Annotated in this window: 54 protein-coding genes and 1 pseudogene (1 of these 55 only partly in view); 16 read left to right on the top strand and 39 right to left on the bottom strand. The window is 70.8% G+C overall.

The features are described 5' to 3' along the window. Positions 1-740 carry the end of an HNH endonuclease signature motif containing protein gene (locus tag ACYVK3_RS11255; RefSeq protein WP_460497405.1) on the top strand. The gene continues 1,471 nt to the left of window position 1, outside the view, so only the last 740 of its 2,211 coding nucleotides appear in the window; its start codon lies beyond the left edge, outside the window; its stop codon occupies positions 738-740. Between the two features lie 19 nt (positions 741-759). Here ACYVK3_RS11255 and ACYVK3_RS11250 read toward each other — a convergent pair. From ACYVK3_RS11250 to ACYVK3_RS11230, 5 genes and pseudogenes are all read right to left on the bottom strand, one after another. Then, positions 760-1,062, bottom strand: a pseudogene (locus ACYVK3_RS11250) (CPBP family intramembrane glutamic endopeptidase); the annotation flags it as partial. Between the two features lie 406 nt (positions 1,063-1,468). Beyond that, positions 1,469-2,044: an SWIM zinc finger family protein gene (locus tag ACYVK3_RS11245; protein WP_460497404.1), complete on the bottom strand. Its 576-nt coding sequence runs from the start codon at positions 2,042-2,044 to the stop codon at positions 1,469-1,471. Then, complete coding sequence (locus ACYVK3_RS11240; protein WP_460497403.1) at positions 2,041-3,948, bottom strand: DEAD/DEAH box helicase; 1,908 nt, start codon at positions 3,946-3,948, stop codon at positions 2,041-2,043. Before ACYVK3_RS11240 ends, ACYVK3_RS11245 begins: the two co-directional genes overlap by 4 nt. 153 nt (positions 3,949-4,101) lie before the next feature. After that, positions 4,102-5,598 carry a family 43 glycosylhydrolase gene (locus tag ACYVK3_RS11235; protein ID WP_460497402.1) on the bottom strand — a complete coding sequence of 499 codons (1,497 nt, stop codon included), beginning with the start codon at positions 5,596-5,598 and terminating at the stop codon, positions 4,102-4,104. Between the two features lie 93 nt (positions 5,599-5,691). Continuing rightward, entirely contained in the window at positions 5,692-6,120 is a 429-nt protein-coding gene (locus tag ACYVK3_RS11230) for a hypothetical protein (RefSeq protein WP_460497401.1), read from the bottom strand. Positions 6,121-6,238: 118 nt separating this feature from the next. On the opposite strand from ACYVK3_RS11230, the gene ACYVK3_RS11225 reads away from it, so the two are divergent. Next, complete coding sequence (locus tag ACYVK3_RS11225; protein ID WP_460497400.1) at positions 6,239-7,156, top strand: sugar kinase; 918 nt, start codon at positions 6,239-6,241, stop codon at positions 7,154-7,156. Beyond that, a complete protein-coding gene (locus tag ACYVK3_RS11220) occupies positions 7,153-7,755 on the top strand; it encodes a bifunctional 4-hydroxy-2-oxoglutarate aldolase/2-dehydro-3-deoxy-phosphogluconate aldolase (protein ID WP_460497399.1) in 603 nt (200 codons plus the stop codon). The genes ACYVK3_RS11225 and ACYVK3_RS11220 overlap by 4 nt, the downstream gene beginning before the upstream one ends. On the opposite strand, the gene ACYVK3_RS11215 is transcribed toward ACYVK3_RS11220, so the two are convergent. From ACYVK3_RS11215 to ACYVK3_RS11190, 6 genes are all read right to left on the bottom strand, one after another. After that, the gene (locus tag ACYVK3_RS11215; RefSeq protein WP_460497398.1) at positions 7,752-8,267 is read right to left on the bottom strand and encodes a purine phosphoribosyltransferase family protein; all 516 of its coding nucleotides are present in this window, start codon (positions 8,265-8,267) and stop codon (positions 7,752-7,754) included. The genes ACYVK3_RS11220 and ACYVK3_RS11215 overlap by 4 nt on opposite strands. An 83-nt stretch (positions 8,268-8,350) precedes the next feature. Then, positions 8,351-8,743, bottom strand: a complete 393-nt coding sequence (locus ACYVK3_RS11210) for a DUF4234 domain-containing protein (RefSeq protein ID WP_460497397.1) — start codon at positions 8,741-8,743, stop codon at positions 8,351-8,353. A 152-nt stretch (positions 8,744-8,895) separates the two neighbouring features. Beyond that, on the bottom strand, positions 8,896-9,684 hold the full coding sequence (locus ACYVK3_RS11205; RefSeq protein ID WP_460497469.1) for a carbohydrate ABC transporter permease: 789 nt from the start codon (positions 9,682-9,684) through the stop codon (positions 8,896-8,898). A gap of 92 nt (positions 9,685-9,776) precedes the next feature. Further along, positions 9,777-10,754 (bottom strand): carbohydrate ABC transporter permease, encoded by a 978-nt coding sequence (locus tag ACYVK3_RS11200; protein ID WP_460497396.1) that lies wholly within the window; start codon positions 10,752-10,754, stop codon positions 9,777-9,779. Positions 10,755-10,762: 8 nt separating this feature from the next. Further along, positions 10,763-12,058, bottom strand: a complete 1,296-nt coding sequence (locus tag ACYVK3_RS11195; RefSeq protein ID WP_460497395.1) for an ABC transporter substrate-binding protein — start codon at positions 12,056-12,058, stop codon at positions 10,763-10,765. Positions 12,059-12,250: 192 nt separating this feature from the next. Further along, on the bottom strand, positions 12,251-13,456 hold the full coding sequence (locus tag ACYVK3_RS11190) for an ROK family transcriptional regulator (protein WP_460497394.1): 1,206 nt from the start codon (positions 13,454-13,456) through the stop codon (positions 12,251-12,253). 105 nt (positions 13,457-13,561) lie between these two features. Here ACYVK3_RS11190 and ACYVK3_RS11185 point away from each other — a divergent pair, with 105 nt between their 5' ends. Beyond that, the gene (locus ACYVK3_RS11185; RefSeq protein ID WP_460497393.1) at positions 13,562-14,539 is read left to right on the top strand and encodes an aldo/keto reductase; all 978 of its coding nucleotides are present in this window, start codon (positions 13,562-13,564) and stop codon (positions 14,537-14,539) included. 57 nt (positions 14,540-14,596) lie between these two features. Here ACYVK3_RS11185 and ACYVK3_RS11180 read toward each other — a convergent pair whose 3' ends face one another. Further along, positions 14,597-15,562, bottom strand: a complete 966-nt coding sequence (locus tag ACYVK3_RS11180; protein WP_460497392.1) for a 1-phosphofructokinase family hexose kinase — start codon at positions 15,560-15,562, stop codon at positions 14,597-14,599. A 110-nt stretch (positions 15,563-15,672) separates the two neighbouring features. Here ACYVK3_RS11180 and ACYVK3_RS11175 point away from each other — a divergent pair, with 110 nt between their 5' ends. Beyond that, entirely contained in the window at positions 15,673-16,185 is a 513-nt protein-coding gene (locus ACYVK3_RS11175) for a macro domain-containing protein (RefSeq protein WP_460497391.1), read from the top strand. Positions 16,186-16,217: 32 nt separating this feature from the next. Beyond that, positions 16,218-17,093, top strand: a complete 876-nt coding sequence (locus ACYVK3_RS11170; protein ID WP_460497390.1) for a hypothetical protein — start codon at positions 16,218-16,220, stop codon at positions 17,091-17,093. Between the two features lie 15 nt (positions 17,094-17,108). On the opposite strand, the gene ACYVK3_RS11165 is transcribed toward ACYVK3_RS11170, so the two are convergent. Beyond that, positions 17,109-17,303 (bottom strand): hypothetical protein, encoded by a 195-nt coding sequence (locus tag ACYVK3_RS11165; protein WP_460497389.1) that lies wholly within the window; start codon positions 17,301-17,303, stop codon positions 17,109-17,111. Positions 17,304-17,374: 71 nt separating this feature from the next. Continuing rightward, complete coding sequence (locus ACYVK3_RS11160; protein ID WP_460497388.1) at positions 17,375-19,237, bottom strand: hypothetical protein; 1,863 nt, start codon at positions 19,235-19,237, stop codon at positions 17,375-17,377. Positions 19,238-19,393: 156 nt separating this feature from the next. Between ACYVK3_RS11160 and ACYVK3_RS11155 the strand changes: the two genes are divergently transcribed. From ACYVK3_RS11155 to ppdK, 4 genes are all read left to right on the top strand, one after another. After that, complete coding sequence (locus ACYVK3_RS11155) at positions 19,394-20,488, top strand: winged helix DNA-binding domain-containing protein (protein WP_460497387.1); 1,095 nt, start codon at positions 19,394-19,396, stop codon at positions 20,486-20,488. Positions 20,489-20,605: 117 nt separating this feature from the next. Further along, positions 20,606-21,826, top strand: coding sequence for a glycoside hydrolase family 64 protein (locus ACYVK3_RS11150; protein ID WP_460497386.1), 1,221 nt, complete (start codon positions 20,606-20,608; stop codon positions 21,824-21,826). Positions 21,827-22,038: 212 nt separating this feature from the next. Beyond that, positions 22,039-22,680 carry a formylglycine-generating enzyme family protein gene (locus ACYVK3_RS11145; protein ID WP_460497468.1) on the top strand — a complete coding sequence of 214 codons (642 nt, stop codon included), beginning with the start codon at positions 22,039-22,041 and terminating at the stop codon, positions 22,678-22,680. Positions 22,681-22,743: 63 nt separating this feature from the next. Then, a complete protein-coding gene (gene ppdK, locus ACYVK3_RS11140; RefSeq protein WP_460497385.1) occupies positions 22,744-25,443 on the top strand; it encodes a pyruvate, phosphate dikinase in 2,700 nt (899 codons plus the stop codon). A 742-nt stretch (positions 25,444-26,185) separates the two neighbouring features. On the opposite strand, the gene ACYVK3_RS11135 is transcribed toward ppdK, so the two are convergent. Next, positions 26,186-26,854 (bottom strand): SDR family oxidoreductase, encoded by a 669-nt coding sequence (locus ACYVK3_RS11135; protein ID WP_460497384.1) that lies wholly within the window; start codon positions 26,852-26,854, stop codon positions 26,186-26,188. Positions 26,855-26,925: 71 nt separating this feature from the next. On the opposite strand from ACYVK3_RS11135, the gene ACYVK3_RS11130 reads away from it, so the two are divergent. Continuing rightward, positions 26,926-27,846: a hypothetical protein gene (locus ACYVK3_RS11130; RefSeq protein WP_460497383.1), complete on the top strand. Its 921-nt coding sequence runs from the start codon at positions 26,926-26,928 to the stop codon at positions 27,844-27,846. A gap of 34 nt (positions 27,847-27,880) precedes the next feature. Here ACYVK3_RS11130 and ACYVK3_RS11125 read toward each other — a convergent pair whose 3' ends face one another. The 4 genes from ACYVK3_RS11125 to ACYVK3_RS11110 form a co-directional block, all read right to left on the bottom strand. After that, complete coding sequence (locus tag ACYVK3_RS11125; protein ID WP_460497382.1) at positions 27,881-28,693, bottom strand: HAD family hydrolase; 813 nt, start codon at positions 28,691-28,693, stop codon at positions 27,881-27,883. 92 nt (positions 28,694-28,785) lie between these two features. Further along, positions 28,786-30,117 carry a M14 family metallopeptidase gene (locus tag ACYVK3_RS11120; RefSeq protein WP_460497381.1) on the bottom strand — a complete coding sequence of 444 codons (1,332 nt, stop codon included), beginning with the start codon at positions 30,115-30,117 and terminating at the stop codon, positions 28,786-28,788. A 118-nt stretch (positions 30,118-30,235) separates the two neighbouring features. Then, positions 30,236-32,221 (bottom strand): GTP-binding protein, encoded by a 1,986-nt coding sequence (locus ACYVK3_RS11115; protein WP_460497380.1) that lies wholly within the window; start codon positions 32,219-32,221, stop codon positions 30,236-30,238. A gap of 134 nt (positions 32,222-32,355) precedes the next feature. Further along, a complete protein-coding gene (locus tag ACYVK3_RS11110) occupies positions 32,356-33,177 on the bottom strand; it encodes an HAD family hydrolase (RefSeq protein WP_460497379.1) in 822 nt (273 codons plus the stop codon). Positions 33,178-33,334: 157 nt separating this feature from the next. Here ACYVK3_RS11110 and ACYVK3_RS11105 point away from each other — a divergent pair, with 157 nt between their 5' ends. Both ACYVK3_RS11105 and ACYVK3_RS11100 read left to right on the top strand, forming a co-directional pair. Beyond that, positions 33,335-33,952 carry a GyrI-like domain-containing protein gene (locus ACYVK3_RS11105; RefSeq protein ID WP_460497378.1) on the top strand — a complete coding sequence of 206 codons (618 nt, stop codon included), beginning with the start codon at positions 33,335-33,337 and terminating at the stop codon, positions 33,950-33,952. Positions 33,953-34,131: 179 nt separating this feature from the next. After that, positions 34,132-34,335 carry an SDR family oxidoreductase gene (locus ACYVK3_RS11100; protein WP_460497377.1) on the top strand — a complete coding sequence of 68 codons (204 nt, stop codon included), beginning with the start codon at positions 34,132-34,134 and terminating at the stop codon, positions 34,333-34,335. On the opposite strand, the gene ACYVK3_RS11095 is transcribed toward ACYVK3_RS11100, so the two are convergent. The 12 genes from ACYVK3_RS11095 to ACYVK3_RS11040 all read right to left on the bottom strand — a co-directional run bounded on the left by ACYVK3_RS11095 (position 34,332) and on the right by ACYVK3_RS11040 (position 45,694). Beyond that, positions 34,332-35,486, bottom strand: coding sequence for an NUDIX hydrolase (locus tag ACYVK3_RS11095; protein ID WP_460497376.1), 1,155 nt, complete (start codon positions 35,484-35,486; stop codon positions 34,332-34,334). The two genes, ACYVK3_RS11100 and ACYVK3_RS11095, sit on opposite strands and share 4 nt — an antisense overlap. 36 nt (positions 35,487-35,522) lie before the next feature. Continuing rightward, the gene (locus ACYVK3_RS11090) at positions 35,523-36,059 is read right to left on the bottom strand and encodes a tetratricopeptide repeat protein (RefSeq protein WP_460497375.1); all 537 of its coding nucleotides are present in this window, start codon (positions 36,057-36,059) and stop codon (positions 35,523-35,525) included. 98 nt (positions 36,060-36,157) lie between these two features. Then, a complete protein-coding gene (locus tag ACYVK3_RS11085; protein WP_460497374.1) occupies positions 36,158-36,790 on the bottom strand; it encodes a class I SAM-dependent methyltransferase in 633 nt (210 codons plus the stop codon). Between the two features lie 22 nt (positions 36,791-36,812). Further along, the gene (gene rhaS / locus ACYVK3_RS11080; RefSeq protein ID WP_460497373.1) at positions 36,813-37,883 is read right to left on the bottom strand and encodes a rhamnose ABC transporter substrate-binding protein; all 1,071 of its coding nucleotides are present in this window, start codon (positions 37,881-37,883) and stop codon (positions 36,813-36,815) included. Between the two features lie 13 nt (positions 37,884-37,896). Continuing rightward, positions 37,897-38,889 (bottom strand): ABC transporter permease, encoded by a 993-nt coding sequence (locus tag ACYVK3_RS11075; protein WP_460497372.1) that lies wholly within the window; start codon positions 38,887-38,889, stop codon positions 37,897-37,899. Further along, positions 38,879-39,916, bottom strand: coding sequence for an ABC transporter permease (locus ACYVK3_RS11070; protein WP_460497371.1), 1,038 nt, complete (start codon positions 39,914-39,916; stop codon positions 38,879-38,881). The genes ACYVK3_RS11075 and ACYVK3_RS11070 overlap by 11 nt, the downstream gene beginning before the upstream one ends. Further along, positions 39,913-41,451 carry a sugar ABC transporter ATP-binding protein gene (locus tag ACYVK3_RS11065; protein WP_460497370.1) on the bottom strand — a complete coding sequence of 513 codons (1,539 nt, stop codon included), beginning with the start codon at positions 41,449-41,451 and terminating at the stop codon, positions 39,913-39,915. The genes ACYVK3_RS11070 and ACYVK3_RS11065 overlap by 4 nt, the downstream gene beginning before the upstream one ends. 131 nt (positions 41,452-41,582) lie before the next feature. After that, complete coding sequence (locus ACYVK3_RS11060) at positions 41,583-42,098, bottom strand: GNAT family N-acetyltransferase (RefSeq protein ID WP_460497369.1); 516 nt, start codon at positions 42,096-42,098, stop codon at positions 41,583-41,585. A 47-nt stretch (positions 42,099-42,145) separates the two neighbouring features. Then, positions 42,146-43,099: an NAD(P)-dependent alcohol dehydrogenase gene (locus ACYVK3_RS11055; protein WP_460497368.1), complete on the bottom strand. Its 954-nt coding sequence runs from the start codon at positions 43,097-43,099 to the stop codon at positions 42,146-42,148. Between the two features lie 105 nt (positions 43,100-43,204). Then, on the bottom strand, positions 43,205-43,363 hold the full coding sequence (locus tag ACYVK3_RS11050) for a DUF4926 domain-containing protein (protein WP_460497367.1): 159 nt from the start codon (positions 43,361-43,363) through the stop codon (positions 43,205-43,207). A gap of 128 nt (positions 43,364-43,491) precedes the next feature. Continuing rightward, a complete protein-coding gene (locus tag ACYVK3_RS11045; protein WP_460497366.1) occupies positions 43,492-44,520 on the bottom strand; it encodes a LacI family DNA-binding transcriptional regulator in 1,029 nt (342 codons plus the stop codon). 67 nt (positions 44,521-44,587) lie between these two features. Continuing rightward, positions 44,588-45,694, bottom strand: a complete 1,107-nt coding sequence (locus ACYVK3_RS11040; protein ID WP_460497365.1) for a glycoside hydrolase family 53 protein — start codon at positions 45,692-45,694, stop codon at positions 44,588-44,590. A 329-nt stretch (positions 45,695-46,023) separates the two neighbouring features. Between ACYVK3_RS11040 and ACYVK3_RS11035 the strand changes: the two genes are divergently transcribed. Together ACYVK3_RS11035 and ACYVK3_RS11030 are read left to right on the top strand one after the other, a co-directional pair. Then, a complete protein-coding gene (locus ACYVK3_RS11035; RefSeq protein WP_460497364.1) occupies positions 46,024-47,988 on the top strand; it encodes a beta-galactosidase in 1,965 nt (654 codons plus the stop codon). A 7-nt stretch (positions 47,989-47,995) separates the two neighbouring features. After that, entirely contained in the window at positions 47,996-49,126 is a 1,131-nt protein-coding gene (locus ACYVK3_RS11030) for a glycoside hydrolase family 53 protein (protein WP_460497363.1), read from the top strand. A 52-nt stretch (positions 49,127-49,178) separates the two neighbouring features. Here ACYVK3_RS11030 and ACYVK3_RS11025 read toward each other — a convergent pair whose 3' ends face one another. The 5 genes from ACYVK3_RS11025 to ACYVK3_RS11005 all read right to left on the bottom strand — a co-directional run bounded on the left by ACYVK3_RS11025 (position 49,179) and on the right by ACYVK3_RS11005 (position 52,863). Further along, the gene (locus ACYVK3_RS11025) at positions 49,179-49,550 is read right to left on the bottom strand and encodes a DoxX family protein (protein WP_460497362.1); all 372 of its coding nucleotides are present in this window, start codon (positions 49,548-49,550) and stop codon (positions 49,179-49,181) included. Between the two features lie 116 nt (positions 49,551-49,666). Further along, complete coding sequence (gene leuE / locus ACYVK3_RS11020) at positions 49,667-50,329, bottom strand: LysE family translocator (protein WP_460497361.1); 663 nt, start codon at positions 50,327-50,329, stop codon at positions 49,667-49,669. Between the two features lie 116 nt (positions 50,330-50,445). Continuing rightward, entirely contained in the window at positions 50,446-50,904 is a 459-nt protein-coding gene (locus tag ACYVK3_RS11015) for a hypothetical protein (protein WP_460497360.1), read from the bottom strand. A 131-nt stretch (positions 50,905-51,035) separates the two neighbouring features. Continuing rightward, the gene (locus ACYVK3_RS11010; protein ID WP_460497359.1) at positions 51,036-52,097 is read right to left on the bottom strand and encodes an AI-2E family transporter; all 1,062 of its coding nucleotides are present in this window, start codon (positions 52,095-52,097) and stop codon (positions 51,036-51,038) included. 157 nt (positions 52,098-52,254) lie between these two features. Next, the gene (locus tag ACYVK3_RS11005) at positions 52,255-52,863 is read right to left on the bottom strand and encodes a TetR/AcrR family transcriptional regulator (RefSeq protein WP_460497358.1); all 609 of its coding nucleotides are present in this window, start codon (positions 52,861-52,863) and stop codon (positions 52,255-52,257) included. An 88-nt stretch (positions 52,864-52,951) separates the two neighbouring features. On the opposite strand from ACYVK3_RS11005, the gene ACYVK3_RS11000 reads away from it, so the two are divergent. Next, a complete protein-coding gene (locus tag ACYVK3_RS11000; protein ID WP_460497357.1) occupies positions 52,952-53,770 on the top strand; it encodes an SDR family NAD(P)-dependent oxidoreductase in 819 nt (272 codons plus the stop codon). Here ACYVK3_RS11000 and ACYVK3_RS10995 read toward each other — a convergent pair. The 3 genes from ACYVK3_RS10995 to ACYVK3_RS10985 form a co-directional block, all read right to left on the bottom strand. Continuing rightward, complete coding sequence (locus ACYVK3_RS10995; RefSeq protein WP_460497356.1) at positions 53,757-54,764, bottom strand: radical SAM protein; 1,008 nt, start codon at positions 54,762-54,764, stop codon at positions 53,757-53,759. The two genes, ACYVK3_RS11000 and ACYVK3_RS10995, sit on opposite strands and share 14 nt — an antisense overlap. Further along, entirely contained in the window at positions 54,758-55,573 is an 816-nt protein-coding gene (locus tag ACYVK3_RS10990) for a phosphate/phosphite/phosphonate ABC transporter substrate-binding protein (RefSeq protein WP_460497355.1), read from the bottom strand. The genes ACYVK3_RS10995 and ACYVK3_RS10990 overlap by 7 nt, the downstream gene beginning before the upstream one ends. Positions 55,574-55,581: 8 nt before the next feature. Continuing rightward, positions 55,582-55,940: acyl-CoA dehydrogenase family protein (locus ACYVK3_RS10985; RefSeq protein WP_460497354.1), on the bottom strand; the 359-nt coding region annotated here is incomplete at its 5' end.

Raw genomic sequence — 55,940 nt, 5'->3', positions numbered from 1 at the left:
CCCGACCCGAGACCGAACCCGAACCGGCTTCAGCACCGGCACACGAACCGGAACCGGGACAGGGATACGAGACTGCCACACCGTCTAATGAGGCGAAGCGATCTCGCGAACCGGTCGGGGCCGCACCGGCACCGGACTACGGACCGCCGCCCTTCTTAATATGCCCGCTGCGGGATGCCGTGGCGGGGAAGGCACCTCATAAACGGCCAGCTCGAAACCGGACACCCGGTTCGAGCACATCCCCATGCCCACACCCCGAACCGGACCACCAGCAACGCGAATACCCGCCGCGCAGCCAGCCCCCAACCCAACCCGGCACGGCCCCACCGACCGCCCCCGCGACGAACAACAGCCACACCCCACCCGCCACCGCTTTTGTCGCCGCCATAGCGCAGAACGACCATCACTCCCGCCCGTTCCCGCCAACGCATGAGCGGCCAATGCCGGTCTCCCCACACTCAGACCTGGGCACGCATCCTGCTCGGTGCCGCCAACCGGCACTCAGTCCCCCAACGCCAGGCGGTATGAAGACTGAGCGAGGACCACATGACCCCGACAGTCCTAGCCGATCGTTCCAGTCATCTCGTTGTCGCTGCCGGAACGAGATTTGCGTGGAAGCAGTGACTCCCCGGAGGGATCGGACAACGCCCGGGGGTGGCGCAGCAATGCGATGCCGTAGGCCAGCAAAACCACGTGTACGACGACGTACATCATCACCGGCGCGTCTCCCCCGGTGGTGATGGCGGTGAAGTCGGCCAGCGCGTGGATGAGCATCAGCGGCAGTACCCATGCGAAACGCAGCTGATACGCCGCCAGCGCGAAACCGTACACGGCCGACAGCAGCACATTCGCGGCCACATCATCGAAGGCGCGCGAGGTGATGACCAGTTGCGATAGGTGCTGTAGGCCGAACAGCGCCCCTGTCAGCACGACCGCCGGGACCGCGCGGTAGGCCTTGCGCAGAGTGCCCAGGATCGCCACGCGACTGACCAGTTCCTCATTGACGCCCACCATGAGGAGCGTCAAGGCCCACAGCCCGTACCCGGGTGCCAGTTCCTCCATGCCTCCCGGATAGACCGCCCACACCACCGCCTCCGCGAGGAACGGCAGCAGGAGCAGGGCGGCGCGCTTCGAGCGCCACAGCGTGGTCACGCCGCTTCCGCGCCACATGCGCAGCCATGTCACCACGGCCACGGCGAACGCGACGCACATCGCATTGGTGAAGAGCCCCGCGTACCAGCCGGGGATGCCGAGCAGCGCGGCCAGTTCGAGGGACAGGTAGATGACGGCGAAGCGGGCGAGCGTGAGGGCGCTTCCGAAGCCGAGCGCGGCGGCTCGCGAGGGCACGGGTCTGATGGCGGGCTTCCTCAATGGGCGGGGCGTCTGCCTCTTGAGGATATACGAGACGGTCGCGGCCGACGGTGCCTCTAGGGCGGTGCCTCTGGCGGTGACTCTAGGGCGGTGCCTCTCAGGCGACTGGCTGGGCGGCGTCCATGCTGGCGAGCCGCGCGGCGCGCAGGCGGCCGGCGAGGTCGCGGGTGGGGCCGCCGCGCAGCAGCAGGACCAGCCACGGGTCGTCGTCCATCCTGGCGGCGCTCACGAGAGCGACGGCCATGATGTGGCCGCAGACCTCACGCGTGTCGGCGCACTCGCACGAGGTCGTGATCCGGTTGTGGGGCTCGGCGACGTACTTCTTGGGCAGCAGGCGCATGCCGGCTCCGGCGAGGACATCGTCGATGCGCTTGGGCAGGCGCCCGGCCAGCAGCCCGGCGACGCACGAGGGCGAGAGCGACAGCGCCGTCATGCCCTCGGTCCACGTCGAGGTGTCATAGACGGGGATGTGGATCGAGGCGGCGAAGGTGCCGTTGGTGTCGGCGACGGTGCCGGAGACGACGCCCGGCTCGATCGACAGCCCCTGGACGGCCCCGTGCCCGGCGAGGGCGCGGCCCTTGACGATGCGCTGGTCGGGGTAGTTCAGGCCGATGGTCTCGAGGGCGCGCCACCATTTGCGTCCCCACCAGGTCTTGCCGTACGGGTCGCTCATGCGGGCACTCCGTCCTCGTCGAGTTCGATGAGTTTGCGCAGCTGGGAGTCGTCGAGTTCGCCGAGCCAGTCCTCGCCGTTGCCGACGACGGCGTCGGCGATGGCGCGCTTGCGGTTGAGCAGCTCGTCGACGCGTTCCTCGAGAGTGCCGGCGGTGACGAGCTTGTGGACGTGGACGGTCTGCGTCTGCCCGATGCGGTGGGCCCGGTCGGTGGCCTGGTCCTCGACGGCGGGGTTCCACCAGCGGTCGTAGTGGACGACGTGGGAGGCGCCGGTGAGGTTGAGGCCGGTGCCGCCGGCGCGCAGGGAGATGAGCAGGATGGCGGGGCCCTCGACGGTCTGGAACTGGTCGACGAGCTTGTCGCGGGCGATCTGGTCGAGGCCGCCGTGCAGGAACGGAGCGGCGACGCCGACCTCGGCCGCGAGGTGGCTGGAGAGCAGCTCGCCCATCTGCCGGTACTGGGTGAACACCAGCGCCTTGGCGCCCTCGTCGACGACCTCGGTGAGCATTTCGGTGACGCGGTCGAGTTTGCCGGAGCGTTCGGCGAGGCCGGTGCTGTCGCCGAGGCCGATGGCCTGCGCGGGGTGGTTGCACACCTGCTTGAGCTTGGTGAGGAGCTTGAGGACGCGGCCGCGGCGGGTGATGCCGTCGCCCAGGCCCTCGTCGAAGGCGTCCCTGATGGCCTCTTTGTAGAGTCCGGCCTGCTCGTCGGTCATGGTGCACGCGACGGTGGATTCGATCTTGGGCGGCAGGTCGGCGGCGACCTCTTCTTTGAGGCGGCGCAGGACGACCGGGTCGATGCGGGCGCGCAGGAGCGCGGCTGCGGCGGGGTCGCGGCCGATCTCGATGGGGTCGGCGAAGCGGCGCTTGAAGTCGGCCTGGCCGCCCAGGAGCCCGGGGTTGACGAACTCGGAGATGGACCACAGTTCGGCGAGGTGGTTCTCCACGGGCGTGCCGGTGAGGGCGACGCGGACGCGGCCGGTCAGGTCGCGGACGGCGCCGGCGGTGCGCGAGCGGTGGTTCTTGATGGCCTGGGCCTCGTCGATGACGATGGTGTCGAAGGCGATCGAGCGCAGGAGCTTGATGTCGCGCAGCGCGATCGAGTAGGAGGTGACGACGACGTCGGCGTCGAGGAAGGGGCCTGCGTGCTTGGCGCGCTGGGGACCGTGGTGGAGGTGCACGGTGAGCTGCGGGGCGAAGCGGGCGATCTCGCGCTGCCAGTTGCCGACCAGTGACGTCGGGCAGACCACGAGGTGGGGGGCGTAGCCGGCGCGGCGCACGAGCAGTCCGATGGACTGGAGGGTCTTGCCGAGGCCCATGTCGTCGGCGAGGATGACGCCCGCGCCGCCGTCGGCGGCGGCTTCGAGCCAGGCGATGCCGTGGGACTGGTAGCGGCGCAGGTCGGCGTTGACGCGGACGTCGCCGGGGTCGGAGTGCTGGGCGGTGATGAGGCGCAGGTTGAGCCCTGAGTCGGAGCGCAGCAGCTCGGTGTAGGACTCGACGAAGGCCCCGACGGCAGCCCGGGAGCTCCACACGTGGCCCTCGGAGTGGGGTGCGGCGTGGCCCTCGGCGGGCAGTTCGGCGGCGATGCGGTCCAGGTCGTCGAACTTGTCGTCGTCGACGGCGGCCGCGATGCGCGCCCAGACGGCGACGGATTCGGTGATGTCCGGGCGCGAGGCGACGCGTTTGAGCGCGGTCAGGACGGGCCGCACGGGGAGTACGAGGCCCCTGACCTCGCGCAGTCGCCCGTCGACGTAGAGCTCGGTGGAGACCGGGTCGCCAGGGGGCAGGCCGAGCTCGCTCGCGGCGGTCTCGGGGTGCTCGCCGCCATAGAACAGCAGCCGACCGTCCGCCGGTGAAGCGTGGTCGGGAAGAAAGGTGGCGTGCAGCTGGCTGGGTGGCAACGAGGCTCCTACGGGTTCGCGGCAGACGAGCCATTTTGCCACAGGTCGGGTCGCTATCCCAAACGCGCGAACAGCGTTTGCACGCCTTTGCGTGCTTCATCACGAAACGGGGGCGGGCCGCCCGGCCCGTCCCCGTCGAGTGGTGAGTGGGGTCTAGGAGCCGACCGCTGAGAGCACCCATTGCTGATCGGCGTCGCCGGAGGGGAAGTCCTGGCTGACGCGTCCGCCCGGCTCGGTCGAGCCCTCCCAGACGGTGAGGCTCAGCGCCGAGAACCGATTGAGGAGGGTGATCGCACCGCCGGACTCGGCGACCTGCCACTGCTGGTTGACGCCGTTGAGGTCGTCCCACTGGGCGATGGTCGCACCCGGCTGGGTGTTCCATTCCCAGATGTCGAGCGCCAGGCCCGAGTGGCGGTTCTGGAGTCGGTAGAAGCCGTTGTCGGAGTAGACGAACCGCCATTGCTGGTGGGCCTCGCCGGTGGGCTCCTGCTGGAGGAGCTGCGCGCCGCCTTCGGTGGAGGCGTCCTCGATGCCGAGGACGAGGCCGGAGTGGGCGCTGGTGATCTCGTACCAGGCGTCGGTGTCGATCGCGGGGCTCGGCTCGCCGCCGCCCGCGGGGCCGGACAGGACCGGCCAGCCGCGCTTCCACTCGACGCGTTCGATGCCGAAGGCGAAGCCGCCGGCCTGGTCGTAGGAGTGGTAGGCGATGAGGCCCTCGTCGAAGCTCTGACCGCCGGTGGCGACGTTGGTGCCGTGCGCCTGCAGGATCACGGTGCCGCCGCCCTCGCGCATGTCGACGCCGTCCTTGTCGAGGAACGGCCCGGTCGGCGAGGTGGAGCGGCCGACGGCGATCGAGTAGGTCGAGTCCGCGCCGGCGCAGCAGATGCCGAGGGAGACGAACAGGTAGTAGTACTTGCCGTGGCGGATCATGGCCGGGCCTTCGATGCCCTCGCCGCCCTGGCCGGCGAGGTGGACCGGTTCGGCGCCCGCGGCGGGCTTGCCCGAGGGCCAGTCGAGCTCGATCGTGTAGATCCCGGTCCACCAGGAGCCGAAGATCATGTGGTGGACGCCCTTGCGGTCGACGACGATCTCGGCGTCGATGGCGTTGTACGGGTCGCCTTCGAAGGATTCGAAGACCAGGCCTTGGTCGACCCATTCGTAGTCGGGGTCGGCCGGGTCGAGGGTGGTGTTGGTCGCCAGACCGATCAGCGAGCGCTGGGAGCCGAACGTCGAGGCCGAGTAGTAGACGTAGTAGGTCTTGGACTTCCGGTCGAAGTGGACGGCGGGCGCCCACAGGTTGTCGACGCCGGGGACGGCCTCCTCGACCCAGGCCGGTTTGGCGTCGAAGACGCTGCCGACCGTGCGCCAGGACTGCCCGTCGTCGAGCGACTGGCGGATTGGGACGGTGCCGTCGTTGTACGGACCCCAGCCGGTGGCGAGGACGTACCACGGTTCGCCGTCGCAGGCGGCCACGAGCGCGGGGTCGTGGGAGCCGAGTTCGCCGAGCATCGGGCCGGTGGGGGCCTCGGGTTCGCAGTCGCCGCCACGGCCGGAGGCCGCGCCGGCGGGCGCGAATCCGAGCAGCGCCCCGAGCAGGGCCAGGACCAGTGCGCCGCCGAGCCAGACGCGGCGCTTGCCAAGGGGCTTCATGTCGCTCCACATCGCAGTATGCAGGGCATCTATCGAGGGGATAGATGTTCGAACGTGTGGAGGTTATCGGTAAAATGGAACAGTGTCAATGCGTCAATCGGCGGCGGCGCCGCTGCCCGCGCATCTGAGCGACAGGTCGATCTCCACCAGCCCTCGGTACAGCTCATAGTTCTCGCGCAGCTCCTCGGTGTCGCCCGGCTCGGTGCCGGCGACCATCTCCTCGGCACGACTGGCGAACGAGTAGGCCATCTGGGACAGCTGCGGATCGCGGATATCGGTGGCGATGGTGTCGATCTCGTCGGTCACGAAGTCGACGTTCTCGTGGTCGACCTCGCTCAGCAACTCCAGCGCCTCCCGGGCGCGGCGGCAGTCCTCGGCGTATTCCTCGACGTCCTGCTCGATCTCCCGCTCGCTGGGGCCCTCGGTGGGGTCGGGGCCTCCCAGGCACTGGACGAACAGCCACAGCAGCGACAGCACGCCGATGACCCAGGCGAAGATCTTGATCAGCTGTACACCGGACAACGTTCACCTCAACGGCAGACGGACGGCTTCGAGTCTAACGCGGATATCGATCGGCGCGGATGGGCGAGACGCGATCGCCACCGGTAGTCTGGGGCCTCCCCACCGTGAGGAGTCGCCAATGGAAGTACTGTGCCTCGGCGAGTCGATGGTCGTCTTCGCCCCGACGGCCGCCGCGCCCCTTCGGCACGCCGCCGACCTGCGGGCGGGCGTCGCCGGCGCCGAGTCCAACGTCGCCATCAGTCTCGCCCTGCTCGGGGCGCACGCAGGATGGCGCGGGAAGGTGGGCGACGACCCCTTCGGGCGCCGCATCCTCGACGTCCTGCGCGCCTCCGATGTCGACTGCGACGGCGTCGTGATCGACCCCGACCGGCCCACGGGCATCTATTTCAAGGATCCGAGCCCCGAAGGCACGACGGTCCACTACTACCGCGCCGGCTCGGCCGCCTCCACCATGGCCCCCGGTCACCTCGCCGACGTCGAGCCCCCCTCGATCCTCCACGTCTCCGGCATCACCCCGGCGCTGTCCGAGGGCTGCGCCGGACTCATCAGGGAACTCGTCGTCGGCCGCGCACTGGCGCCCGCGACCGTCAGCTTCGACGTCAACTACCGTCCCGCGCTGTGGCCGGTCGAGCGGGCCGCTCCCGTGCTCGCCGAACTCGCCGACGCCGCCGATCTCACCTTCGTCGGGCTCGACGAGGCCGAGACGCTCTGGGGCTGCGCCACCGCCGAGGACGTCCGCGAGCGGCTCCCCGGCGCGGACACACTGGTCGTCAAGGACGGCGGCATCGGCGTCACCTGCTTCGAGGGCAAGGAGCGGCACTACTCCCCCGCCGAGCCGGTGGAGGTCATCGAACCGGTCGGCGCGGGCGACGCCTTCGCCGCCGGGTTCCTCTTCGGCCGCCTCAAGGGCTCCTCGGCCGACGGCTGCATGAAGCTCGGCCACCGGCTCGCCGCCGGAGCCCTCCAGACCACCGGCGACCTCGCCGCACCCCCAGCACCGCAAACCGTCACATCGATCCTGGAGCAGCAGACATGAGCCGTACCGATTTCGACACCCTCTTCGCCGGCCGGCGCGTGATGGCGATCCTCCGCGGGCTGCCGCCCGAGGAAACCGTCGCCCTGGCCGAGACCGCCTGGGACGGCGGCGTCGAACTCGTCGAGGTGCCGATCGGACAGCCGGGCCAGGAGCAGGCCCTCGCCGCCGCCGTCGAGGCCGGCGCGAAGCGCGGGCTCACCGTCGGGGCCGGCACGGTCGTCTCGGCCGACCACGTGGCCCGGGCCCGCGAGGCCGGGGCCGCCTACACGGTCGCGCCGGGGCTCGACGAGGCGGTGCTGGAGGTCTCGCGCTCCGCCGGGATGCCGCACCTGCCGGGCGTGGCCACGGCGAGCGAGCTCCAGAAGGCCGCCGGGCTCGGCTGCCGATGGGTCAAGGTCTTCCCGGCCTCGGCCCTGGGGCCGAGCTGGTTCAAGGCCATGCGCGGGCCGTTCCCGGACATGCGCTTCGTGGCCACCGGCGGCGTGAGCGTGAGCGAGGTCGGCGCCTATCTCGGCGCCGGCGCCTCGGTGTGCGGGATCGGCTCGGCGCTGGCCGACCCGGAGCAGCTGGCGCTGCTGGCGGGGCTGCCCGACTCCTAGAGCGCGCCGAGCAGGGAGACGACGGGGTATCCGTCGAGGCGGTCGCGCCCCGACAGCGCCCCGATCTCGAGCAGCGCCGCGCACGCGGCGACGGTGCCGCCGAGCCCCTCGACCAGCCGGACGCCGGCGGCCATGGACTCGCCGGTGGCGATGACGTCGTCGACGAGGAGGATGCGGTCGCCGGGTCGGAGGGCGTCGGCGTGCATCTCGACGCGGACCTCGGCGTACTCGCCGCGGTAGGTCTCGACGGCGGCCGAGCGCGGGAGTTTGCCGGCCTTGCGGATCGGGATGATCGGCTTGGAGGTGCGGTCGGCCAGCGGGGCGGCCCAGAGGAATCCTCGGGCGTCGAAGGCGGCGATGGCGTCGTACGGGTGGTTCGCGCACGCCGCTTCGAGCTCGTCGATGGAGGCGCGGAACGCCTTCGGGACGGCGAGCAGCGGCGTGATGTCGCGGAAGCCGACACCGGGTTCGGGGAAGTCGGGCACGACGGGCACGTAGTCGGTCAGGTCCACGTCCGCAAGCCTACCGAGGGGGCCGGACGAGGGACGCCCCCTCCGGCACCGCCGGGCGGGGGCGTCGTTCGTGGCTTTCGGATTCAGGCCGTCGGGACGGCTTGGTGCCGCTGGGCCGCGGCGGCGACGACCAGGTTCTGCTGCGACTGGACGTAGCAGATGTGGGTGTTGAGCAGGAAGACCAGGAGCGTGGCGAGTCCGGTGTTGAAGGTCGGCGCGAGGCCCGCTGCCCGCTGCTCGGCCTTGACCGAGTTGCAGAACTTGAACCAGTTGATCGCCGGCCAGATGTAGAGGGTGAACGCGCCGAAGAGGATCGACAGCACGACGTTGGAGCCGGTGCGGTTCTCCTCGCCCTGCGGGTTGACGGTCTTGACCTCGCCGCACATGGAGGCGGCCCAGAACAGGTAGTAGATGCCGGCGGTGATGATGCTGAGCACCCACACGCCGAAGGGACTGCGGGTCTTGAGTCCGGGCATGGTCGTTCTGACTCCTTGGTTCTCGGGGTGGTGCAACGCGTTCGGCTGCGGGAGACTCGCTCCCGCAGCCGAATGCCTGGCACGTCGAAGTGTGCGCCATCACGCTGGCATGATTGTTCGTCCGCTTTGGAGGCCCGTTCGGCTGTTCGCGGTCAGCCTTTCAGGCCGGTCTGCGCCACGCCCTGCACCAGGAACCGCTGCAGGAACAGGAAGACGAATACCAGCGGCAGAATGGCGACGGCGGCGGCCATGAACAGCTGCGGCAGGTTGATCGACTGTGCCGTCAGGAATGTCGACAGTGCGACCTGCACCGTCCACGATTCGGGCGAGCGCCCGATGACCAGGGGCCACAGGAACGAGTTCCAGGACGTGACGAACGTGATCACGGCGATCGCGGCGAGGAAGCCCTTCGAGTTGGGGATCACGATGCGCCAGAAGGAGCCCCAGTAGCCGAGTCCGTCTACGCGGGCGGCCTCTTCGAGTTCCTTGGGGAAACTCAGGAAGTACTGGCGGCACAGGAACGCGACGAAGCCGTTGAACAGGGTCGGAATGATCAGTCCTCGCAGGTCCGAGACCCAGCCGAGGCTGGATACCATCACGAAGCTCGGCACGAAGGTGATCGCGCTGGGGACCATGAGCGTGGCAAGGATCGCGTAGAACACCTTGTCGGCATGGCGGTGCGGGATGCGCGCGAGGCCGTAGCCGGCGGTCGTGCACAAGAACAGCGTGCCGACGGTGGTGAGCACACCGACCAGGGTGGAGTTGAGCAGGCTGCGCGCCATGGGCACCATCGGATCGTTGAACAGCTCCGTGAAGTTGCCCCACTGTATGTCGGCGGGGAACCACATCCATCCGGGCGCGGTGATGTCCTCGGTGGTGGCCAGCGCGTTCCGCGCGATCAGGTAGAACGGGATCAGGAAGACCACGGCGAGCAGGCACATCCCGACGAAGTTGCACACGCGTGAAGCCCGGGAGCCGAGGCCGGGCTTGTATCCGACCGGTTTCGACCGGTTCTGAGTGGACACCATGTCGGTCACCGTCCTTCCGGTTTGCCGAAGCCGAGGATCTTGCCCTGGAAGAGGGTCACGATCGCGATCAGCAGTGCCAGGATGAGCGCCCCGGCGGAGCCGCGGCCGAGGTCCTGGGTCGTTCCCAGCGAGGTGTGGAACAGGTAGATCAGGGGTGTCCGGGCGTATGGGACGTTCCCGGAGTTGGGCAGCAGGTTCCAGAACTCGTCGAATGCCTGATAGGCCGCGATGAGCACCAGCATCAGCACCGCCACCGAGGTGGCGCGCAGCTGCGGCAGGGTGATGTGCCAGAAGGTCTGTCGCCCGGGCTTGGCGCCGTCGACGTAAGCGGCCTCGTAGAGGTGCTCGGGGATCTGCTGCAGGGCGGCGATGAACAGGATCATGTAGAAGCCGCATTGGATCCACAGGCGGAGGGTGACGATCACGAGCCAGAACCATGGCGGGTCGTTCCCGAACAGCCATGGGATCTGGTCGATCCCGAACCACCCGAGGATGGTGTTGGCCATGCCGTAGCGCACGCCGGCGAAGATCGACATCTTCCACACCAGCGACGCGACCACGTACGAGCAGGCGAAGGGCAGGAAGAACACCGAGCGGAAGAACGCCCGCGCGATGCGCACCTTGTTGACCGCCAAGGCCAGTCCGAGCGACGAGGCGAAGGTGATCGGCACGATGATCGCCGCGAAGATGGAGAAGGTGATCAGGCTGCGCCGGAAGTTCTCGTCGGTGAGCATCGTGACGAAGTTGTCGAAGCCGACGAAGTCCTCCGCCGCCGGGGTGACGGTGTTGCGCGCGTCGAAGAACGACAGGTAGGCGGACCAGCCCACCGGGATGTAGGTGAAGACGATCAGGCCGAGCAGGAACGGCCCGACGAAGTACCAGAAGGCGAGATTGCGGCCGCCGAACGATCGGCGGCGGCGAGGGCGCCGTGACGTCCCCGCTGCCGCCGATGCCGGTTCGGCCGTCTTGTCGGTGACGGCCACGATGCCCCCTACCCGAAGATTCCGTTGAGTTCGCCGTTGACCGTCTCGACGGCCTTGGCCAGCTCGGCCTCCGGATCGTTGCCCTCCAGGGCGATGTTGCTCAACATGTCGTTGAGGGCGGTGTTCATCGCCGGGGTCCAGTCGGGGTTCTCGGCCCAGCCGTACTCCTCGGAGATGGCCACGGCCTCGGCGGCCGGACCGGAGGAGAGCTCGTCGGCCTTCTCGCGCAGGGAGATCCGCGAGGGGATGTGGAAGCCGTAGTTGAGGCACCAGTCGAGGATGTACTCCTCGTTGTCGACCCACAGCCACTTGGTGAAGGCCTTGGCCTCCTCGACGTGGGGGCTGTTGGCGTTGACGAAGGCGGACCAGCCGCCGTTGAAGACGGTCGGGGAGCCTCCCGCGAAGCCCGGGTTGGGGAAGATGCCGATGTCGTCGCCGAGGGCCTCCAGCAGCGCCGGCATGGTCCACAGACCGGTCCAGGACATCGCGCACAGGCCCTGGATCATCGAGGAGGGGTCCCACCAGTCGGTGGGCGCCCCGAGCAGGAGCGCGTCGGACTCGTTGAGGCGCCTGACCGACTCGGCGCCTTCGAGCATGCGCGGGTCGTCGAAGCCGGCTTGCATGTCCTCGCCGATGAACGACAGGCCGAGGCTGTGGATCATGTGCTGGCCCAGCCGGTCGGTGCCGCCGGCCGCGCCGAAGTCCATGCCCTTGACGTCGCCGTTGGTCAGTTCGACCGCGATGTCGATCAGTTCGTCGAAGGTGGTCGGTGGCGCGGTGATGCCGGCGGCCTCGAACATGCTGGGACGGTAGACGATGTACTGCGGGTCGTCGATCATGCGAATGCCGTAGACGGTGCCGTCGAGCGTGTTGCGCGCCAGGTCGCTCTCGGGGATGTCGTCGATCACGTCCGCGATGATGTCGTCGAGCGGCTCGAGCTGGCCGGCCTCGACCATGCCGCGGTTGAGGTGGCTCTCGAACACGTCGGGGGCGTCGTCCGTCAGCAGGCCCGATGACAGTGCGGCGTCGTAGTCTCCGGGGATCCACTCGACGCTCACGTTGGCGTCGGTATAGGCCTCGGCGTATCCCAGCGCCGCCTGCTGGGTGCCCGCCTCGCCGTACTCGTGGTACCACTGCGACAGGTTCACGCCGTCGCCGTCTGCCTCGCGGCCGGTGTTGCCGCCGCATGCGGCGAGCGCCCCGGCCCCGGCGGTCATCCCGCCGAGGGCGAGCATCCGTCGGCGATTCATCGCCAGGGCTGCGAGCGCTTTCTTGGAAGGGTGGCTGTTGCCTGAAGCAACCATTTCGTGCTCCTCGCTACGTTGAGAGGTCGGAAGGGCTCCCGTGCGACCCCGGGTCATGGTCGACGCCGCAGCGGAGAATCAACGCTTGTCGATTCAGCTCTCAGTCTCACCACACGCGCGCCCTTTGTCAATGGGTTGAATTAAGGTTCTCGATAACGATTTGCGTTCGGAGGAATCCCGGGGCGGCCGCGGTCAGCGGCGCGTGCGGGCGCCCACGGTGTTGATGCGGTTGAGGTGCCCCTCCAAGGCGAGCGCGGCGGCGCCGAGGCCGACCATGTTGCGCTGCTGATTGTTCCGCTTGAGCTGCAGCACCTTGAGCGGCGCCTCCATGGCCTGCTCGGGCAGGCGGCGCTCCAGTTCGGGCACGAGCGCGTCGCCCAGCGCCCGCGTGACCCAGCCGATGAGCACCACGAGATCGGGGTTGACGAGATTGACGAGGTTGGCGACCCCGGCCGACAGCTGCCGAGAGACGGCGTCGACGGTCCGCACCGCCGACTCCTCCCCCGCTTCCCACGCGGACGCGAGGGAGGCCATGGCCTCGGACTGCGAACCGACGTGAGCGCGGTCGTCGAGCTCGCCCCATTGACGCAGAATCGCCGGCGCGCCCACATAGGCCTCGACGCATCCCTTCGCGCCGCAGCGGCACTGCGGTCCGTCGGGGTTCAGGGTGGTGTGCCCCCACTCTCCCGCCGAGTTGGTGGCCCCGCGGTAGAGCTTGCCCTCGAAGGCCAGCCCGACGCCGCAGCCGGTGCCGAGGTTGACGACGGCGAGGCGGTCGACGCCGCGCCCGTCGCCGAACCACAATTCGCCCACCGTGACCGTCTTCAGTGGGTTGTCCAGGTAGATCGGGGCGTCGAGGTCGAGACGCTCGGCGAGGAGGTCCCTGAAGGGCACGTCGTGCCAGTTCCAGTTCGGCGCGAAGGCCGAGACCCCGCCGGCCACGTCGACCTGGCCGGGCAGGCTCACGCCGAGCCCGAGGACCTCACGTCCGCCCAAACGCTCGCGGACCGCCTCGATCCCGGCCACGAGGTGCCCGAGGACCTGGTCTGGCGTGTTCTCGGCGGTCTCCAGGCGCTCGTCGATCCGGTCCAGCACCACCAGACCGAGGTCATAGACCTCCAACTGCACGTAGGTCTCGGCGACGTCGACGCCGATGAGGACGCCGCCGCCGGTGTTCGGCGCGAGCAGCGCCCTGGGCCGTCCGCCGCCCGAGTCCTCGTGTCCCACCTCGACGACCACCCCGAGCTCGATCAGGTCCGACACCAGATTCGACACCGTGGCAACGCTCAGGTCAGTCTCGCGGGCGAGGATCTGGCGCGAGGTGGGAGCCCCCGCGATGAGGTGTCTGAGCACCGAGAAGCAGTTGCGAATGCGGATATCGCGTGAGGTGGATTTCATGAGGGAAGCCTACGACGGCATGTCCCCTTTGTAAATGGGTTAGTCAAAGAGCCCCCAGGTCAAGCGCCGTCCCGGGCGGGCCCGCACGCTGGCTATGCTCGGCGCATGGAACAGCGTGTACTCGGCAGGACGAACACTCGGATCGGCGTCGTGGGCTTCGGCGCCTGGCAGATCGGCGCCTCGTGGGGCGAGGTGCCCGACGGCGACGCGAACGCCGCCCTGGAGGCGGCGATCGAGGGGGGCGTGACGTTCTTCGACACCGCCGACGTCTACGGCGACGGCCGCTCCGAGCGGCTCATCGGCGCGCTCCTGAAGCGCCACCCGCACCTCACCGTCGCCACGAAGATGGGGCGGCGCGTGGAGCAGGTGCCGGAGCACTACAGCCGGGAGCACTTCCACGCCTGGAACGACGACTCGCGGGCGAATCTCGGCGTCGATACCATCGACCTGGTGCAGCTGCACTGCCCGCCGACGGCGGTCTACCACTCCGATGCGGTCTTCGACGCGCTCGACGAGCTGGTCGACGAGGGCCGCCTGCGCGCCTACGGGGTCAGCGTCGAGACCTGCGAGCAGGCGCTCGCGGCGATCGAGCGCCCGAACGTGGCGACGGTGCAGATCATCCTCAACCCGTTCCGCCAGAAGCCGCTCGACGCGGTGCTCCCGGCGGCCGAGAAGGCCGGGGTCGGCGTCATCGCGCGCGTCCCGCTGGCCTCCGGGCTCTTGTCGGGGAAGTACACGGCCGAGACCCGCTTCTCCGAGGACGACCACCGGAACTTCAACCGGCACGGCGAGGCCTTCGACATCGGGGAGACGTTCGCGGGAGTCGGCTACGAGACGGGCCTGGCGGCGGTCGACCGGCTGCGCCCGCTCGTGCCCGAGGGCATGACGATGGCGCAGTTCGCGCTGCGGTGGATTCTCGACCAGCCGGGCGTCTCAGTGGTCATCCCGGGCGCGCGCAACGCCGTCCAGGCGAAGGCGAACGCGGCGGCGGCCGACTTCGCGCCCCTGCCGTCCGGGGTCCACGCCGAGGTCGCCGCGGTATACGACGAGCTCATCCGCGGCCAGGTCCACCACCGCTGGTAGCACAGCGAGGAGCTCATCGCGACCAGATCCACCACCGCCGACAGCACAGCGAGGAGCTCATCCGCGACCCGGACCGCCACCGCCGGTAGCGCAGCTCAACATCCGGTCCGGGTCCGGATGCGGCGTCGTCTCGACCGCGCTGAGGTCGATGTCCGCGGGCCCGGGCATGAGGCTGCCGGGCAGGGTGACGGCGGCGGTGCCCCACGCGACGGCGGTGGCGAGCGCCCTGGCGCCCCGGCCTCCGGCGGCGAGGAAACCGGCGAGGGCCGCGTCGCCGGCACCGACGGTGCTGACGACCGGCGCGCCCGCGCGGGCGACGGCGTGGTGGACCCCGACGTCGTCGACCAGGAGGGCGCCGTCGGCGCCCAGGCTGGCGAGGACGGCCGCCGCGCCGCGTCCGCGCAGGGCTTCGGCGGCCTCGACGGCATCGCCGAGCGTGGTGATCGGCAGGCCGGAGGCGGCGGCGAGCTCGTCCCGGTTGGGCCCCACGAGCTCGGGTCGCGCGGCCAGGCAGGCGTCGAGTGCGGGGCCGCTGCTGTCGACGGCGGTGCGAGCGCCCGCGGCGCGGGCGCGTTGCACCAGGCGGGAGTAGAAGTCCTCGCCCGCGCCGGGCGGCAGGCTGCCGCAGCCGGCGATCCAGTCGGCGCCCGCATTGACGGCGGTGTCCAGGAGCGCGGCGATCTCGCGCTCGCTCAAGCGGGGTCCGGCCTCGTTCAACTTGGTGACGGTGCCGTCGGCCTCGGCGAGGGTGAGATTCGAGCGGACCGGTCCGGCGACGGGCACCGCCGTGAGCGGCACGGCGGCCTCGTTCAGCAGGCCGACGAGTTCGACGCCGACGCGACCGCCCGCGGACAGCACCGCCCGAGTGGCCTGGCCGTTGGCGACGAGTGCGCGCGAGACGTTGACGCCTTTGCCGCCGGCGTCGACGCGGATGCCCTCGGCTCGCTGGACCTCGCCGCGGCGGAGCCGACCGAGCTCGACGGTTCGGTCGAGACTCGGGTTGGCGGTGACGGTGACGATCATGCGCGCCTCACCGCCGTTTTCCTCGGATGCATTCGGTTGTAGTACACGGCCGGGCGCGGCGTTGTCAAAACACGTACGGTCGGCCCCGGGCCGCATGTTTCAATGCGGGTATGGGCATATCGATCATCAGCGGCGACATCACCCGGCAGCGCGTCGACGCGATCGTGAACGCGGCCAATTCCTCGCTCATGGGCGGCGGGGGCGTCGACGGCGCGATCCACGCCAAGGGCGGGCCGGCGATCCTCGAGGAGTGCCGCCAGCTGCGCGCCTCCCAGTACACCGACGGACTGCCGACGGGCGAAGCCGTGGCCACCACCGCCGGGAAGCTTCCCGCCCGCTGGGTGATCCACACGGTCGGACCGGTCTATTCGGCGGGCGAGGACCGCACCGAGCTGCTCGCCTCCTGCTACCGGGAGTCGCTCAAGGTCGCCGACAACCTCGGCGCGGACTCGATCGCGTTCCCCGCCGTGTCGGCGGGCGTCTACGGCTGGCCCGCCGACTCGGCCGCGCGCATCGCCTACGAGACGGTCACGGCGGCGGACAGCGCGATCGAGGACATCCGCTTCGTGCTGTTCAACCAGGACGTGCTGGCGGCGTTCCAGCGGGTCGCCGCCGAGCGGTAGGGCTGTCGGACCCCGCCGGTACGGTCGCGCTCATGAAGATGCTCACGAAAGACGCCTTCGCCGCCGCGGAACGGTACATGATGCTCCACGCCAGGCTCATCGACCGCCTCCGGTTCGCCCACCGCTTCGGCGCAGGCGCGAGCGAACCGGTCCTCCATGTCGTGCGCGGCTACCAGAACCCGGACGGCGGCTTCGGGAACGCGATCGAACCGGACCTGCGCGGCCGGGGCGGCCAGCCGCAGGGCGTCGAGACGGCGTTCTGGGCGCTCGACCAGATCGACGCCTTCGACGACCCGTCGGTCCGGGCCGCCTGCGATTGGCTTCAGGCGCACACCACCGAGGACGGCGGCGTGCCGTGGGTCCTGCCGAGCGTGCGCGAGACCGAGCGGGCGCCGTGGTGGCAGCCGCAGGGCGAGCCGGCGCCGGCCTCGCTCAACCCGACCGCACCGATCGCCGGGCTGCTGCACGCCCACGGCGTCGAGCACCCGTGGCTGGAGCGGGCCACCGCGTTCTGCTGGGACGCCATAGGGGCGATCACCGAGCTCGGCGCGTACGACACGATGTGCATCCTCGCGTTCCTCGAGCGCGTGCCGGACCGCGATCGGGCCGAGGCCGCGTTCACGCGCCTCGGTGACGCCCTGCTCGCCACGGTCGCGCTCGACCCGGACGCACCCGGCCACGTCCACTCCCCGATCGACATCGCGCCGAGGCCCGAGTCGATGGCGCGGCGCCTGTTCGGCGACGCCGACATCGACCGGCACCTGGACGCGGCGGTCGACGCGCAGCAGGACGACGGCGGCTGGGCCCCGAACTTCGAGATGTGGACTCCGGCGGTCGCCCACGAATGGGGCGGCCATCTGACGCTGGCCCGCCTCGCGACGCTCCAGGCCTACGGCAGGCTCGCCTGAGCCGGGCGCGGCGGGTCAGTCCTCCTCCTTGCCGTCGCTGGGGCGCGCGAGGAGCAGGATCATCACCGCCGTGGCCAGCAGCAGGGCGATGACCACGTAGAACGGTTCGATCGACAGCAGCGTGCCGAGCCCTTGGGCCAGGAATGGCGAGATCATCGCGATGACCACCGCCAGGGCTATCCACCGCGAATACCGCTGCAAGCCTCGCATCTGCGCCTCCTCCTCGTCGGCCTCGAGCCTACCGACCGCGCCGGCGGGCGCCGCACGTCGCGGCCGAGGTCTCAATTGGTGCGGGTGTTGGGCAGGTGGTCGCCGAGGTAGCCGATCCAGACGCGGCCGGTCGCGCCCCCGGCGTCGTCGAGGAAGTGCATGCGCGGGGCCGGGTTGCCGACCCGCTGGAGCTTGATGTGGGAGGGCATGAAGACGCGCCCGGACGGCTCGATCGCCGTCGGGACGCGGAAGGTGCGGGCCTCGCGGAACTTCGGCCGTCCGGTGACGGAGTCGGATTCCTTCATGGACACCATGTTCGGCGAGATGGCGGGCTGGCCGGGCAGCGGGTGGCCGCACCAGTCGTAGAAGCCGCCGGTGAAGCGCCGCTCGGCGCGGGCGGCGGCGTAGGCGTCCAGGGCGCGCAGGGCGTCCCAGGCCTTGCCGGTCCAGCGGCGGCACTGCCGCGGGTAGGTCACGTCGAGCTTGGCGACGTCGGGGTCCAACGCCTCGGGCAGGTCGACGCGTGTCAGGGTCTGGCGGGCGCGCGTCAGGACCGACATGAGGCTGTCGGCCTCCCAGACCTCGCCGGGCGCCTCGACGCCGAAGACGGGTTCGGCGTGCTCGGCGAGGCGGCTCTCCAACCACCGGACGCGCTCCTGGGCGCGCCGCTCGTCGTCCAGCAGGAGCTCGTAGTCGAATTCGAGCTCGTTGTAATCCTTGCGGAGCCGCTCGAGCTCGCGTTGGTGCCGGTCGTCGCGCTCGGCGCCGCGGCCGAGGACGTCGGCCTCCTCGACCGCGCGGGTGAGCGCGGACAGGTGGGCCGACATCGTGCGGATGAGCCGGGTGGTCTCGGAGTCGCCCCCGCGGGCCATGTCGACGAGCGCGTCGAGAATGCCGTCGGCGAGGCTCTCGGTGACCTGTCCGGAAACGCGTTCGGCGATGCGCGCGACGGCGTCGGCGGGCATCGGCTGGGCCGGGATCTCGGGCGTCGCCTCGACCGGTTCGGAATCGGGTTCGGGGCGCCGGGGGCCGGGGAGCTCGGATGCGCGAGCTCGCGCCAGCTCGATGGGACTGGGCGGTGCGGCGTGGAGTTGCTCGGGCCGGACCTCCCCGGCCAGAACCCGGTCGATGCGGGCGTCGACCCGGCGGATGTCGGTCGGGAGCGAGCGGCGCACCGCGAGCTCGATGACGCCGTCGATGACCACCTCCAGCGCGCGCTCGCCCTGTTCGCGGATCGCACCGCCGCCGCGCACGGGATGGCGCGGGGGGTAGGGCTCCTCGCCGGGGGTCAGTCCGGGCAGGTAGGTGCGCAGGCCACCACCGAAGACGGTCAGGTCCGGGCCGAGCCGCTTGTTGAGCAGGTCCTGGCTCTGGACGTCGAACAGGCGCACCACGACCGCGATCCCCGCGAGGGCCTCGGCGAGGCGGTCGGCGTGCGCGGCGATGTCCCTGGGATCGGCGCGGTCGACGGTGAGGACGATGACGGGGACGGTCCGGTCGGGATGGGCGAGCCAATCGGTGACCTGGTCGATCTCGTCCCTGCCGACGAGATGCGGGACGGCCTCGAGCGGGACGGCGCCGTCGGTGGCGCGGGTCGTCTGGAGGAACCCGCTCACGAACGACGGGGCGCGGACCGGGTCGGCTTCGGGCGACAGCTCGCCCTCCACGGTCACGGTGACCCAACTGTGGTCGCGGCGCGGTGCCTCGGCCCAAGTGGCGGCGGTGCGCAGCCGTCCAGCGCCGGTGGGGATGTCGACGGTGTACCGGCCGCAGGCCTCGCTGTCCGCCAAGGTGATGCGGGTGCGGCCGCGGGACCGTTCGAGACGAGGGGCGCCGTCGTCGTCCACGGAGGCCCAGGCGGCGAAGCGGCGGCGGAGCCTCGGTCCAAGACGGTCGCCGCCGTCGCGGAGGACGGCCTGGTAGAACAGCGTCACGGCGCCTCCACTCCTGTGTGTCCACGTTGAGGCAACATGCTACTGCACCGGGTCGAGAACACCGTCGTTCAATTCTAATAGGGACGGTCAAAGGGCTCGGAGGCCGGCCCCGCGTTCGCTCCGTTCGTGTCGGTGGATCGGTCTAGGGTACGGGGCATGATCGATAGGCACCAGGTGCTGCGCTTCCGAGTTCATGCCCAGCAGCTCGACCGGGAGCGCGGCACGACGGCGGACACCGCCGTCCTCGACTACGGCGTCCAGGACACCGGCCCGGACGGCGGCGGATGGGCGCTCGCACTGCGCGGCGTCGACCCCGCCGCTTTGTCCGATGAGGACCTCATTCTGCTGTGGACCGTGCGCGGGGCGCCGCATCTGTACCGCCGGAGCGAGGCCGGGCAGGTGGCGGCCGCGGTGGAGCCGTACTCGGAGGCCGACGCGGGCAAGCGGATCTACGACGCGGCCAAGCCGCTCAAGGCGGCGGGCATCGGCATCGTCGCCGCGCTCGACGAGGTCGCCGGGCACATGCGGGCCGCGGTCACCGGGCCGACGCCCAAGGGCGAGCTCTCCGGCCGCCTGGCCGGGGAGCTGCCCGAGCCGTACCTGCGGTTCTGCCGTCCGTGCGATGCGATCCACCTGTTCGAGCAGCCCTTCCGCTTGGGCGCCCTCCGGGCCGGGCTCGAGCTGCGGCCCGGCACCGCTCCCCCGGTGCTCGAACCCATCCGGGACTTCGCGCCCGCGGGCGAGGCCGAAAGTCGCTTCGACCTCATCCGCTCGTACCTGCGGCTGCTCGGGCCGGCCACCCCGAAGCAGGTGTCCGAATTCCTCGACGCCCCGGTCAAAGACGTCAAGGCGCACTGGCCCGAGGACGCGGTCGAGGTGGACGTCGACGGCGAGGCGCGCTCGATCCTGTCCGGCGACGCGGAGTCGCTGCGGTCGGCCGATGCCTCGGTCACCCGCCTGCTCGGCCCGTACGACCTGTTCCTACAGGCCAGGGACCGCACCACGATCGTGCCCGACAAGGCCCGCGCCAAGGAGCTGTGGCCAGTGCTCGGACGCCCCGGGGCCGTCCTCGCCGACGGCGAGGTGGTCGGCACTTGGCGGCCACGCAAATCCGGCAAGCGGTTCTCCGTCGCCGTGCGGCCGTGGACGCGCTTGTCCAAGACCGTCCGCGGCGCCGTCAACGAACAGGCGGAACGCCTCGCCGCGTACCGCGGCACGCCGCTGACCGGCGTCGACTTCGAGACGGACTGACGGGCGCCGCGACGCCGGAGAGTGAGATGATCTGTACATATTTGCCCCTTTAAATATTAAAGAAACCATGCTAATCTCTTCCGAATTCCAACCCCCCGCATAGTTTGGAGGTTTTCGATGGTTTCGAGAAGAACGCTCATCGCCGCCACCGCTGCGACCGGCGTCGTCGCCGCCAGCTCCCCCTGGTGGCGCGGCTCCGCCGCACCCCACGCGACGGCCGCCCCGGCCACGTGCGAGCTCGCGCTCGTGAACGACACCGACGCCGCCGTCAACGCCTACGTCACCGGACGCGAATTCGGCACCGACCGCATGATGCTGCTGCGCGCCGGCCAGGGCCCCTACTACATCGAGGAGCCACCGGGCCCCGCCACGCCGCTGCCCGTCGACGCCTCGATCCCACTGGGCGCGCCCGGTTCCGGACCGGTCGTCCTCACACTGCCGCGCATGTACGGCTCGCGGATCTACTTCGTCCGCGAGGACACGATCGACTTCTACGTCAACCCCGGGCCGGCGCTCGTCGAGCCCGCGCTGCACAACGAGGCGGACACCAACTACGGCAAGATCGTCTCCTTCTGCGAGTTCACCTTCAACGACGTCCAGCTGTTCATCAACGTCAGCTACGTCGACCTGGTGACCGCGCTGCCGATCGGCATCCGGCTCCAGGGCCACGGCGACCACAGTGTCGCGGCGCTGCCCGACGGCGCGGTCGAGGCGATCGCCGCCGATCTCGTCGCCCAGGCCCAGGCCGACGGGCACCCGTGGGGCGACCTCGTCATGCGCGACGGCGGCGGACGGATTCTGCGCGTCATGTCGCCGCAGAACGTCATGGCGCCGCACTTCGGGCAGCCGGACATGCCGTTCGGCGACTACTGGAGCGGCTACGTCGACCAGGTCTGGGATCGCTACCGGGGCACCGACCTGAGGATCGACCTCCAGGGCGGGCGCGGGACCCTCGCCGGGCGCGTCCAGGGCGACGTGCTCGCCTTCGAGGACGGCTCCACCTTCGCCAAGCCGTCCTCGCGCGACATCTTCACCTGCAACCACGGGCCGTTCGCCAATATCCCCTCCGACACGGACGCGAAGAAGGCACTGCTCGCGCGCCTGTCCGCCGCGTTCAACCGCAGCACCATCCTGAGCCACGCCGAGCAGCCGAACGGCGCGGGCGTCGCGGACTTCTACCGCCACCCGATCACCAACCACTACGCGCGTGCCGTCCACGCCAACTCGCCGATCGGCTACGCCTTCCCCTACGACGACGTGACCCCCGACGGCGCACCGGACCAGTCCGGGGCGGCCTTCGACGGCAACCCCACGCGGCTGACCGTCACCGTCAACTGACGAGACCGAGGCGGCCGGCCCGGAAGTGAGTTGCGACCGGGCCGGCCCCGGGCGAGACTGATCGGATGGCCGATGAGTCTCCCCCGTCCGACGGCTTCGTCAACGAGGTCGTCCTCAAGGACGGCATCGTGCGTCGCCCGCTCGGGCCGCACGATGCCCACGGTCTCGACCGCCAGCGCCGCGGCCGACCGGTCGAGACCGTGGGCATGGCGATGACCGCCGTCCCGCCGGGGCGGGTGACCTTGTCCGACAGGCGCACCGAGCGCAGTTGGACGGTCGGGGTCGAGGCGTGTCTGCTCGGGACGCATCCGGTCACCCAAGAGCGGTACGCGGCCGTCACCGGCGAGCGGCCCAGCACCGCCGTCGGCGACCGGCTCCCGGTCACGAACGTCTCCTGGTGGGACGCGGCACGGTTCTGCAACGCCCTGTCCGAAGGCGAGGGCCTGAGGCCCGCCTATCGCATCGTCGGCGAGGGAGACATCGAACTGGACGCCGCCGCCGATGGCTACCGGCTGCCGTCCGAGGCCGAATGGGAGTACGCGTGCCGCGCCGGCACCACCGGACCGCGCTACGGCGAGCTCGACGAGATCGCCTGGCATCGCGGCAATTCCGGCGAACGCCTCCACGAGGTCGGCGAGCTCGCGCCCAATCCGTGGGGCCTGTACGACATGCTCGGCAACGTCTGGGAATGGTGCTTCGAGCTGTACGACCCCGAGGTCTACGGCACCTACCGCGTGCTGCGCGGCGGCGGCTGGTTCGACGAGCACTGGAGCTGCCGCGCCGGGGTGCGGCGCCGCTCCATGCCGACCTTCAGAATCGACGACCTGGGATTCCGGGTCGCGCGGTCCGCCTAAAGCCCGAAGGAACGGCCCTGATCCGGGTTTCAATGGAGGGACCGCGACGAGGGGAGGGCTGCCGTGACCGCCGACGAGACCCGCACCGGAGGCCGCTACGTCTACGAGTTCGCCGAGGGCGACAAGGACCACAAGGACCTGCTCGGGGGCAAGGGCGCGAACCTGGCCGAGATGACGAACCTCGGCCTGCCGGTGCCTCCGGGCTTCACGATCACGACCGAGGCGTGCCGGCACTACCTGGCGCACGGCCAGGAGCCGCCGGGCCTGTCCGGCGAGGTCGACGCGCAGCTGGCCCGCCTGGAGCGCGAGCGGGGCAAGCGGCTCGGCGCCGAGGACGACCCGCTGCTGGTGTCCGTGCGCTCCGGCGCCAAGTTCTCGATGCCGGGGATGATGGACACCGTCCTCGACATCGGCCTGAACGACGCATCGGTGACCGGGCTCGCCCGGGCCTCGGGCAGCGAGCGCTTCGCCTGGGACTCCTACCGGCGGCTCATCCAGATGTTCGGCGCCACCGTTCTCGGCGTCGACCCCGCACGCTTCGACGAGGCGCTCGAGGAGGCCAAGCGGGACGCCGGCGCCGACAGCGATCTCGGCCTCGGCGTCGCCGAACTGCGCGCCCTCGTCGAGGACTACCGGCGAATCGTGGCCGCCGACGCCGGACGGGACTTCCCGCAGGAGCCGCGCGAGCAGCTCGATGAGGCGATCCGCGCCGTCTTCGACTCCTGGAACACCGAACGGGCACGCGTCTACCGCCGGCAGGAGCGCATCCCGCACGACCTCGGCACCGCGGTCAACGTCATGTCGATGGTCTACGGCAACCTCGGCGACGACTCGGGCACCGGCGTCGCCTTCACGCGCGACCCCGCCACCGGCAAGCAGGGCGTCTACGGCGACTACCTGCCGTTCGCGCAGGGCGAGGACGTCGTGGCCGGCATCCGCAACCCCGTCCCGCTCCAGGAGCTCGAACGGACCGACCCGGCCTCGTACGCCGAGCTGCTGGGCATCATGGCGACGCTCGAGCGGCACTACAGGGACCTGTGCGACATCGAGTTCACCATCGAACGCGGCAGGCTGTGGATGCTCCAGACCCGCGTGGGCAAGCGCACCGCCGCGGCCGCGTTCCGCCTGGCCGTCCAGTTCCTCGACGACGGTCTCATCGACGCCGAGGAGGCGCTGCGCCGCGTCACCGGCGAACAGCTCGCCCACCTGATGTTCCCCAGATTCGACCACGACGCGCAGGCGAAGCCGATCGCCAGCGGCGTCCCGGCCTCACCGGGCGCGGCCGTCGGCGCGGTCGTCTTCGACTCCGAAGCGGCCCAGGCCGCGAACGACCCGGTCATCCTCGTGCGCCGTGAGACCAACCCGGACGACCTGCCGGGGATCATCGCCGCCGCGGGCGTGCTCACGAGCCGGGGCGGCAAGACCTCGCACGCGGCCGTAGTCGCGCGCGGCATGGGCAAGACGTGCGTGGTCGGCACGGACGGGCTCGAGATCGACTACGAGGGGCGGCGGTTCGCCGCGCCCGACGGCGTCGAGGTCCGCGAAGGCCAGATCGTCTCCATCGACGGCACCACCGGCGCGGTCTACGCCGGTGAGATTCCCGTCGTCGACTCGCCGGTCGTGGAGTACTTCGAGGGCCGGCTCGAACCCGCGTCGCCCGATGTGGACTCCGTGGTGCCGGCCGTCGCCAGGCTCATGGTCTACGCCGACGAGCGGCGGCACCTGGGCGTCCATGCCAACGCCGACACTCCCGACGACGCGGCCCGCGCCCGCCGCTTCGGGGCCGACGGCATCGGCCTGGCCCGGACCGAGCACATGTTCCTGGGCGAGCGGCGCCGCCACGTCGAGGCGCTCATTCTCGCCGAGTCGCCCGACGAGCAGGAGAAGGCACTGGAGGAACTGCTGCCGTTGCAGCGCGGCGACTTCGTCGGGCTGCTCGCGGCAATGGACGGGCTGCCGGTGACGATCCGGCTCATCGATCCGCCGCTCCACGAGTTCCTGCCGGATCTGACCGAGCTGTCGGTGCGGGCCGCGCTCGCCGAGGAGCGCGGCAGGCCCGACGAGGCCGGTGCGAGGCTGCTGCGGGCGGTCCGGCGACACCACGAGCAGAACCCGATGCTGGGACTGCGGGGCGTGCGCCTCGGCCTCGTCGTCCCCGGGCTGGTGGCGATGCAGGTCCGTGCGATCGCGGAGGCGGCGGCCGCGCGGATCCGGGCCGGCGCCGACGCGCGCCCGGAGATCATGGTCCCGCTCATCGGCGGGGTCGAGGAGTTCGAGCTCATGCGCGAGGAGATCGAGCGCGTGCTCGCCGACGTCGCCGAGGCCGCGGGCGTGGACGTCCCGGCGCGGATCGGCACGATGATCGAGCTGCCGCGCGCGGCACTGACGGCCGGCCGCATCGCGGAGGCCGCCGAGTTCTTCTCCTTCGGCACGAACGACCTGACGCAGACCACGTGGGGGTTCTCCCGCGACGACGTCGAGGGCTCGTTCTTCCCCGCCTATTTGGACAAGGGAGTCTTCTCGGCCTCACCGTTCGAGTCACTCGACGCCGAGGGCGTCGGGCGGCTGGTGTCGATCGCGACCGAGGAGGGCCGGGCGGCGCGGCCGGGTCTGACGGTCGGGATCTGCGGCGAGCACGGCGGCGACCCGGACTCGGTGCGGTTCTTCGACGGCGTGGGGCTGGATTACGTCTCGTGTTCGCCCTTCCGCGTGCCGGTCGCGCGCCTCGAAGCCGGGCGTGCCGGGGTCATGAACCGGCGGTGATCCTGAGCGGACCGACTCGGGCCGTGGGAGTAACGACTTCCAGAACTTGGCGCCCTGTCGGGCCAGCAGGTCGCCCTGTCGGCGGTTGAGCCGCTTCTCGAACAGATAGTTGAGGTAGAGGCAGGGGGGCTCGGAGTCGACGCGGTAGACGTTGCCGATCCAGCGGTTCGGCACGCCGTCGACGAGCTCCCACAGCTCCACGATCCGGTCGCCGGGGGCCACGGTCATTCTGATGTCGATGCCGGCTATCTCGATGTCTTCAGTGCGCACCCATCCGGCGCTCGCCGGGTCGGGGTATCCGTTCGGCAGACTGGGTCGTGTCGGTCGGCTCATGTCCGGGCCAGCCAATCCATGCATTGATGACATTCCGGTCTCCATCATCGCAGAACACCCTATGCATGCAACGGACGCACAGGGCGATACGAAATCCGCTTGATACCAGGATATCGGTCGCGGACATTCGACCCGATTCGACCCGTCCCCATATGCATCGCCGAAGTGACCGGTGACCGAGCGCGATCACTTCGGGGACGGTCCTCGCTCCTCGAAGTCCCCAAACCGCTTTCACCCGAACGAGTGGTTCTCGAGGGCTTCGACGGCCCGCGGGACGGCGGGGAGGTCGTCCGTGGCGATGACGTCGACCGCGTGCTCGATGCCGCGCAGGACGGCGCGCGCCCGCACGCGTTCGGGGTCGGCGCAGTCGATGAGCAGCCACGGCTTTCGCCACGCCGCGCATGGGCACTCAGGCGTCCTCGGCCTCGGCCAGGGTCGCGACAGCCTCGGCGATCGGCGTCGGGCCGCCCACGAGTTCGAGGGTGCGGCAGGTGAGCACGGGCGTGGCGAGCAGCTCGGCGAGCACGGCCGCGACGTCGCCTCGGCTGATCGCACCGCCGTCGACGGCCTCGGCGAGCGTCACGGTGCCGGTGGGCTCGTCGTCGGTGAGGCGACCGGGACGGAGGATCACCCAGTCGAGGTCGCGGGAGCGCAGGTCCTCCTCGGCGCGGGTCTTGGCCTCGATGTAGGCGACCCAGACCTCGCCTCTCGAGGTGTCGGGGTCCTTCCCGGCGCCCATTGAGGAGATCTGGAGGAACCGGCCGACGCCGGCGCGCTCGGCCGCCTCGGCCATGAGGACCGAGGCCGCGCGGTCGACGGTGTCCTTTCTGGCCACTCCGCTGCCCGGCCCCGCACCGGCGGCGAAGACGACGGCGTCGACGTCTTCCAGCAGGCCGGAGACGTGTTCGACGTCGGCCTGTTCGAGGTCGAGCGTGATCGGCCGACCGCCGATCGCCGTGATGTCCTCGGCGTGGTCGGGATTGCGGATCAGTCCCGTGACCGCGTGGCCGTGCGCGGCCAGGAGCTCGGTCAGTCGCAACGCTATCTGTCCATGTCCTCCGGCGATGACGATATGCATACGGTGAAGCCTAACCGGAGCGCCGCGGCTTTCGGGCACTCTTGTGGGCCCTTGCCGGTAACGTCGGGTCCATGAGCCGATTGACGCCGCACATGATCGACGCCGCCGCCGAATTCATCTGGCTCACCGGCCGGGTGCTCGACCAGCGGAGACTGGCTCATTTCACCGGACTCGAACCGGCCGCGGGAATCCTCTCCGCGCTGCGGGCCCACGCCGCCGGCGACGGCGGTTACGCCTTCGCGCTGGAACCGGACGTCAAAGGGCCCGAAGCGCACCCGATCACGGTGGCGACGGCGCTCCAGATCTTGGACGAGGCCGACGCGCTCGCCGACCACGCGGCGCCCATCGTGGACTGGCTGGCGACGGTGACCGCGCCGGACGGCGGTGTGCCCCCGCTCCTGCCCTCGATCGCCGAATACCCGCGTCCACCGTTCATGGCCCCGCCCGAGTCGCTGCACGGCATGCTGCTGCCCACCGCGCGCATCGTCGGCCTGCTGCGCAAGCACGGCGTGGCGCATCCGTGGATGGAGGGCGCGATCGCGTTCTGCTGGTCGGCGATCGACGCGCTCGAGACCACGCACCCCTACGAGGTCCACTGCGTCAACGTCTTCTTGGACCACGCGCCGGAGCGCGAGCGCGCCGAGGCGGCCTCGGCGCGCTTGGGCCGCATGGTGCGCGATCAGCAGCTCGTGCTGCTCGATCCCGAGAATCCTACGGGCGTCCGCCCGGCCCCCGGTTACGCCGAGGGCGAGTTCCACTACGCCCACCAGTTCGCGCCCCGGCCCGAGAGCCTCGCGGCCGGGTGGTTCACGGACGAGGAGCTGGCGCGTTCGCTGGACGTCCTGGCGCACTCGCAGCTCGCCGACGGCGGCTGGCAGATCAATTGGCGTCGCTGGGCGCCCACGACCGAGTCCGACGCCAGGCCCGGAGTCACCCTGGAGGCCATGGGCGTCCTGCGAGCCTGGGACCGCGCTCAGCGCCGATCCCGCTAGAGCCCACGGACGAGCTCCGCGCCTGGCACCGCGCTCAGCGCCGATCGCCGAGGACCGCCTCGATCACCTGGGCCACGCCGTCGTCTCCGGCGGCGGCGGTGCGGCAGGTGGCGGCGGCGACGGCTTCGGCATGGGCGCCCTCGACCGCGTACGAGCGGCCGGCCCAGGCCAGCATGGAGACGTCGGTGGGCATGTCGCCGAAGGCGATCACCGCTTCGGAGCCGACGCCGCGCGCGGCGCACCACTCGGCCAGCGCGGCGCCCTTGGTAGCGCTCGCGGCGCTGTACTCGATTTCGGGGTGCGAACCCCAGTGCAGCATCCGCACGCCGGGGATGTCGATCCGGCGGGCCTCGGCGACCAGGGACGCCGCGTCCGTGCCGGGCGTTCGGACCGCGAATGTCGCGACTGCCGCGACGCCTTCGAACAGGTCGGCCGCGGGATCGGTGAAGGTCCACGGTTCATGCAGGTGCACGCCGTCGCGGAACGCGCGGGCCTGGGCGATCTGATTCGATCCGGTCTCGACGGCGAAGATCGCCTCGGGCATGGCTTCGAGCAGGCGGCGGCGCAGTGCGCGAACGGTGTGCACTGGTATCGGGTGGCGAAAGTCGGCGGTAGCGGTGGCGAGGTCGTAGTGGATCGCGCCGTTGCAGCAGATCGCCGCGTCGATCGAGGCCGCCAGGGCCCGGTGGCGGTAGACGCCTCGGGGCGCGCGGGCCGTCACGGCGACGACGAGTATGCCGCGCTCCCGGGCGGCGAGCAGTGCCTTCTGATTGCGGTCCGACAATCGGCCTTGGTCGTCGAGCAGGGTGCCGTCGAGGTCGGTGGCGATCACCTTGGGGGCTTCCACGTCGCGAGTATCCGGGTGGCGTCTGCGAGCGGGCAAGCCGATTTCGGCCCGGCGGCCCCGGCCCTGCTCCTGGACCGCCGGGCCTTCGGGGGTCAGCCGGTGTAGGGGGCGGCGGCCGCCTGGGCGGCCGTCATGAGCGCTCCCCGGTTGATCGGCCACAGACTTTCGTCGACGCACTCGTAGGCGGGCAGGAAGCCGCCGCAGGTGCCGAAGGCGGCGCCGATCTCGAAGGTGACGGATGCGACGCCGAGTTCACCGTAGGTCATGTCGTCGGTGGTGCCGCTGGTGCCGTACCCGACGGTGTCGCCGTTGGTGCCGACGAAGTAGCCGTTGGACTCGGCCATCTGCTCGCCGAGCGCCCGGATCGCGGCGTCGTTCGGGGCGGGATCGTCGGTGTAGCCCCACGGCACGATGATGTACTCGCCGTAGCTGTGCAGGCTGATGAACACGTCGCGGGCGTCGTCCGGGGCCGGGTCGGTCGGGCGCTCACCGCGCTGGTCGGGATGGAGTCCGCGCAGCCAGTCCTCGATCGCGGCCACCTCGGGCTCGGAGCCGGCCGAGACGCCCTGGTAGGTCTGGGCGCACGGGTTGGTGCTGTCGGCGCCCCATTCGAAGGTGGAGTTGCGGTTGAGGTCGACCCCGGACCGCGAGCCGCAGTTTCCGGCCGAGTCGTTGGCGTTCTTGCGTTGCAGCACGGGGTTGTCGCCGCCGGAGGCGACGATGTCGACGCCGTCGGGGTTGGCGACGGGGACGACCCACATCTCGGTGGTGTCCATGAGGGAGGTTATGGCCTCGTCGGTGCCGTAGCCCTCGACGAGAGCGTCGATCCAGCGCTGGGCGATCTCGCCGGTGGCGATCTCGCGGGCGTGGATCTGGGCGATCAGGGAGAAGCGGGGCTTGGCCGATGCGGGGTTCTGTTCGCAGTCGCCCTCGGCGATCTTGGTGACGCAGACAGCCCAGATGTCATGGCCGCCTTCGCCTTGAGTCTTGAGCCAGCTGTCGCCGATGTCGTAGACCCTGGCGAGGTCGGGGTGTTCGGCGGCGACGGCCTGGAGGTGCTCCTCGTGGGCTTCGACGGTGCGGTAGCCGCCGTAGTAGGTGCCCTCCTGGCGGATGCCGGGGGCGATGTCCTTGTAGACGGTGTCGTGGAAGCGCGGGTCGTGGCCGAGGTCGCGGAGGTCGGCGGCGACGCCCTCGTCGCCGATGACGAGGACGCCGCCGTCGGGGTCTTGGTGGGCGACGTCGAAGCCGCGCTGCTCGAGTTCGGCGATCTGCTCGGCGGTGACGTCGTCGACGCTCCAGGTCACCGGCTCGGAGCCGTCGGTTTCGGGGTCGGCGTGAGCGGTCATCGTGGCGGCGCCGGTGGTGGCGGCGGCCAGGGCGATCGCGATGCTCGCGGTGGCGAGCCTTCGCTTGGAGTGCATGTGTGCGTTCCTTTCTCGGCGCACCGGGGGTGGCGGCGCGCGGGAGGGCGGTCAAAATAATGAATAATCATATATACACACACGAATTCTGTAAATCCCCGATATTGGGACACTTTGGTCATCGGCTTGCGACGCGGCGCACCACGGCCAGCAGGTACTCCTCCCGGTCGAGCGGGTTGTGGTCGGTGCGGGGCCGGCCCGGTACCGGGCCGGTGACCGGCTCGTAGCGGTCGAACGCGAACTCGACGACGCCCTCGCCTCTGGTCAGCGCGGGCATGCGCTGTTCCATGGCGTGGACCGAGGCGGCCGGGACGGAGCCCTCCACCACGTAGGCGTCGCCGCGGGATCGCGGCGCTTCGGGGACGGCGCGGAATTTCGTCAGTGCGGCGAGCACGGCGCCGAGCGCGTCGATCGGCAGGTCGATGCGGAAGCGGTGGATCGGCTCGCACACGACGGTTCGGGCTCGGCGCAGGGCGTCCATGAGGACCAGTGGCGTGAGGTTCCTGAAATCGCCGGCGGTGCTCGACATGCTCTTGTCGAACGTGCCGTGGGCGTGGCTCTGCCGCGCCCAGTAGCCGGAGTGCGTCATGGTGACGGTGCAGTCGGGGACCTCCCAGCCGTACAGTCCTTGCCCGAGCGTCTCGCGGACGGTCTCCTCCACGGCGGCGAAGAAGGCCGGGGGCATGGAGCCCAGCTCCACTTCCAGCCGGAACTCGACGCCCGAGCCGACCGGGGCCGGGTCGACGCGCAGGCCGACCGTCGCCAGGAACGGGTTGGGCTCCTTGACGATGTATTCGACGGACGCGCCCGAGCCGGTGAGCCGCTCGACGCAGATGACGGTGGATTCGCGGAAGGCGACGTCGAGTCCGAACTCGTCGGCGAGGGTCGCGCCGATGACCTCCTTCTGGACCTCGCCGTAGAGCGAGACGGACAGCTCGGAGCGGCGTTCGTCGTGGCGCAGGCCGATGAGCGGGTCCTGTTCGGCCAGTTGGGTGAGCGCGGCGTGCAGCGCGCCGTTGTCCCGCTCGCGGGCGGGTACGACGACGGTCTCCAGCGTGGGCGGCGCGAAGTGTTCGGCGGCCGTCTTCGGCGCGGCGCCGACGGCGTCGCCGATCTGCGCGTCGAGACCCCAGATCTTGGCGATGCGGCCCGCCTCGACCGTCCGGCCGCGACGGTCGGTGCCGTCGGCGAAGACGCTGAGGGCGGTCACCTTGCCTTCCTTGCCGTCGCCGAACGGGACGCGGTCGCGGACGCCGAGGGTCCCGGAGAAGAGTCGGACGTAGGCGGTCTTCTCCCCTGCCGGGCCGCGCTCGATCTTGAAGACCGTGCCGCAGAGCGGTCCGGCCGCGTCGCCCTCGGCGGCGGGCAGGAGCCCGGTGACGGCCTCGGCGAGCGCCTCGGTGCCGGCGCCGGTGATGGCCGAGCCGAAGTAGACGGGGTGGACCCGGGCCCGGCGGGTCTGCGAGGCGAGGGCCTCGCGCAGGCGTGCGTGGGAGACGGCGTGCTCCTCGCCGACGTACGCGGCCAAGAGCGCGTCGTCGTGATCGGCGAGGAGCTCGATGAGTTCGGCGGTGAAGGCGCCGTCGGCCTCGCGCGGCACCGAGCGGGCGTCGCGGGTGCCGAGGTGCCGGACCTCGTGCATGGCGATCGTCGCGGGGTCGAGCTTGTCGGCGATGGCGCGCAGCAGGTCCTCGTAGCGCGCGCCGCTGCGGTCGATCTTGTTGACGAAGACGAGCGTGGGGATGCCCATGCGCCGCAGCGCCCGCATCAGGATGCGGGTCTGCGCTTGCACGCCTTCTACGGCGGAGACGACGAGGACGGCGCCGTCCAGGACGCCGAGCACACGCTCGACCTCGGCGATGAAGTCCGGGTGGCCGGGCGTGTCGATGAGGTTGATGGTGGTGTCGCCCATGGCGAACGAGACCACGGCGGCCTTGATGGTGATGCCGCGCCGGCGTTCGAGGTCGAGCGAGTCGGTGCGGGTGCTGCCGGCGTCGACGCTGCCGATCCGGTCGATGACGCCGGCGGCGTGGAGCAGTCGCTCGGTCAGGCTGGTCTTACCCGCGTCGACATGGGCGAGGATCCCTAGGTTGAGTGTGCGCACGAACGGTCATGTCCTCCGGATTGACGATGATTCCCTTCTGGTCGGACATGAAAGCTCGGCGCATTTCGGACTCCCTTGGTTCGTGCGGTCGCGAGTAGTCCAGCAGCATGCGGCCGAGAGCGCAAGCGGATTTCTCAGGCGGCCTCGCGCGAGCGCTCGATGATCGCCTCGATGACGCGCGCGACGCCGTCGTCGGTGTTGGGGGCGGCCGTGTCGCTCGCGGCGGCGATGGCCTCGGGGTGGGCTCCCTCGATGGCATAGGACCGGCCGGCCCAGGCGAGCATCGAGACGTCGTTGGGCATGTCGCCGAACGCGACCGCGTCGCCCGCACCGAGGTCGCGCTCGGCGCACCAGGCCGCCAGGCCGGTGCCCTTGTTGGCGCCGGGCGCGTTGAAGTCGAGCATCCCGAACTCGCCCCAGTGGCACATGTCGAGCCCGGCGAGGTCGAGGCCCTCAACGGCGCGCGCCATGTCCTCGCCCCGCAGCTCGGGGTCGTAGACCTTGATCTTCACGATGGTGCCGGCGCGTTCCAGGGTCTGTTCCACCGAGCCGGTGAACTCCCAGCGCGAGGCGTCGATGATCAGGTCGCCGAAGTGCCGGCGCTCGCCGACGTTGCCGCGGGCGGTCTCGACCGCGATGGCGCAGTTCGGCAGCGCCTCGGCGAGGACGGCGCAGGTCATGCGGGCGGCGGCCGGCTCGATGGCGCGCCAGATGCGCGTGCGGCCTTCGACCGGCTCGTAGAAGACAGCGCCGTTGGAGCAGATCGCCGTGTCGAGCAGCGGGACGAGTTCGGGGAGGCGGTCGACGCCGTAAGGGGTCCGTGCGGTGACCGCGACGACGGCGAGGCCGTATTCGCGGGCGGCCACCAAGGCCTTGCGGGTCCGTTCGGACAACTCGCCGTCGGCGCCCAGGAGGGTGCCGTCCAGGTCGGACGCGATGACTCGGGGAGGCTGCACCGCTCCAGTATCGCGCCGCAGCGGCATCCGGGCAAGCGAGGTGACCTCACCTGCTGGCGACGGCGCCGCTCCCGGCATGGACGCGGCGGCGACCGCGGTTGTCGGTGGCCGCCGCTATGGTGGCGGCCACCGACCTGCCGACCACTGAGGAGTCGCGATGGCCGCCTACGACGTCAAGCGCGAACGCAAAGCGCTCTATGCCCCGAAGAACTCCGAATGGTCACTGCTGGAGGTGCCCCGGCAGCATTTCATCGCGATCGACGGCCGCGGGGACCCCAACACCGCCGAGGCGTACGCCCGCGCCGTCGAGGCGCTCTACGCCGTCGCGTACACCGCCAAGTTCGCGAGCAAGCGCGGCGAGGGCGGGGACTTCGTCGTCGCCCCGCTCGAAGGGCTCTGGTGGTCGGACGATTACGAGGCCTTCACCGCCCGTGCCAAGCAGCGGTGGCAGTGGACGATGATGATCAGCCAGCCCGAATGGGTCGACGCCGGGGCCGTCGAGGAGGCCAAGGAGACCGCCTTCGCGAAGAAGCGACTGGGCGCGATCGAGCAGATCAGGTACGAGACGCTGCACGAGGGCCGCTGCGCGCAGGTGCTCCACATCGGCCCGTACGACGACGAGGCCCCGGCCCTCGCCGAGCTTCACGAGCGGTACCTGCCCTCGCTCGGCCTCCGGCCGCGCGGACTGCACCACGAGATCTACCTGGGCGATCCTCGCAAGAGCGCCCCCGAGAGGCTGCGGACGGTGCTGCGCCAGCCGGTCGAGCCCGCGTGACGGCGCGCACGTCAATGCCGACACCGACGCCGAGGCGTTCGCGCAGTTCCTCATGAACACCATCTCGGGCCTGCGGGTCATGACCAAGACCTCCGACCGGCCCACGCTGCACCGCATCATCGACACCGCACTGGCGGGTCTGTAAGCGAGACAAGTCCGCGTGGCGGGGCGAGAAGAGTTTGGGCAGCGCGCTGGCGGGCGCATCGGGCATCAGCCATGACGAGCTGCTCGCCTCGCTGCCCGAGCAGTTCGGAGTCGCCACGGGCCGCATGGGCGAGCCCGAGGAGATCGCGGACCTGGTGGCGTTCCTCCTGTCCGACAGGGCCGCGAACATCGTCGGGGCGGACTACACCATCGACGGCGGCACGCTCACGACCGCCTAGGAGGCCATGCGGGTCCTGGCCGCGAACGCGGCCGGGACCCGCAGCTCGTGGCCTCTGAAGAAGTCGATGTCGCCGACCTCCTCACGGGTGATCCAGCGGGCCTCGGAGGCCTCGAGCTCGGCGAGCCGGAGCTCCTGTCCGGGGTCGACCGCGTCGGCCATGAAGCTCATGATCATGGGCATGCGCGAGTCACCGCCGTCGAACGTGTCGCGTTTGTCGAAGGCCCAGACGAGGGCCCGCAGCGTGACGTCGAGGCCCGTCTCCTCGAAGGTCTCGCGGACCGCGGCGGCGCCGACGGTCTCGCCGACCTCGCTCGCGCCGCCCGGCATCGCCCACTGGCCGGTGTCGGTGCGGCGGATGAGCAGGAGGCGGTCGTCCTCATCGAAGACCGCGGCGTCGGCGCCGGTCGAGAGGCATTCGGCGGCCAGATCGCCGCAGTCCAGCCGCGGGTAGGCCAGGTCGGCCTCGACCGTGTCCGCGCACAGCGCCAGGATGCGCTCGTAGCGTTCGCGCTCATAGAAGTTCGACGTCTTCGCCCTGCCTGCGGCGCTGAGCTCGGCGATCGTGCCGAGGACCTCGCTCACCTCCGGTGGGACCGGCAGCGGCCCCCCGGACCGGGCCCTGGCCGCGGACGCCGGCGCCAGGGCCTCGATGAGGCCGTGCAGGTCCGCATCGCCGGGTTCGAGGGCGTCGCGCACCCGTGCGGAGTCGAGCGGAGATTCGAGCTCGTAGGTCAGCAGGAACGTGTGCGGGCACGGCAGACCCGCGAGGTCGGTGTCGCCGATGCCGACCACCTCGGTGGGCGGTTCGGCCTTCACCGACTCGGCCAGGTCCTCGAGGCGGCGGTCGAGCGAGGCGCCCGTCCGGCTCAGGCGGCGGCGCCGCACCACTCGCTCGCCGTCGGCGCAGGCGACGCGGACCTCGGTGGCGGGGATCGGGGTTCGCAGGCCCGTGTCGGCATCGAAGATCGCCTCGATCTCGGTCAGCGGGCGGAGTTCGACCTCGGCCATCAAGGCCGCCGCGTGGCGGCGCAGCCGGAGCAGCCGTTCTCGCTCGTCGCCGGCCGCTCCCCAGAACAGGCCGTTCGCGGCCTCGGCGCGGAGCATGCCCGCCAGTCTCGCCAGTCCCACCGCAGCGCGCTCGTCCGCCATCGTGCTCCTCAGATCGACTCCAAGGGACTGTACCCGTCAGACGGTCCGCCGGCCCACCGCCGCACGGGCCAGCCGCAACGCCTCCCGCGTCGAGGCGATGAGGGCCTGGTCGCCGACCTTCTGACGCATCCGGAGCACCGCTTCGAGCACCTCGGCCGCCCGTTTGGGCCTGCGGGCGTCCATGAGGTGCTTCCCGTAGTGCTGCATCGCGAAGTGGAGCACCTCGGGGCAGTCGGCGCGGGCCGCGTCGATGGCCTTGGTGTAGTTGGGTTCGGCTCCGGCGAGGTCGCCGGGGTAGCGGTGGGCGTCGCCGAGGTTGATGAGCGTCGCCACCTGCTCGCGCGGCGTCGTCGCGCGCGACAGGGCCCTGCGGAGGACCTCGCGGGCGCGGGCGTAGTCGCCCAAGGCGATCAGGCCGACTCCGGTCTGGCGCAGTTGGGCCTGGGCCAGACCCGACTCGCGCGCCAGTGTGGACTCGACCAGCCGGCGCAGCCTCTCGGGCTCCGTCGCGTACATGCGGCCGTCGTTGCCGGTGGCGATCAGCTCGGCTATCTGGTATTGCACTGCCGACATCACTCTTCCTCGAATTCAGGCGAGCGGGTGCCAGGACGACGGCGGGGGCACCGTCGCCCGGATGTTCGGAAGTGTAACCCCGGACACTCGGGAACGTCTCAGCCGTCACTCCTGCGCAGCACGAGGCCGTGGAATTCGAGTTCGGTGTAGTCCGGTTCCCGGGCGATGAGGTCGAGCAGCTCGAAATGCCCGGCTGCGACGGCGCCGACCGTCTCGACGGTCATCAGCGAGAAGAACCGTTTCGGCTCGTAGTGGTCCTTCGGCCAGACCCCTTCGGAGTCCTCGCCGCCATACTGTCCCCAGTAGAACATTCCTCCGGGCGCGAGCACCCGCTTCACCTCCGCGAGCACGCCGTCGAGTTCGGCGCGCGGGACGTGCAGGAGGCAGTTCATGCCGAACGCGGCGTCGAAGGCGCCGTCCGCGAATGACAAGGCGTTGAAGTCCATCACTTCGGCGGTGAGCCCCTTGGCCCGGCAGCGGGCGACCATCTCCGGCGAGAGGTCGACGCAGGTGACCGCAACGCCCTCGTCGGCGAAGTAGCGGCCGCTTACCCCGTGGCCGGCCCCGATCTCCAGGAGGGTCGACGCCCCGGCTCCGCGCAGGTACGCCGCGAAGCGGGCCCGCTCGTCCCGCTTCCACGGCGCGTCGTCCATCTTCTCGCGGTCCTCGGCCTTCGCGTCGTAGGCCCGCCGAAGATGCCGCTTGATGGCCCCGTATTCCATGGCGTCCATGGTGTCAGACGGCACCGACGCCCTAGAAGTCGAAGTCGTCGATGTTGTCGGCGTTGAAGCGGGTCGGCGGGCCGAGCGTCACCACGCCGTCGGGGCCGACGGTGTACTCGCCGAGCTCTCCCGCGGTGAACACCTCCCCCTCGGCGCCGGTGATGATGCCCGAGGCGGCGGCCGCGCCGGTGTAGGCGGCGAGCTCGCCGAGCGCGGTCGGGTCCCACAGCGCGAACTCGGTGACCGTGCCGTCCTCGACGTACTCGCGCATCTGGTTCGGCGTGCCGAGCCCGGTGAGCGCCACCTCGCCCTGGTACTCCGAGCCCGACAGGTAGCGGGCGGCAGCGGCGATGCCGACGGTCGTCGGCGAGACGATCGCCTTCAGGTCCGGATGGGCCTGCAGGAGGCCTTGGGTCTCGGAGAACGACTTCTCGTCCTCGTCATCGCCGTAGACGACGTCCACCAGCTCCATGCCGGCGTAGTCGGGGTTGGACTCCAGTTCGGCCTCCATGACGTCGATCCAGGCGTTCTGGTTGGTGGCGTTGGCCGTCGCCGAGAGGACCGCGATCTCGCCCTCGCCGCCGATCTGCTCGGCGGTCATCTCCAGGAGGGTCAGGCCGACCTCATCGCTGTCGACCTGGCTGACGAACAGGTCCCTGCAATCGGGGTCCACATCGGAATCGAAGGTGACGACGACGGTGTCGCCGCCCCGCGCCTGCTCGAGCGATGAGCACAGGGCGTTGGGATCGTTGGCCGACAGCAGGATCACGTCGGTGGCCTGCTGGCTGAGCGTATCGATGTAGCTGACCTGCGAGGAGGCGGAGGCGTCGGACGGGCCGGTGTACTCGTACTCGCCTTCCAGTTCGGTCGCCACGCCTTCGGCGCCCTCGCTGGAGGCCTCGAAGTAGGGGTTGTTGACCGACTTGGGGAGCATCGCGATCGACAGGCCGGTCTGGTAGTCGGCGTTCGGGTCGGCGGTGGCGCGGTCCCCGCCGGGCCCGGCGTCCTCGCCCTGGTCGTCCTGGGTGGTGCCGCCGCAGGCGGCGAGGAGCACGGCGGCGAGCACCGGTGCGGTGATGTGAGTGATGCGTTTGCGAGACATGGGTTCTTCCCTTTCATGCGGTGCGGCGTTGCCGAGCGCGCAGGGCGCCTCGGATCGCGCCTGCGGTGTTGGGGGCGAGCACGGCGACGATGAGCAGCGAGCCGGTGACGACAGTGAGCGCCTCGGTGGAGACGTGCGCCAGACGCAGCGCGTTCTGCAGCGAGGTCAGCAGGACCACGGCCGCCAGGACGCCCGGGAGCGCGCCCTTGCCGCCGAAGATCGACACGCCGCCGAGCAGGACGACCGCCACGACGGTGAGCTCGAGGCCGTAGGCGTTGTCGGCACGGGCCGAGGAGTAGCGGAGGGTCCACAGCACGCCGACGAGCCCGCCCATCGCGCCCGAGGTGACGAAGAGCCAGAACTTCAGGCGCCCCACGGCGATCCCGGCGTAGGCGGCGGCGATCTGATTGGCGCCGACGGCGTAGACCGAGCGGCCGACCGAGGTCGCGTGCAGCACGACGCCGAAGACGACGGCCAGCGCCGCCATGGGGATGAGCAGGTTCGGGATCTCGCTGGTGCCGAGGGTGCCGAGCGTCCAGCCGGTGAAGTCCCTCGGCCAGTCCGCCACGGCGGTGTCCCCGAGCAGGACGTACGCCAGGCCGCGGTAGAGGGCGAGGGTGCCGATGGTGACGGCGAGCGAGGGCAGGCCGAAGCCGGTGATGAACAGGCCGTTGACCGCGCCGAGGCACGCGCCGAGCAGGACGGTGACGGGCATGATGGTCTCCAGCGGCAGGCCGCCGTTCCACATGACTCCCATGGCGGCGCTGCTCAGGCCGACGGTGCTGGCGACGGACAGATCGATCTCGCCGGTGGTGACGATGAGCGTCATCGCGAGTGCCAGCAGCAGGATCGGGGCGAGGTCGAGCACGATGTAACCGAAGTTGCGGGCGGTGCCGAAGTGCTCGACGGTCTGAGCGGCGAAGAGCAGGAAGGCCAGCGTCGCGGCGATGATCGCGGCGTCCCAGCCGGTCAGGGGCCGCACGGCGGCGTGGAGTTTAGTCGGCATGGGACCCCTTCTTTCGCAGCGCGCGGGCGGCCCGGAGGCTGACGAGCCGGTCGAGGGCGATCGCGGCGAGAATGAGCGCGCCGACGATGGCCTGCTGCCAGAACTGGTCGATGCGCAGGACCGGCAGGGCGTTGTTGATGACGGCGAGCAGGAGCGCGCCGAGCGCGGCGCCGAGGACGGTCCCCGAGCCGCCGAAGATCGCGACGCCGCCGACGACCACGGCGGCGACGACGTTGAGCTCCATGCCGTAGCCGGCGGAGGCGTCGACGGTGCCGAAGCGTGCCGCGTAGAGCACGCCGCCGAGGCCGGCGAGGGAGCCGGAGAGGACGTAGGCGGTCATGAGGCGGCGGCCCGCCGGGATGCCTGCGAGGCGGGCGGCCTCGGGGTTGGAGCCGAGCGCGTACAGGTCGCGGCCGGCCCGGTGGCCGCGGAGGAAGACGCCGACGAGCGCGAGGACGAGCGCGGCCACGAGGAAGAGGTAGGGCACGCCGAGGACGGTGCCGTTGCCGAAGTCGAGGAAGGAGGCGGGCAGGTCGGAGGCGTTGATGCGCGAGCCGCCGGCGAGGAAGTAGACGGCGCCGCGGAAGACGTAGAGGGTGCCGAGCGTGGCAACGAGCGGTGGAACTCGCCCGAAGTGGATGATCGCGCCGTTGAGCGCTCCGCAGGCGGCGCCGACGGCGAGCCCGATGGGCATCGCGGCGCCGGTCGCGATGCCGGAGTCACTCAGGACGCTCGCGGTGGCATAGGCCGACAGGCCCAGAACGGAGCCGACGGACAGGTCGATGCCGCGGGTGAGGACGACGACGGTCATGCCGCAGGCGAGCAGCACGGTGATGGCGGCAGCGAAGAGCAGGTCACGGACCGACTGGGCGCTGAGGAAGCGGGCGTTGACGGCGGCCGTGACACCGATCAAGGCGGCCAGCGCGATGACGAGGCCGAGCGCACGGAACCGCAGCACGAGGTCGAGCGCGGTCGAGCCGGTCTTGGCCGCCGGAGCCTGTGCGGCGCTCTTGGCGAGGGTACTCACGCGGCCGCCTCCTGCCCGGTGGCGAGGAGCATGACCGCTTCCTCGGTCGCGTCGGCGCGGTCGAGCTCCCCGGCGATGCGGCCCTCGCGCATGACCAGGACGCGGTCGGCCATGCCGAGCACTTCGAGGAGCTCGGAGGAGACCATGAGGACGGCGACGCCGTCGGCGGCCAGGTCCGACAGGAGCCGGTGGACCTCGGCCTTGGTCGCGACGTCGATGCCGCGGGTGGGTTCGTCGACGATGAGGACCTTCGGGTCGGTGGCGAGCCACTTGGCGAGCACGACCTTCTGCTGGTTGCCCCCGGAGAGGGTCCCGGCGGGGTCGGTGAGCCTGCCGTACTTGGTGTTCAGCTTCGCGGTCCACGCCTCGGCCTCGCGCCGTTCGGCGCCGCCGGCGAGGAAGCCGAAGCGGGACAGGCGGCCGCTGCGGGTGAGCGTGGCGTTGCGCATGATGGACAGGTCGAGCAGGAGGCCCTGCTGGCGGCGGTCCTCGGGGACGAGGGCGACACCGGCGCGCATGGCGGCCCTCGGCTTGCCGGAGGGCAGCTCGCGGCCGGCGACGCTCACGCGTCCGGCGTCCCTGGGCTCGACGCCGAAGACGGCCTGGACGACCTCGCTGCGGCCCGCGCCGACGAGTCCGGCGAGGGCGACGATCTCGCCCTCGCGCACCTGGAAGGTGACGTCGCGGCAGATGCCGGTGCGGCTCAGGCCCTCCACGTCGAGGACGACGTCACCGGCTTCGACGTCCTGCTTGGGGAACATCGCGCCGAGCTCGCGGCCGACCATGCGGCGCACGAGCTCATCGACGCCGACCTCGCTCATGAGGTCGGTGGAGACGTGGGCGCCGTCGCGCATGACGGTGACGCGCTGGCACAGGGCCTCGACCTCGTCGAAGCGGTGGGAGATGAACAGGACGGCCGCGCCTTGGTCGCGCAGTCCGCGCACGACGCCGAAGAGGCGCTCGACCTCGACGCCGGACAGCGCGGCGGTGGGTTCGTCCATGACGAGTACGCGCGCGTCGAGGGAGATGGCCTTGGCGATCTCGACGATCTGCTGGTCGGCGATGGACAGGCCCTTGGCGGGCCGGTCGGGGTCCATGGGCACGCCGAGCCGGTCGAACAGGGCGGCGGCGGCGCGGTTCATGGCGGCGCGGTCGATGAGCCCGAAGCGGCCCTTGGGTTGGCGCCCGATGAAGAGGTTCTCGGCGACGGTGAGGTCGCCGAACAGGGCGGGCTCCTGGTAGATGACGGCGATGCCGGCGTCCCTGGCGGCGGCGGTGTCGGCGAAGGCCGTCGGCACGCCGTCGATCTCGATGCGGCCCCGGTCGGGCCGGTAGAGGCCGGCGAGGACCTTGATGAGCGTGGACTTGCCGGCGCCGTTCTCGCCGATGAGGGCATGTGCCTCGCCGGGGTGGAGCTCCAGCCGGGCCTCGCGCAGGGCCCGGACGGCGCCGAAGGATTTAGCCACACCGGTCAGTGAGACGATCGGCGCCGGGGCGGGCGGTTCGGGCTCGGTTTCGTCGGCGAGAGCGGACACGGAACCCCCGTTCACTGAATCGTTTCAATTCGTCGATCTAGTAGCACCCTACAAACCGGTACCGCTCCCGGTCAACCCCGGAGCCCGTGGAACCTCCTCGCCCGCCTTGGCTCAGCCGCCCCAGTAGCGCGTCAGGACAGCTCGCGCACATACCAGTCGTGGAGCCCACCGCCGGAGGCCCGCTGGTCGAGGTAGGCGAATCCGGCTCGAAGCGCGACGGCGGCCGAGCGCTGGTTCTCCCGCTCGCAGCGGATGACGGCGGCCTCGGCGCCGAGCGAGGCGGCGTAGGAGCAGGCGAGGCCGACCGCGCGCGTGGCAAGGCCCTTCCCGCGCCAGGCCGGGTAGAGGCCGAACGCGAGGTTCACCCGGCCGGGCGGCAGGTACGGCTGATCGAACTGGACGTCGATGGTGCCGGCCGGGGCCGCGTCCTCGCCGCAGCGGATCGCGAAGTGGTGCATCGGCCCTCCCTCCGCCCAGGCGCGCTCGCAGCGCCGCAGGTAGGCGAGCGTCTGCTCGCGCCGGGAGGGCCCGCCGGTGAGCCAGCGGATCAGTTCCGGGTCCTCCCCCGCCAGGTGCGCATCGAGGTCGTCAGGTCCCAGCGGCGTCAGGGCGACGACGCCGTCGGTGAGGCGCACGGCTGCTCGCATACCGACAGCTTCGCGCTTCACCGCCGCTCGCGCAAGCGAGATCGCCGCTAGTCGGGCTCGACGAGGAGGATCACTCGCTTGCCGCGACTGTGGCCGGTGTCCGTCGACCGGTGCGCCTCGGCGACCTCGTCGAGGGCGTAGAAGCGGCCGATGACCGGCCGCAGATCGCCGCGTTCGACGTGCCGGGCGAGGCGCTCGAGCCGCTCGCGGCCGGGCCGCATCTGGACGAGGCGCACGCGCGGCCCCGGCAGCACGGTCGAGGCGAGCGCGGCGGGCAGGGCCTTGTAGGCGACCGTCGCCATCCGGCCGCCGGAACGCAGGCGCGCGCGGTGGGCGTTGATGCGGGTGCCGTGCACGTCGACGATCCCGTCGAAGCGCTTGCCCCCGAACTCTCCGGGCGCGTCGTAGGCGTACGCCTCTTCGGCGCCGTGCTCACGGCAGAAATCGAGGTTCGCCCTGCTGGAGACGGCCGTGACCTTGGCGCCCTGGGCCGCCGCGAGCTGTGCGACCGCATTGCCGACGCCGCCGCTCGCCCCGATGACCAACAGCCGCTGCCCGGCCTCGACGCCGACCGCGTCGAGCGCGGTGAGCGCCGAGATGCCGACGACCGGCAGGGCGGCAGCGCCGGCGAAATCGACGTTGGACGGCATCGGGGCGCACAGGTCCGCGCGCACGGCGATGTACTCGGCGGTGACGCCCGCGGTCATCGGGTTGATCGCGCCCCAGACCGACTGCCCCGCGAGCCCGGCGTCGACGTCGGCGCCGGTCTCGACCACGACCCCGGCGAAGTCGGTGCCGATTCCCTTGGGGAAGCGCCATCCGGTCATCGGCTTCAGCGCGCCGGCCCGGATCTTGGCGTCCACCGGGTTGACACTGACGGCATGGACCTGCACGAGCACCTCACCGGCCTTGGGCACGGGCCTGGGCGCTTCGCGAACGTGCAAGACCTCCGGCGGTCCGTACCGATCGAACTGGGCGGCGCGCATGATGGGCGTGGACATGGGGTGCCTCCTCGCTTGTGCGGCGCCGAAGGCCCGGCGCCGCTCTCACTGACGATCTGCCGCGATGCGAAGGGGATGAGGCCCTCGGCCGCGGCTGCTCCCGCTTCAGCGCCGACAGTGCGATCGCCACCCCGTCGGGTCGACGAACTCGACTTCATACGCCTGCGGCTCATCGTAGACGTCGACGATAGTGCCGATGAGACCCGCGCGGAGCCCTGCTTCCGGCAGATCCTCGGTAAGCTCGACCACGTCATAGCGTCTCATCGTGCTCCCTTCGGCGGGAAGCTCAGCGCCACGAGCCGGGTCGTTCCCCATGGCTGGTAATCCATCCGATGAGGAACGCGGAACAGCGGCCGAAGCTCCAAGGCCGGCGCTGCGGAGCGGCGAGGACGCTAGGCGGAGGCTCGGACCACCAGTTCGGTGGGGAACACCACCGGTTCGACCTCCTCTTCGTTCAGGAGTGCTATGAGAAGGCGGACGGTCTCCTCCGCGACCTTGGCGAGCGGTTGTCGAACGGTGGTCAAGGCCGGGCGGGTCGCCGTTGCGATCGCCGAGTCGTCGAAGCCTCCCACCGCCACGTCGTCGGGCACCCGGCGCCCGCCCAGATGCAGCGCCTGGAGCGCGCCGGCCGCCATGAGGTCGGAGGCGACGAAGACCGCGTCGAGGTCCGGGACGGTCTCCAGGAGGCGCCGCATCGCGACCTCGCCGCCGGCCTGGGTGTAGTCGCCGTGGACGATCATCTGCTTGCTCGCCTTGCGGCCCAGCACCCCCGTGAAGCCTTCGAGCCGCAGCGACCCTCCCGGCGTGTCGAGCGGGCCGGTGATCATGCCGATCCTGCGCCGGCCCTGCTCGACCAGGTACTCGGTCATCGCCCTGGCCCCGCCGCGGTCATCGGCCGCGGCGTACGGGATGACGCTCTCGCGGCCCAGCACCGCACCACAGGCGACGGCGGGCACCCCGCTGCGCTCGATCGCCTCCAGCAGCGGGTCCCCCGCGTGCGTGGAGACGAGCAGCGCCCCGTCGGCGTGGCCGCCGCGCAGGTAGCGCGCCACGCGGTCGCGGCCGCCGTCGTCCCCGGCGATCATGAGCACCAGTGACATGTCGCGCTCGGCGAGCTGGTTGGTGGCCACGCGCATGAGCACGCTGAAGTTCGGGTCCTCGAACAGCCGCTCCTGCGGCTCGGACAGCACCATCACGATCGAACCGGTCCGGCTCGTCTTCAGGCTCCGGGCGGCGCGGTTGACGACGTAGCCGGTCTCGGCCACGGCCCGCCGCACCGCCGTCTCGGCCGCCAGCGATACGTTGCCCTGCCCGTTGAGGACGCGCGACACCGTGCCCCTGGAGACCCCGGATGCCGCCGCGACATCGTGGATGGTCGGTCGTTTCCGTGCCACTGCCTCAACACTCCCTTGCGTTGCCATCGATTATCTCCGCTCGCGCGGGAGCGCGCGGAGGCCTCCCGAGGGGAAGCGGTCCGCCACGCGCGACTCATCCCGCGCCGAGCGCCTTTAGCGACGGCAATGCGTTGCCGCCGTGGTCGAACAGCGCCAGTGCGGCCCACGGGTTGCCGCCTTCGGCGATGTCGTCGCCGTACTCCATGCCCGCGCGGGAGGCCCAGGTCGTACCCTCCACCGGCAGCCAGGCGGGCTCCCAGTAAACGACGCCGAGCCCGCGTCCGGCCGGGACGGCGGCGACGGTGACGTACAGCTCCCGCAGGTAGTCCGACTGGCCCTCGACGGTCGCCGGGTAGCCGCCGGCCTCGATGAGCTCGGGACTGAGGACCGCCCCGGGCGAGGCCGTGGCCGCGTCGGTGTGCGGGTAGGCGGTCTCGACCACCAGGACGTCCTTGCCGTACCGTGCGCTGATGTCGTTCATGTTGGCGCCCAGGTCGTGGAGGGTGCCGTGCCAGAACGGGTAGTACGACAGGCCGATGACGTCGAAGTCGAGGCCGTGCATCCGGTCGAACCAGCCGCGGTAGAGCTCGTTCGCGCCGCCGAAGTCGAGGTGGATGATCGTGCGGACCGGATCGGGGACGGCCGCCAGGCCGGCGTTGACCAGCCTCGCGAGCCGCTCCCACGCGGCCTCGTCCTCCGGGCCGAACTCGCGGGTCTCGCCGTCGAAGCGCGGGGTCGCGCCGACCGGCCAGAGCATCCCGTTCGTGATCTCGTTGCCGACCTGCACCGACTCGGGCGTGAGGCCCTCGGAAGCGAGGCGGTCGAAGACCTCGGCGGTGTACGCGCCGACCTTCGCCTCCAGGTCGGCGCCCGCCAGGCCCCTCCAGCTCGTGGGGATCGACTGCTTCTTCGGGTCGGTCCAGAAGTCGGAGTAGTGCAGGTCCAACAGCAGTCGATGCCCGGCCCGCCGCGCGCGGCGGGCCAGCCGCACGGTGGCCTCGATGTCGTTGGTGCCGCCCATGTACGGTGCTCCGGTCTCGTCGCGCGGGTCGACCCACAGGCGCAGGCGGACCGTGTTGACGCCAGCCTCGGCGAGCAGCTCGAACAGCTCGCGTTCGCGGCCCCCGGAGCGGAAGGCGCCGCCGAATCCCTCGACCTCCTCGGTCATCGAGACGTCGGCGCCCCTGACGGGTGCGGTCATGCTCATCCTTTCTCCGCGCCCGCGGCGGCCCCGGTGACGAGGTGGCGCCGCAGGACGATATAGAGGATCGTGATCGGCACCGAGTTTCAGGGACCCAGAGGGTGTGCAGGGCGCCCACCGGACTGTGAACGTTTACACGAATCTAGCGAGCGCCGAACCGTAACGCAAGACAGCAATGTGCAGTTTGCACGATTTAACCGGAAATCTCTTTCATGGGACGAGCACAATGGAACACCATGCAGGCAGCGGATCGAGGGTTGTCATCGCTTTGCGCCTCGGGTACTGTGCACGTTCACAGGCACATATGCAAGGACTCACAGGAGACCGCGTTGAAGACCATTCGCTACGGAGGCGACTACAACCCCGAACAGTGGCCCGAGGAGGTCTGGCACGAGGACGTCCGCCTCATGAATGAGGCGGCCGTCAACCTCGTCAGCCTCGGCATCTTCAACTGGGGCATCATCGAACCCGCACGCGGCGAGTACGACTTCACCGGCCTCGACAGGATCATCGGGCTCCTGCACGACCACGGCATCGGCGTCGACCTGGGCACCCCGACCTCCTCCCCGCCGGCGTGGCTGCGCAAGGCCCACCCCGAGATCCGGCTCGTCGACGCCGACGGCCGGACCCTCGCCGGCGGGACCCGCCACGGGACCTGCCCCTCCTCCCCCGCCTACCGCGACGCGTGCGCGGCCGTGGTCGAACAGCTCGCCGCCCGATACGGCGCCCACCCCGCCGTCGAGATGTGGCACCTCCACAACGAGTACGGCTGGGCCCACGTCGAGTGCTACTGCCCGGTCTCCACCGAGGCGTTCCAGCGGTGGCTCGCCGCGAAGTACGCCGACATCGAGCGACTCAACGACGTCTGGGGCACCGCCTTCTGGGGCATCGTCTACCGCTCCTTCGACCAGATCGAGGCGCCCGGCGCCGCCCCGCCCGGCGTCAACCCGGCCCTCCAGCTCGACTGGAAGCGGTTCTCGAACGACGAGCACATCGCCGGCTACCGGCTCCAGCGCGAGATCATCGCCCGCCACTCCCAGGCCCCGGCCACCACGAACTTCATGGTCCCCAACTGCAAGGACATGGACTACTGGCGCTGGTCCGACGTGGTCGACATCGTCTCCAACAACCACTACCTCGTCGCCGAGCGGCCCGAGAACCACATCGAGCTGTCCATGAGCGCCGACCTCACCCGCGGCGTCGCCGGCGGCCCGTGGATGGTCATGGAGCACTCCACCTCCGCGGTCAACTGGCAGCCGCGCAACCTCGCCAAGACCCCCGGCGAGATGCGCCGCAACTCCCTGGCCCACCTCGCCCGCGGCGCCGACGGCCTCATGTTCTTCCAGTGGCGCGCCTCCCGCGCCGGCGCCGAGAAGTTCCACTCCGCGATGGTCCCGCACGGCGGCACCGACACCGAGGTCTGGCGCGACGTCGTCGCCCTCGGAAGCGAGCTGGAGCGCCTCGCCCCCGTCACTGGATCCGATGTGGACACCGAGGTGGCGATCCTGTGGGACTGGGAGTCGTGGTGGGCCCTCGAACTCGAGTGGCGCCCCTCGATCGACCTGCGCTACCGCGAGCGGGTCGAGGCCTACTACGAGTCTCTGTGGAAGCAGCACGTCACCGTCGACTTCGCCCGGGCCGACGCGGACCTGAGCGGCTACAGGCTCGTCGTCGCCCCCGCCTCCTACCTGCTCACCTGCGACGCGGCCAAGAACCTCCGCGGCTACGTCGAAGAGGGCGGCAACCTCCTCGTCTCCTACTTCTCCGGCATCGTCGACGAGCACGACACCGTCCACCCCGGAGCGCACCCCGGCGCGCTGCGCGAGACGCTCGGGCTGTGGACCGAGGAGTTCCACCCATTGCCCGAGGGCGGCCGGGTCGCCCTCGACTCCGGCGAGGCCGGCCGCATCTGGTCCGAACGCGTCCGATGCGAGGGCGCCGAGACCGTCAGCACCTTCGCCGACGGGCCCGACGCCGGACACCCCGCGATCACGCGACACCGGTTCGGCACCGGCACCGCCTGGTACGCCGCCACCGCCCTCGACGACGCCACGGGACTGCGCGACCTCTTGGCCGGAGCCCTCGACCACGCCGGCGTCGAGCGCCCGGCCGGCGTTCCCGACCACGTCGAGATCGTCCGCCGCGGGGACCACTGCTTCCTGGTCAACCACACCGACCAGGACGTCGCCGTCCCGGGCATCCGGGGCGTCGACGCTCTCGACGGCACCGTGTACGGCGGTGACATCCCCGTCGCCGCGGGAGGGGTCGTCGTCGTACGAATCACAAAGGAGTGAGCCCCCGATGAACCGAAGAACCGCCATCACGGCGGCCGGCGCCTTCGGCGTCGCCGCGCTGGCGTCCACCCCCGCGCTGGCCGAGGCCGCGCGCCGCAAGCGCCCGAAGCAGTCGACGTTCGTGAGCGGCGCGGACATCTCGAGCCTGGCCAAGGCCGAGGACCTCGGCGCGGTCTACCGCCGCGCCGACGGCACCGAGGCCGACGCGATCGCGATCCTCGCCGACGCCGGCGTGGACTGCGTCCGGCTCAAGGTCTGGGTCGACCCCGGCGACGGCTACAACACCAAGCCGCGGGTCGTGGAGATCGGCGCTCGCGCCGAGCGCGCCGGCATGGACGTCCTGGTCGACTTCCACTACTCCGACACCTGGGCCGACCCCGGCAAGCAGTACAAGCCCGCCGCCTGGGAGGGCCTCGACTCGGAGGGCCTGAAGTCGGCCGTCTACGACCACACCGCCGACGTGCTCGCCGGCCTCGCGGAGGCCGGCGTCTCGCCGACGATCGTCCAGGTGGGCAACGAGATCAACGGCGGGATGATCTGGCCCGACGGCCGATACGACCGGTGGCCGCAGCTCGCCGAGCTGCTCACCGCGGGCGCCGACGCGGTCCGGGACACCGCGCCGCGCGCCGAGGTGATGCTGCACCTGGCCGAGGGCGGGGACAACGGGGCCTTCCGCTGGTGGTTCGACAACGCCGAGTCCCATGGCGTGCCCTATGACGCCATCGGCCTGTCGTACTACCCCTACTGGCACGGGCCGCTCGAGGACCTGGAGTCCAACATGCACGATATCGCGGGCCGCTACGGCAAGCCGCTGTACGTGATGGAGACGGCCTACCCGTTCACCACCGAGGACAAGGACGGCTGGTCGAACATCATCGCCGATCCCGAGCCGGTCGCGGGCCACCCGGTAGGACCCGAGAGCCAGTCGGCGGTGCTGACCGCCGTCGCCGACACGGTCAAGGGCGTCCCGAACGGCCTGGGCCGCGGCGTGTTCTGGTGGGAGGCCACCTGGACCGGCGTCGCGGGCCACGGGTGGGATCCCGACGACCCGTCCAGCGGCAACGGCTGGGAGAACCAAGCGCTGTTCGACTACGAGGACCGGGCCCTGCCGGGCCTGGAGACCCTCGGGAGCCTCTGAGGGGTCGAGGCCGCGGCCGCGGGACGCCTCGCGTCTCGCGGCCGCGCGGGCTCTAGAACGCGTATGGCCCGAACCGGCCCCACGCGATGACGAGCGACACGATCAGGATCACCGCGTTCATGCCGATGCCCGACCATTCGCCCTTGCGGCCGTGGTAGATGGCGGCCAGGACCATGATGACCGCCAGGCCGACCGCGGCGAGCGGTGTCAGGACGGTGGCGATGCCGGTGAGGCCGGGGAGGATCAGGCCGAGTCCGGCGGCGAGTTCGGTGATGCCGACGAGGCGGACCACGGGCATCGAGTAGTCATTGACCCACGGGAAGGGACCGGCGAGCTTCTCTTTGGGCTGCACGGACTTGAGCACGCCGACGATGACGAACATCGCGGCGAGTACGCCTTGGAGGATCCAGAGCAACGCGTTCATACGGGCAGACTCCCTCATAGATCGGACAGCGGCCGCGACCCGGCCGGAGGCGGCCACGCCCTCGAGATCCTGCCGATGCTACCCATGGCAGCCGCGGCCGCGCGCGGTGACGCCGCTCAGCCCGTGGCGAGCTTGGCCGCGAAGCCGATCATGACGGCCCCGACGAGGCCGTTGCCGGCGGCGGCGAGTCCTCGGCGCTCGCGGAAGAGCCGGGCGAAGCGGTCCCCGGCGATGATGAGCGTCGACAGGTAGACCATCGAGCAGGTCTGGAGGATGACGTACAGGACCAGGTAGCTGAGCACCGGGTAGTCGTAGGTGGGGTCCACGAACTGGACGAAGAACGCCACGAAGAACAGGATCGCCTTGGGGTTGAGCAGGCTGGCGATGAGCGCCCGCACGAACGGCCGCTCGGAGCGCACCGCGGTCGCGACGGCGGAGCCGCCGCCCGACGCGAGCGGGCCGCCGCCCCGCTTGGCGGCGCGCCACGCCTTCCAGCCGCCGTAGATCAGGCTGGAGGCGAGGTAGGTCAGGTAGAGGATGCCCGCCCAGCGCACGGCGTTGTACAGGAACGGCGAGGCGGCGAACACCGAGGCCAGGCCCGCGGCCGAGGCGATCATGAGGACCGAGTCCCCGCAGAACACGGCCGCGGCGGCGGCGAACCCGGCCCGGCGGCCGCGCCTGGAGGCCACGGACAGCACGTACAGCGAGTTCGGTCCGGGCAGCAGGATGATCAGGACGGTGGCGACGACGTACTGCCACAGGTCGACGGTGCCGAACACGGGCGCATCCGATTCTCTGGAGGGCGACTGGCGGCGGCGCGCGGCCGCACGCTCAGCTTACGGTCGCCAGGTCTCGGGTGCCAAGCTCATTGACGCCACGCCGCGCGAGGAGCCTCTCAGATCGCCTGGTAGGCGTCGTAGAGGCTTCGGAGCTGCCCGTGGAGCTCCTCGAGCTCGGCGTCGGAGACGTTGCGGACGTCGTCGCGGGCGACGATCTCGGGCAGGTGCGACAGGACGGTGTCGTGGTCGACCGTTCCGGCGAGGAAGGGCCCGGCGGTGCGCAGCAGCGGCGGGACCGGGGCGTCGGCGGGTCGGCGCCGGAGGGAGTCGTAGACGCACAGCGTCCTCGCGCCGCCCTCGGCGGTCTCGACGGCGCACGGGTAGATCGCCTCGTCGTCGAACGGCAGGGACATGAGGACGTAGACGGTGCCGGTGTCGCTGTCGCGCATGGGCCGGTTCCTCGGCAGGCGTCTGAGCAGCGTCCAGAGCTTGGCGACGTCGTCGCGGCGGTGTCTGGCGTAGCCGCCGAAGCGCCAGACGGTGAACGCCCGGCGGGCCCTGGTCAAGATCGGCATGTGCGGTGCCTCGATGTCGCGATGGTCGGAACCCCATCACTGTACGGACCCGTGCGCCGGGGGCGCAGTCGAGCATCGCCGTGCCCTCGGGTGTCCCCGGCGGGCGAAGGCGGCTCGGCCCGCGGAGCGGGTCAGTGCGCGTCGAGGCGCGGCTGCACCAGTTCCCTGATCACGAGGCGGATCGCCGCGTAGGTGGGGACGGCGAGGACCACGCCGATGACGCCGAACAAGGTGGCGCCGATGAGCACGCTCACGAGCGCGGCGAGGTTGGAGACCTTCACGGCGCTGCCCATGATGGTCGGGTAGATGACCCAGTTCTCCAACTGCTGGTAGACCACGAAGAAGATCACCGCGGCGACCGCGGTCATCGGCGAGACGGTCAGGGCCACGAGCGTGACGATGGCGGCGCCGATGGTCGCGCCGATCTGCGGGATGAGGTCGGTCACGGCGACGATGAACGCCAGGATCGCGGCGTAGGGGACGCCCGCGATCGCCATGAACACCCATGCCGAGGCTCCGGCGGCGACGCCGATGGTCAACGCGCCCATAAGGTAGGCACCGGCCTGCACGAGGATGCGGTCGAGGATCTCGCCGGCGCGTTCGCGCTTGGAGGCCACCACGAGGCGCAGCGCGCCGTCGCGGATGCGGTCGTAGGCGGCCAGGATGAACAGCGACAGGATCACGGCGGTGACCGACCAGCCGATGACGGTCGCCGCCGAGGCCGCGCCCCCGAGCAGGCCTCCGGCCGCGGCCGAGAGGTTCTCGGCCGTGGTCAGGTCCTGGAGGCGTTCGATCAGCCGCGACTCCCCGCCGAAGCGCTGGGCGAGGTCGCTCTGCATCAGGTCGTCGTAGTAGGCGGGCGCGTCGTTGACGAACTCGGTGGCCTGCCTCACGATCGCTGGGATGATGAGGGCGAAGCCGCCGCAGAAGACCAGCACCAGGCCGACCAGGAGGGTGGTGATCGACAGCCACCGCGGAAAACCGCGCCGGATCATGAACTGCACCGGGCGGTTGAGGCCCACGGCGAGAAAGCCGGCCACCACCAGGACGATGATGAGGGTCTTGAGTTCCGTTACGGCCCAGACGAGTCCGGCGGCGAGTGCGAGCCCGATACCGAGATAGAGTCCGGCCTGCACGGGCGGGGTCTGGGACAGGCTGCGGCGCGTCGGCAGCTGTGGGGCGTTTCCCGTCATGGGTGTTGTCTAGCACAGATTCGTTCCCGTGTACGGGTTCTGCCGAGTTGAGGCACTGGAGTGACGCGCGGTGCGCCAGTGCCGGGATCGGCATCGGCCTCGACCGGTCGGCGAGCGGTGCGCCCTCCGAAGCGCACCTCGGCGTGTCGCGGTCAGTTCAGTCTCCGCGCACGGCCGCCAGCGCGATGTCGAAGTAGTCCACCAGCGGGCGGCGTCCTGAGGCGCGGACCCACGCCTCACCGGCCGTGTCGAGGCAGGCCACGAGGCAGGCCACGATCGTTCTCGCGCGCAGCTGCATCTCATCGTCCTCGCCGGGTCCGAGCCGGCGCCGGACCTCGGGCGTCAGCTGTTCCTGCCATTGGAGGTGCTTCTCGATGCTGCGCGCGCGCAGCGACGGGGTGCCGTACATCATCTCGGCGACCTTGAGCATCCGCTCGGGGTCCTGCTCGCGCATTTGCGCGTAGCGGTCGGCGAAGGCGTTCTTGAGCGCCGTCCACACGTCCTCGGAGTCCGGGCGCGAGCGCAGCGCCTGGGCGGCCCGCTCCCCCTCGCCGGCCATGTCGCCGAGGACGACGTCCTCTTTGGTGCCGAAGTACCGGAAGAACGAGCGGCGGCTGATCCCGGCGGCTCGGGCGATCTCGTCGATGGTGGTGGCCTCGAATCCCTGCTCGAGGAACAGCTTCATCGCGGTCTCGGTGATCTCGGCGTACGCCGCGCGCCGCGTCCGCGCCCATAGGCCCTCGTTGTCGGCAGTGTCGCTCTCCACCGCTCAATCCTAGCCGCGTGAAACACGAAGCCAGATTGACACTCAGTGCCAGATTGTCATATAGTTTCAATCGGAGAGAGGGGTTCGCATGGACACGATCGACTACGGATCGCAGACGGTGCTGATCACGGGCGCGAGTTCGGGGATCGGCGCCGAGTTCGCCAGGGCGCTGGCCGAGCGGGGCTCGGACGTGGTGCTGGTCGCCCGCCGGCTCGAGCGCTTGGAACGGCTCGCGAACGAGTTGAGCGCCGACTACGGCGTGAGGGCGACGCCGATCGCGATGGACCTGACCGCTCCCTCGGTGGGCGCGAAGCTCGATCGCGCCTGCGCCGAGCGGGGACTGCGGGTGACAAGCGTGGTCAACAACGCCGGCTTCGCGACCAACCGGTACTTCCACGAGGCCGACCACGAGCGGCTCATGGCGGAGATCGCGCTGAACGTCACCGGCCTCGTCGACATCAGCCGCACCTTCGCGGGCCGCCTGCGCGAGAGCGGCGGTTTCGTGGTCAACGTGGCGAGCATGGCCGCCTACCAGGCGGCTCCGCTCATGGCCGTCTACGGCGCGGCGAAGGCGTTCGTGCTGAGCTTCACCGAGGCGCTGTGGTACGAGTCGCGCGGCACCGGAATGCGCGTGCTCGCGCTCTGCCCCGGCGCCACGGAGACGGAGTTCTTCGACGTGGCCGGCGAGCGGGCCTCCGGCGGCAGGCGCCGCATGCCCGCTGCGGCGGTGGTCGCGACGGCGCTGCGGGCGCTGGACCGCCGCAGCACGCCGCCGAGCGTCGTCGCCGGCAGGTTGAACCGGGTGGCCGCGAGCCTCGGCCGCCTCGTCAGCCGGCGTCGCCTGACGATGGCGGTCGGCCGCATCATGGCCGACGGGCACCGCGCCGAGCGGGTCACGCGCACGTGAAGCGCTGGGCGGCGGCGTCGGTCTCGCGGCGGTACTCGGCGAAGCGCCGCCGCACCTCGTCGATCGCCGCTCCCAAGGGGAACAGCTCGCGGGTGACGAGCTGGTCGTCGTGGTCGGCGCCGACCGGATGCCAGAAGACGCCCTCGGCGGTCACCGTGATCTCGGGGATGAGGGACTCCACGGTGAGCGCGAGGCCGTCCTCGGCGTAGCCGCGCCGGGCGATCGGGCGGATGACCTGGTCGTCGCGCTCGATGCCGACCTCGTCGAGGAGGGTGTGGAACGCCTCGGCCTCGGCCGCGCCGCTCTCGCCGCCCGCGACGGTGGCGGCCACGCGCACGCGGAAGCCCTCGGCGAGGGCGGTGCGGATGCCGTCCAGGGCCCGCTGCCAGGTGCCGGAGCCGCGGTGCCGGTCGTGGAGTTCCGGGGTGGCCGAGTCGAGGCTGATCTGGAGGGCGAAGTCCTCGCGCGGCATCGCCCGGAGCATCTCGAGGCGCCGGCCGCGCAGCAGCATCCCGTTCGTGAGCAGCGTGGTCGGCGCGCGCCATACGCAGGCGCGGACGATCTGGTCGAGGTCGGGCAGCATGAACGGTTCGCCGCCGGTCAGGAAGACCTCGGTGACGCCGTGCCCGGTGCCCTCCTCGACGAGCCGTTCGATGCGTTCGGGGCCGATGGCGCGGCGCTCGGTCTGCGGCGAGGACTTCGCGCAGCAGTAGTCGCAGGCGAGGTTGCAGTCGAAGTTGGTGTAGATCCACAGCCTCGCCCCGGGCCGGCGCTCGGCCGGCACCGAGGCGAGGATGCTCTCGTCGTCGGGGATCGGGCCCCTTCGGATACGGGCCACTCCGGAATCCAGGGAGAGCAGCCGGTTGCCCGATCGTTCGCACCAACGCGAGATGAGGGCGGCGTCGACCTCGGATGCCGGGATCTCCACGATGGACCCGGCCGAAACACCGCCCAAGTGCTCGACCAGGTCGAGCACGATTCTGGGGCTCACCATCGCGCCGAGATCCCCTGGTCCTCGACCGCCTTGAACAGCGAGGCGTAGCCGGCCAGGTCGGGGCGGACCCATGCGCGTTCGAGCCCTTCGAGTTCCATGATCCGGCGGTGGTCCGGGTGGTCCCACGACATCGACAGCAGGTGCTCGACCCACGGCTCGTACTGCTCCGCGCCCAGGGTGTCGAGTGCGGTGAAGTTGCAGTGGCAGTACTCCGGCGAGGTCCAGAACGCCGTGAGCGCGTCGTTCATGAGCTCGTCGGCGCCGATCGCGTTCCAGGTGTTGACGCCGAGGGCCACCGCGTCGGCGTCCTCGTCGAGGAGCACGCGGATCGCGTCCAGTTCGCTGCGGCCGGTGTCGCCGTGCTTGCCGAGGTCGGAGTCGATGCGGACGAGCTCGACGTCGTCCTCGCCGAGTCCGGCCTCGCGCAGGTACTGGACGGGCAGGATCGCGGCCTGCGCGGAGTCGCGCGAGCCGAGCGCGAGGCGGCGCCCGCGCAGATCGGCGAGGTCGGCGATGCCGCTGCCGGTCCGGGAGACGAACACGCTCCGGAAGGCGAGGTCGCTGTCGCGCATGGCGAGGGCCTGGCAGGCGCCCTGGGTCTGGAGGACGGTGCGCACCCATGCGAGGTTGGTGTTCCATGCGACGTCGATGGTGCCGTCGATGAGGGCGTCGACCTGGCGGCCGTAGTTGGAGAACAGGACGAAGTCCATTTCGGCCGGTCCGTCGGCGAAGTAGTCGCGGAGGCCCTCCCAGATGGGGACGACGTTGGGCGTGTAGGCGACGGCGCCGACGAGCAGCGGTTTCGGCATGGTGGACCTCAGCTTTCGAACAGGGGCAGGCCGCAGACGGCCTTGCCGTAGAAGTCGTACAGGACATCGGCGGTGGGGGCCATGACGTGGCCGGCCCGGGCGTCGCGGAAGCAGCGCTCGAGGCCGAGGCCCTTGGCGAACGCGGCGCCGCCGCACACGCGCATGGCGGCGTCGGTGACGCGCAGGGCGGTGTCGTTGGCGAGGGCCTTGACGGCGAGGACCCGGAGCACGGTGGACTCGTCGGGCGCGGCCAGGGCGGCGGCGGTCCCGTCGAGGTAGGCGCGGGCGGCGGCGACGTCGATGGACATCTTGGCCAGTTGGGCGCGGATGGTGGGGAGCTGGGCGAGGGACCCGCCCAGGTGTTCGA

The sequence above is a fragment of the Glycomyces tarimensis genome (assembly GCF_054776215.1).
Note: the sequence above shows the minus strand (reverse complement) of the source record. Positions and strands in the feature narration are given on the sequence as shown.

Bases quoted from the DNA above. Each gene is read 5' to 3' on its own strand.
- ACYVK3_RS11105 (WP_460497378.1), top strand. From the start codon at position 33,335: ATGGCCGCCTACGACGTCAAGCGCGAACGCAAAGCGCTCTATGCCCCG.
- ACYVK3_RS11195 (WP_460497395.1), bottom strand. From the start codon at position 12,058: ATGGTTGCTTCAGGCAACAGCCACCCTTCCAAGAAAGCGCTCGCAGCC.
- ACYVK3_RS11025 (WP_460497362.1), bottom strand. From the start codon at position 49,550: ATGAACGCGTTGCTCTGGATCCTCCAAGGCGTACTCGCCGCGATGTTC.
- ACYVK3_RS11030 (WP_460497363.1), top strand. From the start codon at position 47,996: ATGAACCGAAGAACCGCCATCACGGCGGCCGGCGCCTTCGGCGTCGCC.
- ACYVK3_RS11000 (WP_460497357.1), top strand. From the start codon at position 52,952: ATGGACACGATCGACTACGGATCGCAGACGGTGCTGATCACGGGCGCG.
- ACYVK3_RS11165 (WP_460497389.1), bottom strand. From the start codon at position 17,303: ATGCGAGGCTTGCAGCGGTATTCGCGGTGGATAGCCCTGGCGGTGGTC.
- ACYVK3_RS11150 (WP_460497386.1), top strand. From the start codon at position 20,606: ATGGTTTCGAGAAGAACGCTCATCGCCGCCACCGCTGCGACCGGCGTC.
- ACYVK3_RS10995 (WP_460497356.1), bottom strand. From the start codon at position 54,764: ATGGTGAGCCCCAGAATCGTGCTCGACCTGGTCGAGCACTTGGGCGGT.
- ACYVK3_RS10990 (WP_460497355.1), bottom strand. From the start codon at position 55,573: ATGCCGAAACCGCTGCTCGTCGGCGCCGTCGCCTACACGCCCAACGTC.
- ACYVK3_RS11055 (WP_460497368.1), bottom strand. From the start codon at position 43,099: ATGTCCACGCCCATCATGCGCGCCGCCCAGTTCGATCGGTACGGACCG.
- ACYVK3_RS11010 (WP_460497359.1), bottom strand. From the start codon at position 52,097: ATGACGGGAAACGCCCCACAGCTGCCGACGCGCCGCAGCCTGTCCCAG.
- ACYVK3_RS11180 (WP_460497392.1), bottom strand. From the start codon at position 15,562: ATGATCGTCACCGTCACCGCCAACCCGAGTCTCGACCGAACCGTCGAG.
- ACYVK3_RS11135 (WP_460497384.1), bottom strand. From the start codon at position 26,854: ATGCATATCGTCATCGCCGGAGGACATGGACAGATAGCGTTGCGACTG.
- ACYVK3_RS11225 (WP_460497400.1), top strand. From the start codon at position 6,239: ATGGAAGTACTGTGCCTCGGCGAGTCGATGGTCGTCTTCGCCCCGACG.
- ACYVK3_RS11155 (WP_460497387.1), top strand. From the start codon at position 19,394: ATGATCGATAGGCACCAGGTGCTGCGCTTCCGAGTTCATGCCCAGCAG.
- ACYVK3_RS11185 (WP_460497393.1), top strand. From the start codon at position 13,562: ATGGAACAGCGTGTACTCGGCAGGACGAACACTCGGATCGGCGTCGTG.
- ACYVK3_RS11175 (WP_460497391.1), top strand. From the start codon at position 15,673: ATGGGCATATCGATCATCAGCGGCGACATCACCCGGCAGCGCGTCGAC.
- ACYVK3_RS11145 (WP_460497468.1), top strand. From the start codon at position 22,039: ATGACCGCCGTCCCGCCGGGGCGGGTGACCTTGTCCGACAGGCGCACC.
- ACYVK3_RS11205 (WP_460497469.1), bottom strand. From the start codon at position 9,684: ATGTGCCTGCTCGCCGTGGTCTTCCTGATCCCGTTCTACCTGATCGCG.
- ACYVK3_RS11190 (WP_460497394.1), bottom strand. From the start codon at position 13,456: ATGAAATCCACCTCACGCGATATCCGCATTCGCAACTGCTTCTCGGTG.
- ACYVK3_RS11085 (WP_460497374.1), bottom strand. From the start codon at position 36,790: ATGGACGCCATGGAATACGGGGCCATCAAGCGGCATCTTCGGCGGGCC.
- ACYVK3_RS11050 (WP_460497367.1), bottom strand. From the start codon at position 43,363: ATGAGACGCTATGACGTGGTCGAGCTTACCGAGGATCTGCCGGAAGCA.
- ACYVK3_RS11245 (WP_460497404.1), bottom strand. From the start codon at position 2,044: ATGAGCGACCCGTACGGCAAGACCTGGTGGGGACGCAAATGGTGGCGC.
- ACYVK3_RS11130 (WP_460497383.1), top strand. From the start codon at position 26,926: ATGAGCCGATTGACGCCGCACATGATCGACGCCGCCGCCGAATTCATC.
- ACYVK3_RS11095 (WP_460497376.1), bottom strand. From the start codon at position 35,486: ATGGCGGACGAGCGCGCTGCGGTGGGACTGGCGAGACTGGCGGGCATG.
- ACYVK3_RS11075 (WP_460497372.1), bottom strand. From the start codon at position 38,889: ATGCCGACTAAACTCCACGCCGCCGTGCGGCCCCTGACCGGCTGGGAC.
- ACYVK3_RS11220 (WP_460497399.1), top strand. From the start codon at position 7,153: ATGAGCCGTACCGATTTCGACACCCTCTTCGCCGGCCGGCGCGTGATG.
- ACYVK3_RS11060 (WP_460497369.1), bottom strand. From the start codon at position 42,098: ATGCGAGCAGCCGTGCGCCTCACCGACGGCGTCGTCGCCCTGACGCCG.
- ACYVK3_RS11235 (WP_460497402.1), bottom strand. From the start codon at position 5,598: ATGAAGCCCCTTGGCAAGCGCCGCGTCTGGCTCGGCGGCGCACTGGTC.
- ACYVK3_RS11170 (WP_460497390.1), top strand. From the start codon at position 16,218: ATGAAGATGCTCACGAAAGACGCCTTCGCCGCCGCGGAACGGTACATG.
- ACYVK3_RS11015 (WP_460497360.1), bottom strand. From the start codon at position 50,904: ATGCCGATCTTGACCAGGGCCCGCCGGGCGTTCACCGTCTGGCGCTTC.
- ACYVK3_RS11090 (WP_460497375.1), bottom strand. From the start codon at position 36,059: ATGTCGGCAGTGCAATACCAGATAGCCGAGCTGATCGCCACCGGCAAC.
- ACYVK3_RS11210 (WP_460497397.1), bottom strand. From the start codon at position 8,743: ATGCCCGGACTCAAGACCCGCAGTCCCTTCGGCGTGTGGGTGCTCAGC.
- ACYVK3_RS11040 (WP_460497365.1), bottom strand. From the start codon at position 45,694: ATGACCGCACCCGTCAGGGGCGCCGACGTCTCGATGACCGAGGAGGTC.
- rhaS (WP_460497373.1), bottom strand. From the start codon at position 37,883: ATGTCTCGCAAACGCATCACTCACATCACCGCACCGGTGCTCGCCGCC.
- ACYVK3_RS11120 (WP_460497381.1), bottom strand. From the start codon at position 30,117: ATGCACTCCAAGCGAAGGCTCGCCACCGCGAGCATCGCGATCGCCCTG.
- ACYVK3_RS11045 (WP_460497366.1), bottom strand. From the start codon at position 44,520: ATGGCAACGCAAGGGAGTGTTGAGGCAGTGGCACGGAAACGACCGACC.